34 protein-coding genes, 1 tRNA gene, 1 pseudogene and 1 riboswitch are annotated in these 42,426 nt (G+C 70.8%); of the genes and pseudogenes, 19 read left to right on the top strand and 17 right to left on the bottom strand.

Annotated features, from left to right (window positions below; genetic code table 11):
• From M0L44_RS20320 to M0L44_RS20290, 7 genes are all read right to left on the bottom strand, one after another.
• Positions 1-765: PKD domain-containing protein (locus M0L44_RS20320; RefSeq protein WP_252772011.1), on the bottom strand; the 765-nt coding region annotated here is incomplete at its 3' end.
• A 993-nt stretch (positions 766-1,758) separates the two neighbouring features.
• On the bottom strand, positions 1,759-2,403 hold the full coding sequence (locus M0L44_RS20315) for a response regulator (RefSeq protein ID WP_252772010.1): 645 nt from the start codon (positions 2,401-2,403) through the stop codon (positions 1,759-1,761).
• Positions 2,400-3,851 (bottom strand): sensor histidine kinase, encoded by a 1,452-nt coding sequence (locus M0L44_RS20310; RefSeq protein ID WP_252772009.1) that lies wholly within the window; start codon positions 3,849-3,851, stop codon positions 2,400-2,402. Before M0L44_RS20310 ends, M0L44_RS20315 begins: the two co-directional genes overlap by 4 nt.
• 35 nt (positions 3,852-3,886) lie before the next feature.
• Positions 3,887-4,201, bottom strand: coding sequence for a DUF2149 domain-containing protein (locus M0L44_RS20305; RefSeq protein ID WP_252772008.1), 315 nt, complete (start codon positions 4,199-4,201; stop codon positions 3,887-3,889).
• Complete coding sequence (locus tag M0L44_RS20300) at positions 4,198-4,683, bottom strand: MotA/TolQ/ExbB proton channel family protein (RefSeq protein ID WP_252772007.1); 486 nt, start codon at positions 4,681-4,683, stop codon at positions 4,198-4,200. The genes M0L44_RS20305 and M0L44_RS20300 overlap by 4 nt, the downstream gene beginning before the upstream one ends.
• Before the next feature lie 6 nt (positions 4,684-4,689).
• On the bottom strand, positions 4,690-5,430 hold the full coding sequence (locus M0L44_RS20295; RefSeq protein WP_252772006.1) for a tetratricopeptide repeat protein: 741 nt from the start codon (positions 5,428-5,430) through the stop codon (positions 4,690-4,692).
• 116 nt (positions 5,431-5,546) lie between these two features.
• Positions 5,547-5,622 (bottom strand) — tRNA-Arg (locus tag M0L44_RS20290).
• Between the two features lie 194 nt (positions 5,623-5,816).
• On the opposite strand from M0L44_RS20290, the gene M0L44_RS20285 reads away from it, so the two are divergent.
• Positions 5,817-6,353: a c-type cytochrome gene (locus M0L44_RS20285; RefSeq protein ID WP_252772005.1), complete on the top strand. Its 537-nt coding sequence runs from the start codon at positions 5,817-5,819 to the stop codon at positions 6,351-6,353.
• Positions 6,354-6,414: 61 nt separating this feature from the next.
• On the opposite strand, the gene M0L44_RS20280 is transcribed toward M0L44_RS20285, so the two are convergent.
• From M0L44_RS20280 to purU, 4 genes are read right to left on the bottom strand one after another with little or no spacing between them, the layout of a single operon-like run.
• Positions 6,415-6,957: a DUF2946 family protein gene (locus M0L44_RS20280; protein ID WP_252772004.1), complete on the bottom strand. Its 543-nt coding sequence runs from the start codon at positions 6,955-6,957 to the stop codon at positions 6,415-6,417.
• A gap of 16 nt (positions 6,958-6,973) precedes the next feature.
• A complete protein-coding gene (locus M0L44_RS20275; RefSeq protein WP_252772003.1) occupies positions 6,974-7,942 on the bottom strand; it encodes a YheT family hydrolase in 969 nt (322 codons plus the stop codon).
• Between the two features lie 48 nt (positions 7,943-7,990).
• A complete protein-coding gene (locus M0L44_RS20270; RefSeq protein WP_252772002.1) occupies positions 7,991-8,446 on the bottom strand; it encodes a YybH family protein in 456 nt (151 codons plus the stop codon).
• 25 nt (positions 8,447-8,471) lie between these two features.
• Positions 8,472-9,359 (bottom strand): formyltetrahydrofolate deformylase, encoded by an 888-nt coding sequence (gene purU / locus M0L44_RS20265; RefSeq protein ID WP_252772001.1) that lies wholly within the window; start codon positions 9,357-9,359, stop codon positions 8,472-8,474.
• Between the two features lie 502 nt (positions 9,360-9,861).
• Here purU and M0L44_RS20260 point away from each other — a divergent pair.
• The 3 genes from M0L44_RS20260 to M0L44_RS20250 are packed head-to-tail and all read left to right on the top strand — an operon-like array spanning position 9,862 to position 14,066.
• Positions 9,862-11,232 (top strand): CmpA/NrtA family ABC transporter substrate-binding protein, encoded by a 1,371-nt coding sequence (locus M0L44_RS20260; RefSeq protein WP_252772000.1) that lies wholly within the window; start codon positions 9,862-9,864, stop codon positions 11,230-11,232.
• A gap of 4 nt (positions 11,233-11,236) precedes the next feature.
• Positions 11,237-12,199, top strand: a complete 963-nt coding sequence (locus M0L44_RS20255; RefSeq protein ID WP_252771999.1) for an ABC transporter permease — start codon at positions 11,237-11,239, stop codon at positions 12,197-12,199.
• A gap of 28 nt (positions 12,200-12,227) precedes the next feature.
• On the top strand, positions 12,228-14,066 hold the full coding sequence (locus tag M0L44_RS20250; protein ID WP_252771998.1) for an ABC transporter ATP-binding protein: 1,839 nt from the start codon (positions 12,228-12,230) through the stop codon (positions 14,064-14,066).
• Positions 14,067-14,093: 27 nt separating this feature from the next.
• Here the strand turns inward: M0L44_RS20250 and M0L44_RS20245 are convergent, their stop codons facing one another.
• The gene (locus M0L44_RS20245; RefSeq protein ID WP_290429070.1) at positions 14,094-15,395 is read right to left on the bottom strand and encodes an ANTAR domain-containing protein; all 1,302 of its coding nucleotides are present in this window, start codon (positions 15,393-15,395) and stop codon (positions 14,094-14,096) included.
• Positions 15,396-15,693: 298 nt separating this feature from the next.
• On the opposite strand from M0L44_RS20245, the pseudogene M0L44_RS20240 reads away from it, so the two are divergent.
• The 10 genes and pseudogenes from M0L44_RS20240 to M0L44_RS20195 all read left to right on the top strand — a co-directional run.
• A pseudogene (locus tag M0L44_RS20240) lies at positions 15,694-16,896 on the top strand (NAD(P)/FAD-dependent oxidoreductase); the annotation flags it as partial.
• An 82-nt stretch (positions 16,897-16,978) separates the two neighbouring features.
• On the top strand, positions 16,979-19,861 hold the full coding sequence (locus M0L44_RS20235; RefSeq protein WP_252771997.1) for a nitrate reductase: 2,883 nt from the start codon (positions 16,979-16,981) through the stop codon (positions 19,859-19,861).
• Between the two features lie 38 nt (positions 19,862-19,899).
• On the top strand, positions 19,900-20,289 hold the full coding sequence (locus M0L44_RS20230; protein WP_252771996.1) for a hypothetical protein: 390 nt from the start codon (positions 19,900-19,902) through the stop codon (positions 20,287-20,289).
• Between the two features lie 34 nt (positions 20,290-20,323).
• A complete protein-coding gene (locus M0L44_RS20225) occupies positions 20,324-20,809 on the top strand; it encodes a ComEA family DNA-binding protein (protein WP_252771995.1) in 486 nt (161 codons plus the stop codon).
• A gap of 99 nt (positions 20,810-20,908) precedes the next feature.
• Positions 20,909-21,853: a DNA-binding protein YbiB gene (ybiB, locus tag M0L44_RS20220; RefSeq protein ID WP_252771994.1), complete on the top strand. Its 945-nt coding sequence runs from the start codon at positions 20,909-20,911 to the stop codon at positions 21,851-21,853.
• A gap of 40 nt (positions 21,854-21,893) precedes the next feature.
• Positions 21,894-22,706, top strand: a complete 813-nt coding sequence (gene cobA / locus M0L44_RS20215) for a uroporphyrinogen-III C-methyltransferase (RefSeq protein ID WP_252771993.1) — start codon at positions 21,894-21,896, stop codon at positions 22,704-22,706.
• Between the two features lie 169 nt (positions 22,707-22,875).
• A complete protein-coding gene (locus M0L44_RS20210; protein WP_252771992.1) occupies positions 22,876-23,073 on the top strand; it encodes a hypothetical protein in 198 nt (65 codons plus the stop codon).
• Between the two features lie 58 nt (positions 23,074-23,131).
• Positions 23,132-23,329, top strand: a complete 198-nt coding sequence (locus tag M0L44_RS20205) for a hypothetical protein (protein ID WP_022979996.1) — start codon at positions 23,132-23,134, stop codon at positions 23,327-23,329.
• A gap of 85 nt (positions 23,330-23,414) precedes the next feature.
• Positions 23,415-24,581 (top strand): hypothetical protein, encoded by a 1,167-nt coding sequence (locus M0L44_RS20200; protein ID WP_252771991.1) that lies wholly within the window; start codon positions 23,415-23,417, stop codon positions 24,579-24,581.
• Positions 24,578-25,231, top strand: coding sequence for an ABC transporter ATP-binding protein (locus M0L44_RS20195; RefSeq protein WP_252771990.1), 654 nt, complete (start codon positions 24,578-24,580; stop codon positions 25,229-25,231). The genes M0L44_RS20200 and M0L44_RS20195 overlap by 4 nt, the downstream gene beginning before the upstream one ends.
• Before the next feature lie 34 nt (positions 25,232-25,265).
• Here M0L44_RS20195 and M0L44_RS20190 read toward each other — a convergent pair whose 3' ends face one another.
• Together M0L44_RS20190 and M0L44_RS20185 are read right to left on the bottom strand one after the other, a co-directional pair.
• Complete coding sequence (locus tag M0L44_RS20190; RefSeq protein ID WP_252771989.1) at positions 25,266-26,927, bottom strand: ShlB/FhaC/HecB family hemolysin secretion/activation protein; 1,662 nt, start codon at positions 26,925-26,927, stop codon at positions 25,266-25,268.
• Positions 26,928-26,956: 29 nt separating this feature from the next.
• Positions 26,957-31,294 carry a two-partner secretion domain-containing protein gene (locus M0L44_RS20185; protein ID WP_252771988.1) on the bottom strand — a complete coding sequence of 1,446 codons (4,338 nt, stop codon included), beginning with the start codon at positions 31,292-31,294 and terminating at the stop codon, positions 26,957-26,959.
• A gap of 205 nt (positions 31,295-31,499) precedes the next feature.
• On the opposite strand from M0L44_RS20185, the gene M0L44_RS20180 reads away from it, so the two are divergent.
• The 3 genes from M0L44_RS20180 to M0L44_RS20170 all read left to right on the top strand — a co-directional run bounded on the left by M0L44_RS20180 (position 31,500) and on the right by M0L44_RS20170 (position 35,127).
• Positions 31,500-32,204, top strand: coding sequence for a response regulator (locus tag M0L44_RS20180; RefSeq protein ID WP_252771987.1), 705 nt, complete (start codon positions 31,500-31,502; stop codon positions 32,202-32,204).
• Positions 32,201-33,529, top strand: coding sequence for an ATP-binding protein (locus M0L44_RS20175; protein ID WP_252771986.1), 1,329 nt, complete (start codon positions 32,201-32,203; stop codon positions 33,527-33,529). The genes M0L44_RS20180 and M0L44_RS20175 overlap by 4 nt, the downstream gene beginning before the upstream one ends.
• A 101-nt stretch (positions 33,530-33,630) precedes the next feature.
• Positions 33,631-35,127, top strand: coding sequence for a DegQ family serine endoprotease (locus tag M0L44_RS20170; protein ID WP_252771985.1), 1,497 nt, complete (start codon positions 33,631-33,633; stop codon positions 35,125-35,127).
• Between the two features lie 13 nt (positions 35,128-35,140).
• On the opposite strand, the gene M0L44_RS20165 is transcribed toward M0L44_RS20170, so the two are convergent.
• Entirely contained in the window at positions 35,141-35,443 is a 303-nt protein-coding gene (locus M0L44_RS20165) for a c-type cytochrome (protein WP_234409442.1), read from the bottom strand.
• A gap of 219 nt (positions 35,444-35,662) precedes the next feature.
• Positions 35,663-37,321 carry a pyrroloquinoline quinone-dependent dehydrogenase gene (locus tag M0L44_RS20160; protein WP_252771984.1) on the bottom strand — a complete coding sequence of 553 codons (1,659 nt, stop codon included), beginning with the start codon at positions 37,319-37,321 and terminating at the stop codon, positions 35,663-35,665.
• Between the two features lie 328 nt (positions 37,322-37,649).
• Between M0L44_RS20160 and M0L44_RS20155 the strand changes: the two genes are divergently transcribed.
• Entirely contained in the window at positions 37,650-38,753 is a 1,104-nt protein-coding gene (locus M0L44_RS20155) for a porin (protein WP_252771983.1), read from the top strand.
• An 82-nt stretch (positions 38,754-38,835) separates the two neighbouring features.
• Here M0L44_RS20155 and M0L44_RS20150 read toward each other — a convergent pair whose 3' ends face one another.
• A complete protein-coding gene (locus M0L44_RS20150; RefSeq protein ID WP_252771982.1) occupies positions 38,836-40,827 on the bottom strand; it encodes a sigma-54-dependent Fis family transcriptional regulator in 1,992 nt (663 codons plus the stop codon).
• A 331-nt stretch (positions 40,828-41,158) separates the two neighbouring features.
• Between M0L44_RS20150 and M0L44_RS20145 the strand changes: the two genes are divergently transcribed.
• Positions 41,159-42,226 (top strand): OmpA family protein, encoded by a 1,068-nt coding sequence (locus M0L44_RS20145; protein ID WP_252771981.1) that lies wholly within the window; start codon positions 41,159-41,161, stop codon positions 42,224-42,226.
• Between the two features lie 34 nt (positions 42,227-42,260).
• Positions 42,261-42,362: riboswitch (TPP riboswitch) on the top strand.
• The last annotated feature ends 64 nt before the right edge of the window (positions 42,363-42,426 follow it).

Genomic DNA, 42,426 nt, shown 5'->3' with positions numbered 1-42,426 from the left:
GTACGCCCCCACCTGCACCCCGACGTTGCCGTCCAGGATGCTGATGTCGCCAAAGCTCTCGCCCCGCGCCAGCAGCACGCGCTTGCCATTCCACGCCGTGCCCGTGGGCAGCGCCGTGGTCTGAGAGGCTCCGCTGGGGCAACCCGTGTAGTTCTTGGCCGCCGACACGCACACCGTCTTGGTCCCCGTGTAGGCCGCATCCGGTGCCGTCACCGTCACCGTCACGTTGGCCGAGGAGGTCTCCCCGGTGCTCGGGTTCGTCGCCTTCACGGTGATCGTGTACGTGCCCGCCACGTCAAACACGTGCGCTGCCACCGGACCCGAGGACTCCGTGTTCTTGGGCAACCCCGACACCGACCACTTCAACCCACGGTCATCCCCAAAATTGAACGCGTAGTTCAGTTGCCGGAAGCTGTCCAGGCTCGACGTGTTTGTCGTGCCCGTCGCATCAAACAGCACCGCCAGCGGCGCAACCCCCGTCACCCGCGACGCCGTCACCGTCGTCGTCACCGTCGTCGCTCCTGTGCCCGTGCCCGTGCCCGTGCCCGTGCCGGTGCCGGTGCCCGTGCCCGTGCCACTGCCGGCAGGGTAGGTCGCCACGTCGCATTCTTTGACGATGCCGTGCGCGGGATCGGACCCAAAGAAGGACGTGTTGCACTTGCCGCTGCCCGTCACCTGTTTGGTGACCCAGCTGCTGCCTGAGCCAAAGCGAACGGTCTGGGTCCCGCTGACGGTGAAGGCGCTGTACTCGGTGGCAATTTTCACCCAAACAGGATCCGTGGTCGCAGCAGCCTGAGCACGCGTCCCGGAGGAAAGGTTGTCGGAAGTGGCCGAAGCAGTATTCGCCGAGGTATCACTTGCGGTCGTGCCCCCACCACCGCAAGCAGCCAGGACGGCCGCCAAGACCATGCTCACGGAAACCGTGAGCACGCGAGAAGAAAGAATATGAGAGTGCATGTTTGCTCGCAGACTTGAACCTGAAATAGCGCCCTGAAGACTGCAGGCGCACCGTGTACACGCTCGGTATAACGGCATCGGCGGGGGGGTACTTAAGCCGAGAAAAGGGGGGCATTCCGAGCGTTCCGGAACTATTAGGCAAAAGACCCCCACTTCTGAGGAGGGTTTTGTGACAATTCATTTCAAGGTGGTGCAAGAGTTTTCCGATGCACCCAGCTGGTGCAAAACCGGTTCACCCCCCATCCAACCCCATGATTTCTCGGGGTAATCAATATGCCCATCCAGACGTCAAGATTCCCTTAACGTCATAGTCGCGCCATCCCGATCACGGCCATGCCTTGACTGACATCTCATTCACCTCGAGCTCGCTGATGGGGCAGGAGAATTGACACCATCCAGAACAATGAGCCAAGGTCGCGGAAGAGAATCCAGATCAGACAACCATGCCAATCCATGGCCTGGATATTCTCACTCTCAATATCCCAAACCCCACACCCTTCCGCCCCCATCAAATCACTCTCCACCGCGGCGAGAGTTGCCTGATTAATTTAATTGAATCGCCCACACATCATAGAAATTCGCATGGCGATCCTGGAAAACAGGAAACCAATCCCCGAGAGAAATCGAGACATTTCTATTCCGACGAGGCCCACCCAACCAGGGGATGCGATACCGCCTCGGTGCGGCCAGCAAGGGTTATCCGGACGTTCGACGCGAGGGACCCGCTTCGGGTGCAAGCGTGCGCAGCCGCAGGCGCCGGGTCCGCCCATCTGATCTCGGTGCTGCGGGCCAGCCGCAGTCTCAACCCAGCCAGCCCCGCTGCCAGGCCAGTCGGGCCAGCTCGAAGTCGCTGCCGACGCCCAGCTTGGACTTGATCTGGTAGTGCACGTTGTGCACCGTCTTCACGCTCAGGTGCAGGGCCTCGGCGATGTCGGCTGGACTGCGTCCGGCCACCAGGGCGCGCAGCACCTCGAACTCCCGCGGCGAGAGGCCGTGGGGCGCGGCATCGGTCGACGCCTCGACCAGGGCCGCGGCCACGTCGCCGGCGATGTCCGGGCTGATCACCCGGCGCCCCTCGTGAACCGCCCTCACCGCCTGCACCAACTGCTCGGGCGGGCTGCTCTTGGTCACATAGCCCAAAGCGCCCGCCTTGAGCGCCTGCGCGGCCCAGGCCGGGTCGCGGTGCATGCTGAAGGCCAGCAGGCGGCAGCGGGCGTCGCGCTGGCGCAGACGGGCGATCAGCTCCAGCCCGCCCAGGCCCGGCAGAGCCAGATCCACCACCATCACATCCACCGGCTCGCGGTCCTGCGCCTCGCGCCAGCGCAGCAGCGCCTGCTCGCCATCGGCCGCCTCGGCCACCACCTGCAGATCGCCCTGCAGCTCCAGCAGGCGGCGGTAGCCCTCCCGCACCACGGCGTGGTCGTCCACCAGCATCACCCGGATCATGGCGCCCCCCCTTCTTGCGCACCGTCCCGCGCAACAGGTTCCAGCGGCAGCCAGACCTGCAGATGCGATCCACCGTCCGCGTGCGGCGGCGCCCAGTGCAGGCGCCCGCCCAGGGCCATCACCCGTTCGTGCATGCCCAGCAGGCCATGGCCGGGTGCCGGCAGGCCGTCGGACGCGGCCGGCCGGCCGTCGTCGGTCACTTCGACGCGCAGCCCGCCGTCCTCGCGCGCCAGGCACACGCGGGCCTCGCGCGCATCGCCGTGACGCAGGGCGTTGGTCAGGGCCTCCTGGACGATGCGGTAGACGTGCACGTCGTGGTCGTGCGGCAGCGGCGGCAGGTCCGGTGGCAGCTGCAGCACGGCCTGCAGGGTGCTGCCATCGGCCCGTCGCCGGGGCAGGCCGACCAGGGACTGCAGCGCCACCGCCAGGCCGAAACGGTCCAGGGCCTGGGGCCGCAGATCGGCCAGCACGCGCTGCAGGCCTTCGAGCAACTGGGCCGTGGTGCGGCCCATGGCCTGGGCGCTGGTCGCCGCCTGGGGCAGGGCCTGGGCGGTCATCAGCGACATGGCCGCGGCCTCCGCCTGCAGGGCCGCCAGGCTCTGTCCCATTTCATCGTGCAGCTCGCGCGCCAGGCGCCGGCGCTCGGCCTCCCGGGCCTGCAACAGATGCTGGGCCAGGTGCTGCTGCGCGCGATGCACCTCGGCCTGGCGCTCGGCCATGCGGTTGAAGCCGACACCGATGCGGTGGAGCTCGCGCAGCTGCATCGGCGGCAGACGCACCGCCAGGTCCCCCGCGGCCAGCCGGTCCAGCGCCTGCAGCACCTGGTTGGCCGGCGCCAGGGCACGGGCCACCAGCCGGGAAGCGCTCCACAGCGTCAGCATCAGCGCGGCAGCCGCGGCGGCCAGCAGGCCCCAGCGCTGCCACAGCGTGCGCCCCTCCAGCGCCCAGTTGGGCTGCACCTCCACCGTGCCGGCCTTCATGCCCTCGGACAGATTGAGGGGCATGGTCTGGCGCCAGGCGCTGTCTGATCCGCCGGCCAGCCAGCGGGTCAGCATGGCGGCCGTGCCGGCATCGTCTGCGGGGCTGGGCAGGCAGCCGCTGTCCAGCAGGCGGCCGCGGATGTCGGTCACCACGGCGCAGAACGGGGCGTGGCGCCCCAGCAGCGCCAGCGGCTGCAGCGAGGTGCTCAGCTCGGTGCGGTTGAAGGCATTGGCGCGAGTGACCAGGTCATCGCTGAGCAGCTGCGCGGCCAGGGCCGCGGTGCCGGGCAGGGCCTGGGCCGTGCGCTGGCGCCACTCACGCCAGTCGCTGTAGGCCAGCCAGGCGACGACCAGCAAGGCCACCACGCCCAGCCGCCACAGCAAGGCACGGCCCAGCAGCAGCAGGTGCGGCGCCGACGCCGGGCCGGCAGCGGCGGCTTGTGGAGGTGGCAACGGGGCGGTGTTCATCAGGCCCCGCATCTTGCATCAGGCACGGGGGCGACTCACTCCGGCACGTAGACCATGGCGCCATCGGCCATGCGGTAGGCCACCCCGGCCTTCACCCCCCGGCTGCCGACGCCGGCCGAGGCATCGGCCTTGTAGCGTTCCACCTTCTGTCCGTTCTTGATGACCACCTCCATATTGGCCTGGCCCGCATTGCGGATGACCGTGAGCTTGTCGTTCGAGAACGGGCTCAACGGGTGCTGCGCCATGGCCAGCAGCAGCGCGGCGATGATGACCAGAAAGACATCGATCAGATTGACCAGGGAGAGGACGGGATCGTCGTCCTCCTCGGCCAGCAGGCGCTCGCCGATCATGCCGGCACCTCCGCCGCCTGCAGGGCCAGCAGGTCGCTGGCGTACCAGCGCCGGCGCACCTGGGCGATGGCATAGGTGATGGCCGAGGCGATCAAGGCCAGGATGACCGCCGAAAAGGCCATGGTCAGGCCGCGCGAGACCTCGGCGATCTGCCCCTCGGCCAGGGCGTTGAGCGCCGGCCCCATCGGGATCATCGTGGCCACCAGGCCCAGCATGGGCGCCACCCGCGTGCTAATGCGCACGAACTCCAGGCGCCGCAGGGCCATCAGCTCCAGCGCGGCCAGGTCCAGCGCCGGCTGGGTGGCCCGGGCCTGCTGCAACTCAAAGCCGGCGCCGCGGCCCCGGTGGCGCTGCGCAGCCTGCACCAGGCAGGCACCCAGCGCGTAGAAGGCATAGGCGAAGAGGACGGCAATGCCCAGCAGCACGGGCACGAGAAAGAGTTGGCTGGTGCCATACAGGGCACCGTCGATCGTGGTGTGCATGGTCGTTCAGCTCGCGGCTTGGGAGGACGGACGGCGCCCCTGGCGCCAGGCGCCGAAAGCAACCAGGGCAGCCAGGGCCGCCGCCAGCAAGGCCGGCAAGGCGGGCAGCGTGGGCAGTGCCGCGCTGACCTGGCGCAGCAGGCGCTGGCCGCTCACCGGCTCGCTGGGTGTGCCCACCCCCTCGCCGCGCAGGTTGCGCGAGCCGGTGTGGTGGCCGGTGGCCAGGAACTCCTGCGCATCCGCACTGCCCTCGGCCGCCGCCTGCTGGAACCACCGGCGGGCCGCGGCCTCGTCCTTGGGCACGCCATTGCCCTCGTACAGGGCGCTGGCGTAGTGCAGCTTGCCCAGGGTGGCGTAGTGCTCGGAGCCGCTCTCGGCGGCCTGCTTGTAGAGGGCTGCCGCCTGGACCGGGTCCCGCGGCACCCCGCTGCCATCCTCCAGCAGCAGGCCCTTCCAGATCATCGCGCCGGCATAGCCCTTGGCAATGCACTTGTCGAAGATGCGGTGGGCGGTCTGGAAGTCGCCGCACTTGGCGGCGAAGTAGCCATAGGAACAGGTGACCGGCCCGGCCGGCTGCTCGGCCCAGTGGGCCAGCGACAGGTCACTGACCTGGTTGGCCAGGTCGCTGGGCGAGGCGGCGGGCGTCTGGGCCATGCCGCAGGCGCCGCCTTCGGCCCGGGCCGCGCCCAGGCAAAGCAGCAGGACGCAGGCCATCCCGGCCTGGCGAGGAAGTGTGTGGGGGTTCATGGAGGGGCCTGCGAGGGGCGGTGGCTGAAGACCACGCCACTGTGCCGCTCAGGGCCCCAGGGAGAACAGGGCAGCTTGCCTCGCAAAGGCCGGGCAATCTGCCCGAAGACAGATGGTGGTGCGCCCGGCTGGGATCGAACCAGCAACCCCTGGCTTCGGAGGCCAGTACTCTATCCATTGAGCTACGGGCGCACGATGGAAGCGGCGGATTCTAGCAGCCCTGCGAGGCTTGCCGTCGGCGCATGCCCCGGGAAGAATCTGCGCGGTCCTTGCTGCAAATCAGACAAGCCGCAGACGCAGCACTTTATGCTGCTCGTTTTGCCCGAGATCGCGCGCGTGAGCTTCATGCCACGATCGGCTGTCCCCACCCGAAGAACGAGGAATTCATGAGCCAAGCCCACGACGCCCAACAGGCCCACGAAGGGCCGATCAAGACGCCCAAGCAACTGGTCCTGACCGTGGTGGCCTCGTTCGCCATCCCCATCCTGATCATCGTCCTGTTGATCGTCTATGTGTCCAACGGCGCCAAGCAGGGCGCGGGCTCGGACGCCATGACCCCCGAGGCCGTGGCCACCCGCATTCAGCCAGTGGGCGCGCTGACCCTGAACGTGTCCACCGGTGGCGGCGTGGCCCGCACCGGCGAAGAGGTCTACAAGGCGATCTGCTCGGGTTGCCATGCCGCTGGCACCCTGAACGCGCCCAAGTTCGGCGACGCTGGCGCCTGGGGCCCGCGCATCGCGACCGGCTTTGACGCCCTGCTGCATTCGGCCCTGAACGGCAAGAACGCCATGCCGGCCAAGGGTGGCGCCTCCGACCTGTCGGAACTGGAAGTGTCGCGCGCGGTGGTCTACATGGCCAACAACGCCGGCGCCAAATTCCCCGAACCCAAGGCCCCGGCCGAGGCGGCCAGCGCCGCGCAGTGAACGCGCTGCTGAGCTGAGGATGCTGCAAGCCGCCTTCGGGCGGCTTTTTCATGTCCGTGGCTCAGGCGTGGGCGGCGGCCTGCGGGCTGCGCACAAAACCGAAGCCCGCTGGCAGGGCGGCGCTGTCCGCCGGCTGCGGATCCCAGCGACCGGCCTCCACCTCGTCGGCCGCCACGGCCATGTCCTGGCTGTGGACCAAGCCCAGACCCTGGCCGGTCTGCAGATAGAGGTGGCCCGTCTCGTCCAGCCAGCTGGCCACGACCGGGCCGGCCGGCAGCCCGGTGTGGGCCCGGACATGCAGTTCGCCGGCATCGTCCCGGCGCAGACGCCAGATGAGGGGCGTGGCCTCCAGCTCGACATAGACCCGCTGCGGGCCGTTCTGGAAGAACCAGCAGCCCTGGGCGTCGGCCTCGTAGTTGCGTTCGATGAACTCGCGCAGCTTGTCGTGCTGGATGCGGCTGCCTTTGCTCTGCGGGAAGGGGCCGGCGGCCTGGGTGCGGTCGTCGCGCATGTACCAGTCGCCCCGGGCGTCCAGGCCCAGCCAGCCGTAACAGTGCGGCACATGGGGCCACTTGGCCAGGGCGGCCTTCACCATCTCGTCCATCGCGGGCTCCTTGTCTTCAGGCGTGGGCCGCCAGCCAGTCGGCCACCGCGGCAGGCATGTGCAGCACATGGCCCGGGAAGCGTCCGGCCGGGAAGCCCACATGCCCGCCATGGGCCGGCTGCCACAGCGTGACGTGGCGCCCCACCTGGTCGCCCCGCGGCAGGCTGGCGGCCGGCACAAAAGGGTCGTTGCGGGCATTGAGGGCCAGCGCCGGCACGCGGATGCGGGCCAGGTGCGGCTTGGCCGAGGCCCGGGCCCAATAATCCTCCACACCCCGAAAACCATGCAAGGGGGCGGTGAACAGATCGTCGAACTCGTAGAGCGTGCGCACCCGGCGCAGACGCTCGCCGTCGAACAGGCCCGGGTGCTGCAGCAGCTTGGCCCGGGCCTTGGGCTTCATGGTGTTCAGGAACATGCGCCCGTAAACCTGCCGGTTGAAGCCGCGGCCGATGGCATGGCCGCCCGCCGCCAGGTCCAGCGGCGAGCACACCGCCGCCACCGCCGCGACCTGGGCTGCAGCCGCCTCGCCGGCCTCGCCCGCCCAGCGCAGCAGGGCATTGCCGCCCAGCGAGATGCCCACCACCCTGAGCGGCTGGGCGCTGCGCGCGCGCAGCCGCGCCAGGATCCAGCCCATCTCCTCGAAGTCGCCCGAGTGGTAGGCCCGCGGGGCCTGGTTGATCTCGCCCGAACAGCCGCGAAAGTGCGGCACCGCATAGGACCAACCCCGCGCAGCCGCCACCTCGGCAAAGGCGCGGGCATAGGCGCTGTCCGAGGAGCCCTCCAGGCCATGAAAGAGCACCAGCCAGGGCGCCTGCGGGTCGACCGCCGGGCGCAGGTCCACGTCGATGAAGTCGCCGTCGGGGGTCGTCCAGCGTTCGCGCTGGTACACCGACTTGGGGCCGAGATTGGGGCGGGACACGCGCGCGCCCCAGATGGTCTGCAGATGGCCGCCGGGCAGCCAGAAGGGCGCAAGATAGGACTGCATGAACGACGGTGGAACGGGGCTCAGGACCGCAGTCAGCGCGGTGCCGCCTCAGTGCAGAACGGCCGGCACCTCGACGATTTCGGGCAGCGCGTCCTCGGACGCCGGGCTGGCGTGGTGGGCCACCATGCGCCAGCCCAGGGCCGTCTTGAGGTAGACGTTGGTGGCCATGACCCAGCCGGTGCGGATGGCGTCGTCCTCGCTGACCTCGATGCGCTCCATCACGCTGTGCACCGCGCAGCCCAGGGTCTGCATGCGGCGCACGTTCTCGGCGTGGATGTTCAGCGCGCCGTTGCTGCAGATGGCTTCGAAGCCGGTGCGTACCGCGGCGGCGCCCACCAGGCGCGGGCCGCCCGGGTGCACGCACAGCAGCTCGTCCTCCTCGGACCAGACCGCCATCACCTTGTCCAGATCGCCCTCGCGCAGGCCCTCGTAGAACTGGGCCTCCACGTCGTCCGGCGAGGCCATCAGCGCGGCGGTCTGGGCTTTGGCGCGGGACGAGGGCATGGGCGTGAACTCCGTCGGTGGCAGGTCAGCGGAAGACCACGGTCTTGTGGCCGTTGATCAGCACGCGGCGCTCGACATGCCAGCGCACCGCGCGGGCCAGCACCACGCACTCCACGTCGCGGCCCACGGCGGTCAGGTCCTCGGCCGAGAGGGAATGGTCCACCCGGGCCACGTCCTGCTCGATGATCGGGCCCTCGTCCAGTTCGGGCGTCACATAGTGGGCGGTGGCACCGATCAGCTTCACGCCCCGGGCATGGGCCTGGTAATAGGGCTTGGCGCCCTTGAAACTGGGCAGGAAGCTGTGGTGGATGTTGATGGCGCGCCCGCGCAGCTGCTCGCAGAACTCGCGCGAGAGGATCTGCATGTAGCGCGCCAGCACCACCAGGTCGATGCGCTCGGAGGCGATCAGCGCCTCGATCTGCTTTTCCTGGGCGCGCTTGGTCTCGGCGTCCGAGCCGCCCACCAACGGCAGGTGGAGGAAGGGAATGCCGTAGCTCTCGACCAGGGACTGGAAGGTGGTGTGGTTGGAGACGATGGCCGGGATGTCCACCGGCAGCTGGCCGCTCTTCCAGCGGAACAGCAGGTCGTTCAGGCAGTGGCCATGCTGGCTCACCATCAGCAAGACACGCGGGCGCTGGGCGGCGGCGCGGATGCGCGCCTCCATGCCGAACTGCTCGCGCACATGGGCGAACAGGTTTTCCAGCGTGGCCACGTCCGCCAGGTGCGGCGGCGCCTCGAAATGCACCCGCATGAAGAAGAGGCCGGTCGCCCCCTCGCCCTGCACGTCACCGAACTGCTGGGAGTCGATGATGTTGCAGCCGGCCTGATACAGCAGGCCCGAGACGTTGTGGACGATCCCCTTGGTGTCGCGGCACGACAGGGTCAGGATGAATTCTTCTTCGGGACGGGACATGATGCCCGCGATTGTACGGAGCCCCCCCGAAGCCCGAGCGGCTTGCTGCGCCCAGGCCCGACCACCTGTTCTGGTGCGCGGCCCCGGCGCGGGGCGCCGTTGCGGTGCAGCGCGCCGCAATCTGAGGCGGCCCGCAGGGGCTCGCCGGGCCTCTTCCCCGGGGAAACAGGCTGGCACGCGGGTTGCATAACTGTTCCCGTGGTCCGCAAGGATCACACGGTCAGGTTGTAAGGTACCAGAGCGGTTTTGGACACAGGCGCTCTCCCGGACATCGGTTTCCGGTGAGCTGGGAGGCGCCTCCTTTTTCCACCCCTGGCAGCCCCGCCCCACCGGCCGCGCTCCCCAGGCGCCAGATCAACGACGGTCTGCCCTGCCCCCTTCTGCCGAGCGGCCTGTCGCCGCCCGTCACCCCCACAGCGTCTCCATCGCCCCGGCCCGCGCCGGCGCCCGATGAAGACGCTTTTTGCTTTCCACCGTCCACTTCCCGCGTCCAGGAGAAGCCATGTCCTCGTCCAAGTCCGTGATCGATCGTCGCCGCTTCGTCGCCGGGGCCGCCGCCCTGGCCGGCTCGGCGGGCCTGAGCCTGCCCGCCCTGGCCCAGAAGGCCGGCCAGCCCGAGAAGGAAGCGCTGAAGTTCGGCTTCATCAAGCTCACCGACTGCGCCCCGCTGGTCATCGCCTATGAGAAAGGCTACTTCGAGGACGAAGGCCTGAACGTGCAGCTGGAGGCCCAGGCCAACTGGAAGGTGCTGCTGGACCGCGTGATCGACGGCCAGCTCGACGGCGCGCACATGCTGGCCGGCCAGCCCCTGGGCGCGGCCGTGGGCTTCGGCACCAAGGCCGACATCGTCACCGCCTTCAGCATGGACATGAACGGCAACGCCATCACCGTGTCCAACGCGGTCTGGGCCGAGATGAAGAAGAACCTGCCGATGCAGGGCGGCAAGGTCGAACACCCGATCAAGGCCGATGCCCTGAAGAAGGTGGTCGACGCCTGGAAGAAGGAGGGCAAGACCTTCAAGATGGGCATGGTCTTCCCGGTCTCCACCCACAACTACGAGCTGCGCTACTGGCTGGCCGCCGGCGGCCTGAACCCCGGCTACTACACCCCCAGCGACATCAGCGGCACCAAGAGCGCTGACGTGCTGCTGTCGGTCACCCCGCCGCCGCAGATGCCCGCCACCATGGAAGCCGGCACCATCCACGGCTACTGCGTGGGCGAGCCCTGGAACCAACAGGCCGTGGTCAAGGGCATCGGCGTGCCCGTCATCACCGACGACGAAATCTGGAAGGGCAACCCCGAGAAGGTCTTCGGCGTCACCAAGGCCTGGGCCGACAAGTACCCCAACACCCACATCGCCGTGGTCAAGGCCCTGATCCGCGCGGGCAAGTGGCTGGACGCCTCCATGGCCAACCGCATCGAGGCGGTCAAGCTGCTGTCCAAGTCGCAGTACGTGGGCGCCGACGCCGCGGTCATCGGCAACAGCATGACCGGCACCTTCGAGTACGAGAAGGGCGACAAGCGCCCCGCGCCGGACTTCAACATCTTCTTCCGCAACTACGCCACCTATCCCTTCTACAGCGATGCCATCTGGTACCTGACCCAGATGCGCCGCTGGGGCCAGATCGGCGAGGCCAAGCCCGACAGCTGGTACATCGACACGGCCAAGAAGGTCTACCGCCCGGACATCTACCTGCAGGCCGCCAAGGCCCTGATCGCCGAGAAGAAGCTGCTGGACAGCGAAGTGCCCAAGACCGACGGCTTCAAGGGCGTGCAGGGCGGCTTCATCGACGGCGTGAACTACGACGGCCGCAAGCCCAACGACTATCTCGCCAAGTTCAAGATCGGCCTGAAGGCCAACGACAAGGTGTGATGCCATGGAACTCGCTGCCAAGTTGATCGCCCCCTTGCGCGACCCGCGCGAACTGGCCCGCAAGGCGCTGATGTCGCTGGGCGTGCCCCTGGTCGCCTTCGCCGTCTTCCTGCTGCTGTGGTCCACCGTGGCCGCCCGCATCCAGACCAGCCTGGGCGCGGTGCCCGGCCCCATGGCCGTGGCCCAGCAGGCCGTGGCCCTGGTGCAGGACCACTTTGCCGAGCGCGAACGCGAGCGGGCCTTCTACGAGCGCCAGGACAAGCGCAACGCCGAACGCCTGGCCGAGGACCCGAACTACCAGCCGCGCCACTTCCAGTGGACCGGCAAGCGCACCTACCTCGACCAGATCGCCACCAGCCTGAAGACGGTGTTCACCGGCTTCCTGCTGGCCACCCTGGTGGCGGTGCCACTGGGCATCCTGGCGGGCACCTCCAAGTGGGTGCAGGCCGCCATCAACCCGATGGTGCAGCTGTTCCGCCCGGTCTCGCCGCTGGCCTGGCTGCCCATCGTCACGCTGATCGTCAGCGCGGTCTACGTGACCAATGGCGAGCCGATGTTCGAGAAGTCCTTCCTGATCTCGGCCATCACCGTCACGCTGTGCTCGCTGTGGACCACGCTGATCAACACCGCCATCGGCGTGACCTCGGTCGACAAGGACCTGGTCAACGTCGGCAAGGTGCTGCAGCTGCCGCTGGCCACCCGGGTGCGCAAGATCATCCTGCCCTCGGCCCTGCCCTTCATCTTCACCGGCATGCGCCTGTCGCTGGGCGTGGGCTGGATGGTGCTGATCGCCGCCGAGATGCTGGCCCAGAACCCCGGCCTGGGCAAGTTCGTCTGGGACGAGTTCCAGAACGGCAGCGCCGACTCGCTCAGCCGCATCATGGTCGCGGTGTTCACCATCGGCGGCATCGGCTTCGCGCTGGACCGCCTGATGCAGATGCTGCAGAACCTGGTCGCCCCGCGCTGAGGCGCGCCCACCGCCAAGAAGGTCCGCCATGAACGCCGCCGTCCTGCCCCGTCCCGTGTCCGAAGACGCCGCCGCCCCGCCGCCCCACATGAGCCTGGTGCCCGCCACCGCCGCCCTGGAACTCCGCAATGTCTGCAAGGCCTACGGCCAGGGCGACGCCCGCAGCGAGGTGCTGCAGGGGCTGAACCTGCGGGTGGCGCCCGGCGAGTTCGTCGCCATCGTCGGCTTCTCCGGCAGCGGCAAGACCACGCTGATCAACCTGCTGGCCGGCCTGACCACCGCCGACAGCGGCGAGGTGCTCAAGAACGGCCAGCCCGTCACCGGGCCGGGGCCGGACCGCGGCATCGTGTTCCAGAGCTACTCGCTGATGCCCTGGCTGAGCGTGCGCGAGAACGTGGCCCTGGCGGTGGACCGGGTGGCCCAGGACAAGACCGCCGCCGAGCGGGCTGCCATGGTGCAGCGCTATGTCTCGATGGTGGGCCTCACCCCGGCCATCGACAAGAAGCCGGCCCAGCTCTCGGGCGGCATGCGCCAGCGGGTCTCGGTGGCCCGCGCCCTGGCCACCGACCCCGATGTGCTGCTGCTCGACGAGCCGCTCTCGGCCCTGGACGCGCTGACCCGCGCCAACCTGCAGGACGAGATCGTCCGCATCTGGAGCGAGGACCAGAAGACCGTGGTGCTGATCACCAACGACGTCGACGAGGCGCTGATGGTGGCCGACCGCATCATCCCGCTGGAGATCGGCCCGCGCGCCCGGCTGGGCCCCTCCTTCACGGTGGACATCCCCCGCCCGCGCGACCGCCGCGCAATGAACCACGACGCCCGCTTCCAGCAGCTGCGCGCCGAGATCACCCAGCACCTGCTGCAGCTCTCGCAGTCGCATGCCGCCAGCCAGGGCGGCCAGGTGGTGCCGCTGCCGGTGCTGACCCCGCGTCACGGCGCCGAACGCCCCGAGGCCCGACGCTCACCCACGCTGGCCCGCCTGCTGGGCCTGCGCCATGCCGAGCTGGCCGAGCGCATCGAGGCCGAGGCCGCCCTGCCCGATGGCGCGGCACCGGGCGCCGAGCGCGCCCCGCGCAGCGGCGACGAGCGCTTCGTCGAGTTCTCCAAGCTCATCAAGGTCTACCCCACGCCCAAGGGCCCGCAAACCGTGGTGGACGGCTTCGACCTCAAGGTCCGCAAGGGCGAGTTCATCTCGGTCATCGGCCACTCGGGCTGCGGCAAGTCCACCGTGCTGTCCATGATGGCCGGCCTGACCGACATCACCGACGGCGTGATCATCCTGGACGGCCGGCAGGTCACCCACGCCGGGCCGGACCGCGGCCTGGTCTTCCAGGCGCCCAGCCTGGTGCCCTGGCTGAGCGCCTTCGACAACGTGATGCTGGGCGTGGCGAAAGTCTTCCCGCACGCCAGCGAGGCCGAGCGCCGCGACACCGTGGCCTACTACCTGAACCGGGTGGGCCTGGGCTCGGCCCTGCACAAGCACGCCAGCGAGCTGTCCAACGGCATGAAGCAGCGCGTGGGCATCGCCCGGGCCTTCGCCCTGCAGCCCAAGATGCTGCTGCTCGACGAGCCCTTCGGCATGCTGGACTCGCTGACCCGTTGGGACCTGCAGGAGGTGCTGATGGAGGTCTGGGCCCGCAGCCAGGTGACCGCCATGATGGTGACCCACGACGTCGACGAGGCCATCCTGCTGGCCGACCGCGTGGTGATGATGAGCAACGGCCCGCGCGCCAGGATCGGCAAGGTCATGGACGTGCCGCTGGAACGCCCCCGCACCCGCGAAGCCCTGCTGGCCCACCCGCAGTACTACGCGCTGCGCGAGGAACTGATCGGCTTCCTGGAAGACTGCGGCAGCCAGCACTGAGCCCGGCGCCCCCCCGCGGGGCGCGGCTCAGGACATGATGAGCTGCAGACTGCGCTCGTAGCTGTCGGTCAGGCGGTGGAACAGCGCCAGCAGCGCATCGCTGGAGGCCGCCAGCACGCCCTGCACGTCGATGCCCGGCCCGCCGCGCAGGGCGCGCAGGAGGCGCAGCCATTCGTCGCGGGCCGCCGCCAGGGTCTCGCGGATGTCCGGGGTGGACAGCGGCGCCTGCTCCAGCTCGCGCAGCGTGGCCTCGAAGTCGTCCATCAGCGCCGGCAGCAGGGCCAGCCGCTCGGGCTGGTTCAGCAGGCCGGCCAGCAAGGCCAGCTTGGCCAGGCGCTGCACCCGCATGCGCTGGCGGCCGCACAGGTTGACGATGCGCAGCGCCCCGCGGGCGCCACCGGCCTCCAGCGCCGCCGTCAGCGCCTCGGCCGCCTGCAGCAGCTCCTCGGCCCGCGCATCGGCCTCGGCCAGCAGGGGCAGGCCGGCCTTGCCGTCCAGGCTGCGCTGCAAGGCGCCCCAGGCCTGCTCGGCGCGCGTCAAGGCATCGCGCAGGGCCGCGGGCTGGCCGTCCAGCAGCGGCAGGCTCGCCAGATGCGCCAGGTTGTCCTGCAGGCGCTGGGCCGCCTCGTCCTGGGCGCCGCGGGCCCGCTTGACCTCCACCCCGGCCTGGCGCTGCGCAGCCAGCTTGACCAGGCGCTGCGAGAGCATGCGCAGCTGCCCGGCGCGGTTGACCGCCTCGGCCCACTGGGCCGCCTCGATCACCGAGCGCGACAACTCGCTCAGCCGCAGGTGGGCGTGCATGGAGGCACCGCGCAGCAGGCGGAAGGCCTCGTCCTCGCTGATGCCACGGGCGTTCATCAGCACGCCCTTGGCCCGGTCCACCCACTTGCGTTCGTCCAGCTGGGCCTGGGCGCGCGTGGCAGCCTGCCGCCACTGGCTGCGCTGCCGGGCCTGGGCCTGCGCCTGGCTCAGGCTCAGGGCCAGCGCCTCGGGCTGCGACCAGACGGTGGGCGACAGCCAGGCGGCCTGCCCGGTCTCCAGCAGCGCCAGCCAGGCCGGCAGCTGCGCCGCGGCCGGTGGCGGGCAGCACAGCAGCCGCAGCCCCTCCAGCCCTTCTTCTTGCGCCACGTCCGGCCCGGCCGCGGCCAGCACCGCCTCGGTCGTGCCCCACAGCACGGTCAGAAGCGGTGCATCCGCGCTGCCCGCCGCGGGCGACGCTGCACCACGCTGGCGCGGCGCCTCCCACACGGCCCAGCCCGCGGCCTGCAGCAGCGGCAACAGCGCCGGCCGGTCACGGTCATCGGGACAGAGCAGGGACAGCAGGTTCATGGGCGGCACAAGAGGAGAAGGGCCAGATGGTGCGGACACCGCGCGATTCTCGCCCGCCCACCGGGGCCCGTGGGGACAGCCAGGGCAAGGCTGGGCACGTCGCTTGCATGTTCGGGGCCACGGTGCAACGAAGCACCGTTCTGGTGAGCGCGGCCCACGGCCCGCGTCCTCACCCCTGCAGCCCGGCCGCCGGTTCTCGGCGTCCTGCTTCACCCGCCCCCTTCCCCACCCCGCTGCCCGAGGCACTGACCGGCCGCGGTCGTTTTCGTTCACCCCTTTTCCTGCCTTCGGATCGCCCATGGACAAGTTGAAGCTCGTGATGATCGGCAACGGCATGGCCGGCGTGCGCACGCTGGAGGAGCTGCTGCGCATCGCGCCGGACCTCTACGACATCACCGTCTTCGGCGCCGAGCCGCACCCCAACTACAACCGCATCCTGCTGTCGCCGGTGCTGGCCGGCGAGCAGACGCTCGACGAGATCGTCCTGAACCCGCTGGCCTGGTATGCGCGCCACGGCATCACGCTGCACCTGGGCCAGGCGGTGACGAAGATCGACCGCATCCGCCGCACCGTGACCACGGCCGACGGCACCACCGCCGCCTACGACCGCCTGCTGATCGCCACCGGCTCGCAGCCCTTCGTGCCGCCGGTGCCGGGGGTCGATCTGGACGGCGTACTGAGCTACCGCGACATCGCCGACACCCAGGCCATGATCGAAGCCGCCCGCACGCACCGCCACGCGGTGGTCATCGGCGGGGGCCTGCTGGGCCTGGAGGCCGCCAACGGCCTGGCCCTGCGCGGCATGGCCGTCACCGTGGTGCACCTGGGCGAGTGGCTGCTCAACCGCCAGCTGGACCCGCAGGCCGGTGCGCTGCTGGAAGCCAGCCTGCGCCAGCGCGGCCTGGACTTCGCGCTGGGCGCGCAGACCGCCGCGCTGCAAGGCGATGCCCAGGGCCGGGTGCGCGCGGTGCGGCTGCAGGACGGCCGCGAACTGCCGGCCGACCTGGTGGTGATGGCCGCCGGCATCGTGCCGCACACCGCACTGGCCGAGCAGGCCGGCCTGCTGTGCCAGCGCGGCATCGTCGTGAACGACACCCTGCAGACCGTCACCGACCCGCGCATCTACGCGGTGGGCGAATGCGCGGCCCACCGCGGCGTGGCCTACGGCCTGGTGGCGCCGCTGTTCGAGCAGGCCCGGGTCTGCGCCACCCACCTGGCCCAGTTCGGCATCGGCCGCTACCGGGGCAGCCAGACCCACACCCAGCTCAAGGTCACCGGCATCCGTCTGTTCTCGGCCGGCGACTTCATGGGCGGCGAGGGCACCGAGGACATCCTGCTGTCCGACCCGGCGGGCGGCATCTACAAGAAGCTCGTGCTCCGGGGCGACCGGCTGGTGGGCGTGTGCCTGTATGGCGACACCGCCGACGGCCCCTGGTACTTCGAGCTGCTGCGCGAGGGCCGCGCGCTGGGGCCGCTGCGCGACCGCCTGATGTTCGGCGAACGCGCCTGCCAGGGCGCCGCCCCGACCGAAGACCCGGCCTGGCGCGAGGCCGCCTGAGCCCGCGCCCCCACAAGGACATGCCATGACCGAAACCCCGTCCACCTGCCCCTACTGCGGCATCGGCTGCGGCGTGCTGATCGAACACGACGGCCAACGCATCACCGGCGTGCGGGGCGACCCGGACCACCCCGCCAATGCCGGCCGGCTGTGCACCAAGGGCGCCACCCTGCACCTGACGGCCGCCGACAGCGTGCAGCGCCAGACCCGGCTGCTCGCGCCGATGCAGCGCACGCGCCGGGGCAACGCACCCCACACCGTGGACTGGGACAGTGCGCTGGACAACGCCGCCGAGCGCCTGGCCGCCATCCACCAGCGCGATGGTGCCGACGCCATCGGCGTCTATGTCTCGGGCCAGCTGCTGACCGAGGACTACTACGTCTTCAACAAGCTGGTGAAGGGCCTGCTGGGCACGAACCACATCGACACCAACTCGCGCCTGTGCATGTCCAGCGCGGTGGCCGGCTACAAGGCCACGCTGGGGGCCGATGCGCCGCCCTGCAGCTACGAGGACTTCGCCCACGCCGACACGGTCTTCATCACCGGCAGCAACCTGGCCTGGGCCCACCCCATCCTGATGCGCCGGCTCGAAGACGCCCGCCGCGCCCGCCCGCAGCAGAAGTGGATCGTGGCCGACCCGCGCCGCACCGAGACGGCCGCCCTGGCCGACCTGCACCTGGCCCTCAAGCCCGGCAGCGACGTGGCGCTGTACCACGGCCTGCTGCACCTGCTGCTGGCCCAGGGCCTGACCGATGCCGCCTACATCGCCGCGCACACCACCGGCTTCGAGGCCCTGGCCGAGCGGGTGCGCGCCTTCCCCCCGGCCGAGACCGCCCGCCTGACCGGCCTGGCCGAGGCCGACCTGCGCACCGCCGCCCGCTGGTTCGGCGAGAGCCCCGCCACGCTGAGCCTGTACTGCCAGGGCCTGAACCAGAGCGCCAGCGGCACCGACAAGAACGCCGCGCTGATCAACCTGCACCTGGCCACCGGCCAGATCGGCCGACCCGGCGCCGGCCCCTTCAGCCTGACCGGCCAGCCCAATGCCATGGGCGGGCGCGAGGTGGGCGGCCTGGCCAACCTGCTCTCGGCCCACCGCGACCTGGCCAACCCGGCCCACCGGGCCGAGGTGGCGCGGCTCTGGGGCGTGCCCTCGGTGCCCACCACGCCGGGCCGCACCGCGATGGAGATGTTCCAGGCCGCCGCCGACGGCGCGGTCAAGGCGCTGTGGATCGTCTGCACCAACCCGGCCCAGAGCCTGCCCGACCAGGCCATGGTGCGCCGCGCGCTGGAACGCGCCGAGTTCGTCATCGTGCAGGAGGCCTTTGCCACCACCGCCACCTGCGCCTACGCCGACCTGCTGCTGCCCGCCACCACCTGGGGCGAGAAGAACGGCACCGTCACCAACAGCGAACGCCGCATCAGCCGGGTGCGCCCGGCGGTGCCGCCCGCCGGCCAGGCCCGCCACGACTGGGCGATTGCCACCGACCTGGCGCGCCGCCTGGCCGCCCGCATCGCGCCCGAGCGCATCGCCCTCTTCCCCTACACCACGCCCGAGTCCATCTGGAACGAGCACCGCGACAGCACCCGTGGCCGCGACCTGGACATCACCGGCCTGAGCTACGCCCGGCTGGAGGCGCAGGGCCCGCAGCAATGGCCCTGCCCCGAAGGCGCCGCCGCGGGCCGCAGCCGGCTCTACGCGGACGGCGTCTTCCCCACCGCCGATGGCCGGGCCCGCTTTGCCGACGTGGCGCCGAGCCCCCTGGCCGAGGCGCCGGATGCCGAATACCCCTTCAGCCTGCTGACCGGCCGCCTGCGCGACCAGTGGCACGGCATGAGCCGCACCGGCCTGCTGGGCCGGCTCTATGGCCACGAGGGCCTGCCCGCCATCGACCTGGCGCCCGCCGACCTGGCCCGCCTGGGCCTGCAGGATGGCGACCTGGTGCGGGTGGCCTCGCGCCGGGGCGCCATCGTGCTGCCGGCCCGCGCCAGCGAGGGCCTGCCCCCGGGCCAGGCCTTCCTGCCCATGCACTGGGGCCAGGAGGTGCTCAGCGGCCAGGACGCCCAGGGCCAGCCGCTGACCGGTGTGAACGCGCTGACCACCCCGGCCTTCTGCCCCACCTCCAAGCAGCCCGAGCTCAAGCACGCCGCGGTGGCCATCGCGCCGGTGCAACTGCCCTGGCGCCTCTCGGCCCTGGCCTGGCTGCCGGCCGAGCAGGCCCTGGCGGTGCGCGAGCAGCTGCGGCCGCTGCTGGCGGCCTTCGGCTGGGCCAGCCTGCTGCCCTTCGGCCGCGAGCCCGACGCCCAGGGCCGGGTGGGCCTGGTGCTGCGCGGCGCCGCGGCCACGCCGGTGGACGGGGCCCGGCTGGCCCCGGCCCGCGCCCTGCTGGGCCTGGACGGCCCGGAGGTGCTGCGCTACCAGGACGCGGCAGCCCGGCAGGACCGCGCCCTGCGCGTGCAGCGCGATGCCGATGGCCGCACGCAGCTGCAGGCCTTCTGGCTGGCCGGCGACACCGGCGGCGAGGCCTGGCTGCGCCAGCTGCTGGAGGCCGACACGCCCCTGCCCGGCCCGGCCCACCTGCTGCTGGCCCCGGGCGAGCTGGCCCGCGCCCTGGTGGGCGAGGCCGCCACGCCGGCCAGCCCCCAGGTCTGCACCTGCTTCAATGTGCGGGAGGACGCCATCCGCCACACCCTGGCGGGCTGCGCCGGCAGCCCCGAGGAGCGCCTGGCCGCGCTGACCGCCACCCTGCGCTGCGGCAGCAACTGCGGCTCCTGCATCCCCGCGCTGCGCGGTCTGGTGCGGTGCGTGGCCGCGCCGCCACAGGCCCCGGGCATTGCACCGCCCCCCCGTCAGCGACAGATTGCAGACAGCTTCCAGACAGAGGCCACAGGCCCGACCGGACTACCGTGAGAAGGTCCCACCCAATCACTTCTCTTCCAGGAGGATCCATGGACGTTCAGCAACTGGTTTCCGATTTCCTCTCATCCGAGCATGGCCAGCAGGCCCTGGCCAGCCTCAATGCCCAGGGCATCGATGGTGACAGCGCCCAGCAGTACCTGGGCGTGGCGGCCGAGGCGGCCCATGCCCACACCGAGGAACAAACCTCGGGCCTGATGGGCGAGCACCCCGGCAAGAGCTTCTTCGCGGCCTTTGCGGCCGGGCTGGTGCACGGCGATGGTTTTCTCAAGTCCCTGGTGGATGGCGGCGAAGGTGTGATTTCCGGCAAGGTGGCCGAGGCCCTGGCCGCGCGCGCCGGCGTGGATACCTCAACCGCCTCGACCATCGCCGCGGCCGCCACCCCCTACCTCGTCAGCTTCCTGCGCGAGAAGCTGGGCTGACCCCCGCACCACCGACACCCCAGGACACACCACCATGTTCAAGAAACTGTTCATCACCCTGTTGGCCCTGCTGTCCGCCGCCGTGTTCGCCGCGGTGGACGTCAACAAGGCCACTTCCGACGAGCTGGACGCGGTCAAAGGCATCGGCCCGGCCACGGCGGCCAAGATCGTCGACGCCCGCAAGGCCGGTCCCTTCAAGGACTGGCCGGACCTGATCGGTCGGGTCAAGGGCATCGGCGAGTCCAGCGCCGCCAAGCTCTCGGCCAACGGCCTGACGGTCAACGGCGCCACCTTCCAGGGCGCCCCGGCCCCGGCAGCCAAGCCGGCGCCCGCGAAGGCCACCGTCCCGGCATCTCCCCCTGTCCCTTCCCCCGCCACGGCCAAGCCCGCCGCACCGGCCGCCCTGCCCGCGCCGGCCCCGGCCGCCGCCAGCGCCGCCGACAAGGCGGACAAGAAGAAGACCAAGGCCGAGAAGCGCGCCGCCAAGGCCGCCGCCGCGGCCTCTGCCGCGTCGAAGTGATCATTCCGAAGTGATCCGCTCGGCGGAGGGCTTTGCGGTCCTCCGCCGGGTCTGCCGGCCTGACAATACGGCTCTCTTCGTCTCGCACCCGCCAGCACCATGAGCATCGCCCCGTACCTGCGTGAGATCGGCCGCGGCAAGGAAGGCGCCCGCGCCCTCGGTCGTGAACAGGCCTGCGACCTGATGAGCCAGCTGCTGGACGACCGGCTGAGCGACCTGGAAAAGGGCGGCTTCGCCCTGGCCATGCGCATCAAGGGCGAGACGGCCGAGGAACTGGCCGGCTTCATGGACGCGGTGCGGCCCCGCCTGCTGCCGCTGGCCGCGCCGTCCACCCCGGTGCTGCTGCCCAGCTACAACGGCGCCCGCAAGCTGCCCAACCTGACCGCCCTGCTGGCCCTGCTGCTGGCCCGCGACGGCGTGCCGGTGCTGGTGCACGGGCCGTTGACCGACCCGGGCCGCGTCACCAGCGCCCAGGTCTTCGAGGCCCTGGGCCTGCCGCCCGCGCTCAGCCCCGAAGCGGCCCAGGCCCAATGGGCGGCCGGCCAGCCGGTCTTCATGCCACTGGAAGTGTTGCACCCGGCGCTGGACCAGTTGCTGGCCCTGCGCCGCGTGCTGGGCCTGCGCAACCCCGGCCACACCCTGGCCAAGCTGCTGCCGGCCGTGCCCGGCGGCGTGCGGGTGGTCAACCACACCCACCCGGAATACTCGATCAGCCTGTCCCAGTTCCTGGAGCTGACCCAAGCCGACGCCCTGCTGCTGCGCGGCACCGAGGGCGAGCCGGTGGCCGACGCCCGCCGCTGCCCGGCCCTGAAGGTCTTCGTCCAGGGCCAGCTCAGCGACGTGCTCTCGGTCGAGGCCCAGGGCGGCTCGCTGGCCGAGCTGCCCGACCTGCCTTCCCTGGATCCGGCCGAGACCGCCGCCGCCATCCGCGCCATGCTGGCCGGCGAGCGCCCGGTGCCCGCCCCCATCGACCGCCAGCGCCGCGTGCTGCTGACCCTGCGCGACGCTGCCCTGGCCGCGGCCGACACCACCGGCCGGACCTGAGCCCGGCCCCGCCCACGCCCCTGCCCGTTCCGGAGCCCCCATGCCCCTGCCCGCCGCCCCCGTCCTCCACACCGTGCACCTGGTGGGCGCCGGCCCGGGCGACCCCGAGCTGCTGACCCTCAAGGCCCTGCGCGTGCTGCGCCAGGCCACGGTCATCCTGGTGGACGATCTGGTGGGCGAGCAGGTGCTGGCCTGCGCGCTGGAAGGGCTGGACCCGGCGCCGCGCATCGTGCCGGTGGGCAAGCGCGGCGGCTGCGAATCCACACCCCAGGCCTTCATTGAAAAACTGCTGGTGCGCGAGGCCCTGGCCGGCGAGAAGGTGGTGCGCCTGAAGGGCGGCGACCCGCTGGTCTTCGGCCGCGCGGGCGAGGAGATCGCCGCGCTGCGCCAGGCGGGCATCCCGGTCGAGGTGGTCAACGGCATCACCGCCGGCCTGGCTGCCGTCAACGCGCTGGGCACCGGCTGGACCGACCGCCGCCATGCCCAGGGCGTGATGCTGGTGACCGGCCACCCGCAAACCGGCGGCGCCGGGCCGGACTGGGACGCCATCGGCGCGGCCGCCGCCAGCGGCCTGACCCTGGTCATCTACATGGGCGTGACCCAGGCCCCGCGCCTGGTGGAACAGCTGCTGCCCCGGCTGGGCCCCGACTGGCCGGCCGCGGCGGTGCAGGCCGCCAGCACGCCGGGCCAGCGCCAGGTGCGCGCCACCCTGGGCACCCTGGTGGACACCCTGGCCCGCGAACAACTGGGCAGCCCGGCGGTGCTGGTGCTGGGCCGGGTGCTGGAGGCCGCAGCTCTGGCCCAGTGGGCGGCACAGGCTGCACCGGCCTCCCAGGCGCAAGCCAGCGCCTGAAAACGGCTGAAAAGCGCCCCGGCGGCGCCCCCGCCCATCCGCGCCGGCCGCGTTTCACGCCGCCTTCCGCGCACCTCGTCGCAAGCCGCTGGTGACGGCCCCGCCGCGCGACGACAGTCTCTCCATCGGCCCAGGAAACGGGCCCCTGACAGCCCACCGGAGAGACACCATGCAACGCAGCTTCGCCACCGTCACCGCCCGCAGCACCGCCCTGGGCCTGGCCGCCGCCCTGACCTTCACCATCCTGCACAGCCTGGGTGGCATCGCCGACCGCCAGGTCGACGACGTGATCGCCCAGGCCCAGGCCTGCACCCAACTGGCCCAGGCCCAGACCCAGACCGAGCGCGCCCCGGTCCGCCGCAGCTGAGCCCCGCCCGCCGCCCTGAACCCCAGGCCCCGGGTTGACGGGCCGCTGGAGACCGACCATGAACACCGTTCCGACCCCCACCTTCCTGCAACGCGCCAGCGCCCTGGGCGGGGCCGCCCTGATCACCCTGAGCGTGCTCAGCGGCCTGGGTGGCATCGCCGACCGCCAGGTGGATGGCGCCGTGCTGGCCCTGCGCGCCCAGGCCTGCACCGCCGTGGCGGCCGGCGCCCCCGCCCTGCCCCGCCTGCCGGCTTAATCCTCGCTTCACGCTGGCCTCACGCCAGCTTCATCCTCGCCACCGAGCATGGGGACGTGCCAGCCAGCGTCCGGCACCCGTCGCCATGCCTCCGCCCCACACCCCACCTCTGTCCGCACCCGCCTTGAGCTACCTGCGCCTGCGCTGGCGCTGGAGCGCCCAGGCCCTGCGCGAGGGCTTCTGGCGCCGGCGCCGCCAGGCGGGGGTGCTGGCGGCCCTGCTGGCCGGCTGCGCCGGCAACCTGCCCAGTGCCTGGGCCAGCCTGCAGAGCGCACTGGTGTTCAGCGTCTGGCCCCTGGCCCGCTGGAGCAGCGGCGGCCACCTGGGCCCCTGGCTGGGCGGGCTGCTGCTGCAGACGGCGCTGGGTGCCCTGCAGGCCCTGGCCTTCTTTCCCTGGCTGTGGTCCCCCGCCTGGCGCACCCAGGACCACGCCCTGCCCATCCCTCCCGCCACCCGCTGGCGCGCCGATGCCGCGCTGGTGGCGCTGACCCAGCTGCCCTGGGCCCTGGCCCAGTCGGCGGGCAGCGCCCTGCTGCTGGCCCAGCAGCCCGCCTGGCTGAACGGCGCCGGCCGCGGACTGTGGCTGGGCGGCCTGGGTCTGGCCCAGCTCGCCGCCGTGCTGGCGGCCACCGCCGCGCTGGCCCGCTGGCGCCGCGCGCCCCGGGGGTGCTGGCCTGGCCCGTCGGCCCGACCGATGACGGTGACCGCCCTCCGCCGCCCGCTGCGCTGGCAGCAGGCCCTGCTGTGGCAACCGCTGCGGCGGGATGCGGCACGCCCCCTGGCGCACGCCGGCCTGCAGCAGGCCATTGGCCTGGCCCTGTGCGCCGGTGCCGTGGCTCTGGGGCGCCAGGCCGCCCCCTGGGCCCTGTCCGCCTTCACCCTGCTGGCCCTGCTGGGCCTGCCGCGCCTGGGGCGGCTCAGCCAGGCCCATCTGCAGCCGCGGCTGCTTCAGGCCGCCCGGGAGCTGCCGCTGCTGGCGCACCGGCTGGAGCGCGGGCGCCGCCTGCAGCTGCTGTGGCCCAGCGCCGCAGGCGCGGCCGTGCTGCTGGCGGTGCTGCTGGCCGGCCCCCTGCCCCTGGCCAGCTGGCGCCCCGGCGTGCTGGCGGTCTGGGCGCTCTGGATGCTGCCCGCCCTGTGGTGGCAGACCGCCCCCGCCTCCCCCGACCCGGTGGCCCGCACCAGTGCAGGCCTGCTGGGACTGCTGCTGGGGCTGGCCCTGGCCTCCGACACCCTCAAGGAGTCCCCGAGATGACCGCAGACCACATCACCCTGCAGCTCGACCAACTGGCCTTTGCCTGGCCCGACCGGGTGGTGCTGCAACGCTGCACCACCGCCCTGAAGGCCGGCATCACCTGGCTGCGCGGCCCCAACGGCGTGGGCAAGTCCACCCTGCTGCAGCTGCTGGCCGGGGCCCTGCGCCCGCTGCAGGGCACGGCCCGGCTGCTGCGTCCGGGCCAGCCTGCGCTGGACCTGCATGCCGACAATCCGCTGGCCTGGCGCCACGCGGTGTTCTGGTGCGGCCCGGGCGCCGTGGCCTACGACCACCTCAGCCCGCTGGACTTCTGGTCCTTCCTGCACGGGCTCTACCCCGACTGGCAGCCGCTGGCCGTGGTCCGCCACGCCGAGGCCTTCGGGCTGGGCCCGCACCTGGACCGGCCGCTGGCCCGCCTGTCCACCGGCACCCAGCGCAAGGTCTGGCTGGTGGCGGCCCTGGCCGCGGGCACGCCGGTGCGCCTGCTGGACGAGCCGCTCAACGCCCTGGACGACGAGGCCACCGCCTACCTGCAGGACCAGCTGGCCCAGGCCCAGGAAGAGCGCTCGGCCCTGTGGCTGGTGGCCAGCCACGAAGCCCCGTTGCCGGCCGACAGCGCGCCGGCCCAGGAGTGGCGCCTGGCCCCCTGAGGCACCGCGGCAGACGCGCCGCGGCGCTCAGCGATCAGAACTGCCAGGCCAGGCGGGCCCAGACCCGCGGATGGCGCTGCGGTGTGATAGCCACCGATTCGTGGTCGACGGCCCAGGCCGCGTCGACGCTGGCGCTCCAGGGGCCCTCCGCCCAGCGGCCGCCCAGACCGGCGCCGGCCAGGCGGCGGCGGTTGTCGGCCGCGGCATCCCAGGCATGGCTGTTGACCTGGACCACGCCGGCATCGGCAAAGGCCACGGCCTGCCAGCCCGGCAGCAGCTGCCAGCCCAGCTCGGCGCTGCCCAGCCAGCCCCGGTCGCCCGAGGCCTCGCCCTCGGGGTAGGCGCGCACACCCTGGGCGCCGCCCAGCGTCATCTTCTCGGCCGAGGGCAGGTTGTTGTCCGCCATCTGGCCGCGGGCACTGAGCATCAGCGTCCAGGCCGGGGCCAGCGCCTGCCAGCGCTGCGCGTCCAGGCCCAGCTTGACGAAGCCGGCCGCGGTGCGGGCGCCCGCGGCGTCCAGTGCGCGACTGGTGGCGTCCAGCCGCACATCACCCACCTGGGCGGACAGGCTGGCGCGGCTGCTGGCGGGCTGGGCCAGCCAGCTGTCCTGCCACTGGGCCTGCAGGCTGAAGGTGGGGGTGAGGATGTGCTGCTCGGTGCGGGTGCCCACGCTGTGGATGCGGTCGAGCAGGTGCTTGTCGTCCAGCTGCGCCGAGGCGTAGAGCGTGGCCGCTCGGCTGCGCAGCAGCGGCTGGCGCCAGTAGACGCTGACCGTGCTGGCCTGGCCATCGGCGTCCAGCACGGCGAAGTCCTTGCCCAGCCGGTAGTCCATGGCGGTGACGGCCAGGCCCACGCGACCGCCGTCCAGGCCCACCGGCAGCTGGTAACCGGCCATCAAGGCGTGCTGGTCGCTTTCGGAGACCTGGGCCCGCAGGCTGAGCTGGTCGCCCAGGCCCAGCGGGTTGTTCCAGGCCAGGCGGGCCCCGGCGCGCACCGCGCCGGTGGCATCGTTGCCCTGGTTGTCCAGGTCGAGTCCACCTTCGAAGGAGGCCCCAGGGGCCACGTCCACCAGCAGCTCGGAACTGCCCACCGCCTGGCCCGGCCGCAAGGTGGCCGAGACCTGCGCCCCCGGCAGCTCATGCAGGGCCAGCAGCACGGACTCCATGCGGTCCGAGCGCAGCAGCTCACCCGGCCGCAGAGCCTCCAGCGGGCGCAGCGCGTCGCCGCCCAGCCCGACGGTGTCGTGCGGCACCACCCGGTCCAACCGGCCTTCGACCACGGCGATCTCGACGGTGTCGCCGCTGACCTTCTGCGCCGGCAGGTAGGCGCGAGCCACCAGGTAACCGGCCTGCCGGTAGTGCTGGGTGATGCGCGCCGCCAAAGCCTGCAGGCCCGCCAGGCTGAGCGGCTGCTTCAGCCCATCGGCCAGCAGGGCCTGCAGCTCGGCTTCCGGAAAGACGGTGGCGCCGGTGATGCGCACCTGGCGCACCGTGACGCGCGGCCCGCCCTCGGCGACGGGGGCCAGCGTGGCCTGTTCGATGGTCAGCGGGCTGCTGGCCGCGGCAGGGGCCTGCCGCGGCAGGGTCTGGAGGTCCTTCAGCAACTGGCCCGCGTCGGGGCCGGCGGCCAGGGCCGAACCGGTGAGCAGGGTCAGAACGGACAGGGTCAGGGGATGGCGCATGGAACCGGTGGTCATGGTGGGGTCGGGATGGGAGGCCATGCGGCTCAGCGGACGGCGTTGCAGGACTGTTGGAGCTGCACGCCGGTGCAAACTACCTTCAGGTCCAGGGATTCCAGGCCGGTGGTGCTGGTGCCTTGGTCGTGGGCCCCGACATCCGGAGGGGCTCGACGAGGCGTGCCGACAGCGCTCACCGCGGCACTCAAGCCTGCGCCCAGGCCGGAGCCCGTGCTGGACGCAGCCTGCACAGCCGAGGTGATCGCCAGGTCGGTGGGCGTCAAGGGCACTGGTGTCGGCGCAGGTGTCGGCGCAGGTGTCGGCGCGGGTGTCGGCGCGGGTGTCGGCGCGGGTGTCGGCGCAGGTGTCGGCGCAGGTGTCGGCGCAGGTGTCGGCGCAGGTGTCGGCGCAGGTGTCGGCGCAGGTGTCGGCGCAGGTGTCGGCGCAGGTGTCGGCGCAGGTGTCGGCGCAGGTGCCGCGGTCTGTATGGTCAGGGTCCCGCTCACGTACTGCAACTGGTAGTTGCTACTGACCAAACCCGACGCGGAAATGACATAGCTGCCGGCCAGAACAGCCCCTTGCGAGCTGCCGCCATAGGTCACGCTGCCACCCAGCACACTGGCGTCTTCGCCAGTCACAAAGCCGTTGAAGTTCACCCCATTACCGCCACTGTAGGCCGTGCCGCTGGCCGTGACGGTGTCGTCGTTGGCGGTCACGGTAAGTGTCTTGGGCGTGACGCTCACCGTGCCTTCGGCATAGCTGATGTCGTAGCCCTGCTGGTTCGAGTACAGGCCCGAGGTTTGCGTGGTGTGATTGCCCACATCCTTGCTGCTGTTCACGGTTGCCGCCCCCAGAAGCAAGCTGCCGTCCACTCCTCCGGCCAAGCTCACACCCAGGCCGGTGTCGGTACTGCCGTCGTAGACCTTGCTGCCGCTGCCGACAGTCACGGTCGTCGCGGTCAGGAAGCTGCGCAACAGCGGCACGGTCTGGCCCTCGTAGATGCGCCAGACCGACGTGCTACCACCTTGGGTGGCCACGTCCCAGCCGGCATCGCGGTAGGTGCCGGCGTCGGTGGCCTCGCTGACGCCCAGGCCGCGGGTGGTGCTGTCCACCGTGCCCGCGCTGCGCCCAATACCCGTGGTGCTCACGCTGTTGAGCCAAAAGGAGCTGCCGATCAAACCCACGCTGGCACCTACCAGCGCGCCCACATCGCTCCCCGAGCTGCTCACGCTACCCGTGGCGTAGCTGTTCCTGATGGAACCATTGCTGTATCCCACAAGGCCGCCTGTAGATGAGCCACCACTGGACACGGCACCCGACGCATAAGCATTCGTCACCGTACCACTGGTGAAATAGCCCAGAAGCCCGCCTGTGTAGCTGGCAGAGGCGGTCGTGTTTGCCGCGCCAGTCGCATAGACGTTATCAACGTTGCCCAGCGTGAAGTAGCCGACCAAGCCCCCCGTGTAGCCACTGCCGGTGACTGAGCCGGTGGCGTACGAGTTGCTGAGATTACCGCCAGCGCCATACAGTCCCCAAAGCCCCACCAGCCCCCCGGTGTACGCATCAGTTCCAACCACTGCAGCGCTGGAGGAAGATCCAACCATGTTGCCGGTGATCAAGAACCCCACCACGCCGCCTGTGGTGCCGACGCCGAATACGGCACCACTGGTGTGCACATCAGTCAGGGTTCCGCCGTTGTAGAACCCCACCAGGCCTGCGGTGGAGGCCACTCCATTGACGGTGACATCCAAGCTGCTGAGGCCAGTGATGGTCGTGTTGGTGGCATTGCCAACCACAGAGCCGACATCAACGCGCCCGGCAACGTGGGCGGCCTGCAGCGCGAAATCACTCAGGTTGGCACCGATGGTCTTGCCGAACAGGCCGATGCGGCTGTAGCTCGCGCGGGCGATGGTGAGGTCGCTGATCACATGCCCACCACCACTCAGGCTGCCGGTGAAGGCCCCGCTGTCGTTGCCCACCGGCGAGAAGCCGCTGGTGGACCACAGGCTGCCCAGGTTGCTGCCATCGGTCGCACTGGCGTCCACGTCGCCCACCAGGGCGTAGCTGGCCGTCAGGTCCATCTGCATCAGCTGCAGTTGATGGACGTTGTGGATCGCGGTGCTGTATTCGCTGTAGAGGAAGGGGCGGGTCGAGCCTTCCACCATGACCCAGCGACGCACACCGCCACCGTCGGTGGCCACCCACACGCCGGTGCTGCCGATCTGCGACCAGGTGCCCAGGTTGCCGTAGCTGCCGTGGCCGTAGCGCGTGCCCGCCACGTCACTCAGGCTGCCCACGCTGAGGCCAACACTGGTGCCCACCGCCGAGGACAGGCCCGAGCTGCCGCTGTCCCACACGGCCTGGGTCAGGCTGCCGCCAAAGCTGTCCCCCAGCAAAGCACCCTGGGCATCCGGCCCGGACACGGCGCCCGTGGCCTGCACCTGGCTGAGCGTGCCCTGGAAGTTCTCGCCCACCAGGCCGCCAGCCCGGCCGTTGGCGCTGACATCCCCCGTGGCATAGGCCCGGGTCACCGTGCCGTTGTAGTTGTTGCCGACCAGGCCACCGGTGTACTCGCCACCACTCACGCCGCCGGTGGCATAGGCGTCGCTCACGGTGCCATCGTTCTCGCCCACCAGCCCACCGACATAGGCCCCGTGGCCGCCGTGCACGGTGGTGCTGGCAGACACACGACTGAGCGTGCCCTGGTTCTGACCGACCATCCCCCCCACCTTCCAGCTGCCGGTGACGCTGCCCCCCTGCAGGCTCAGGTCACGGATGGTGCCGGTGTTGAGCGCGAACAAGCCGGTCTGGCCGCCGCCGCCATTGGCGATGTTCAGGTTCGAGACCACATGGCCCAGGCCGGCGAAGGTGCCGCTGAAGGTGCCCCCCACCACGGTGTCGGTGTAGCTGCTGCCCGAGGCATCCAGATCCTGCGCCAGCGCGTAGTAGCCACCGGCGTTGTCCAGCACGTCGAGCTGGCTCATCGAATGCACCAGCGTGTAGCTCTGCCCGTTCATCGCCAGGCTCGCGTTGGCGCCGCTGAGCGTCACGGGGGCGGCGATGGTGTAGTCATGACCGTAGTTGAGCACCAGCCCGGCGCTGTCGCCGCTGGCTGTGATGCCCGCATTGACCTGGATGTCATGCGCCGCGGTCAGGGTCAGCGTGGTGTTGGCATTCCAGCCCACCGCTGCGTTGACCTTGATGTCGCCGCTGTCGCTGCCGCCGGCCGCGGTCTCCAGCGTCACGTTGTTGCTGGCCAGCAAGGTGTTGAGGGTGCTGGCCCCGATGCCCGAGCTGGTCTGCGCCCCGCTGCCCGCGCTGATGGTGAAATCGGTCGGATCCACCAACCAGGTGCCGGTGCGGCCGGCGCCGGACAGGGTGGTGATTTGCGCGCCATCGGCCACCTTCACATGAGCGCCGCTGGTCTCGATGAAGCCGCCATCGTGGGCCGTGGAGGACGCATCCAGCGTGCCGGCCACATTCACGGTGCCGCCGTCAAAGCCGCCCAGCAGCTCGATGGTGCCCCCTTCGCTGCGGATGCCGCGGGCCTGGATGACGCCGCTGTTGTTGACCACCGTCTCCAGCAGGGCGTCCTTGGCCCTGGCCGTCATCAGCACCGTGCCGTCGTCGGCCTGGATCAGGCCCTGGTTGTCCGCCAGGGCGCGGTAGGTGTCCTCGTCCACCTGCACCGACAGCAGGCTGTTGCCGGCAAAGCGCAGCGTGATCGCCCCCCCCGCCGCCAGCGCCGTCGTCCCGCCCGGGGTGCTGATCGTCCCGTGGTTGTGCACCTGCTGACCCAGCAGCGCCACATAGCCGCCGGTGAGGCTGCCCTGGTTGCTCACGCTGCCGGGCTGGCCGGCAGCACTGAAGCGGTAGCGCCCGGCCAGGAAGTCGGCATCCGAGAGGTTCAGCGTGGACGCCACCAGACCCCCGGTGCTGACCTGCGCGGTCTTGCCGAACAACACACCGTTGGGGTTGAGCACCCAGACCTGGCCATTGGCGTTCAGCTGGCCATTGATGAGCGACTGGCCGCTGCCGACCACCCGGTTGAGCGCGATGGCCGAAGCCCCGGGCTGGACGAAGGTCACGGACTCGCCCTGGCCCACATTGAAGCTGCCCCAGTTGATGACCAGCCGGTTGCTGTTCTGGGTGATGGTGGTGGCCGAGCCGGCCTGCACGATGCTGCCAGAGCCAGCCGACACCGACCCGCCCGTGGGGCCCGCCCAAGCCGTGCTGGACAGGCAGGCCAGCGCCGCCACCGCCAGGGCATGGCGCCGCAGCTGCCGACGCCCGGACTCGCCAGACCTTCCCCGGGATCGTGCGCACTCGGGCGCGGGAACAAAGCTCTGGCTCAGGTCATTCCAGACCAGTCGGTGGTGGTGGTTCATCGCAGAAGAAGTGCTGGCGGCCTGATGCGACCGCTGGGTTCGGTGGGTAAGGTCACCTTATCGGCACAACCCGGCCGGCGATGGACAGAACTGGGCCACAGACCACGGCCAATTCGAAACCACTCGGGCAGGGCCGGCGCCCCTTCACCCGGCGCGCTAAGCTTGCGGTCCCTGACGTTCTCCGGCTTTCCCCCGAACCGACCCGATGCGCCTCTTGCTGGTGGAAGACGACCGCATGATCGGCGAGGCCCTGCGCGCCGCGCTGCGCCCCGAGGGCTTTGCCGTGGACTGGGTGCGCGACCTGGCCGCGGCCCGCGCCGCCCTGGGCACCGAGCGCTTCGACCTGGTGCTGCTGGACCTGGGCCTGCCGGTGGGCGGTCCGGGTGGCGCAGGCGCCGCCGAGCCGAACGCCGACGGCCTGACCCTGCTGGGCGAGCTGCGCCAGCGCAGCGACACCACGCCGGTCATCGTGCTGACCGCCCGCGACGGCCCGGGCGACCGGGTGCGCGGCCTGGACACCGGGGCCGACGACTACCTGGTCAAGCCCTTCGAGTTCGACGAGCTGACCGCCCGCATCCGCGCGGTGCTGCGCCGCCATGGCGGACGGGCCCAGCCGGTGCTGCGCCACGGCGCCATCGTGCTGGACCCGGCCACCCGCCAGGTGCAGGTGGCCGGCGAGCCGGTGCTGCTCTCGGCCCGCGAATTCGCGGTGCTCGAAGCCCTGATGCAGCGCCCCGGCGCCCTGCTCTCGCGGGCCCAGCTGGAGGACCGGCTCTACGGCTGGGGCGAGGAGATCGAGAGCAACGCCGTCTCGGTCTATGTGCACCAGCTGCGGCGCAAGCTGGGGGCCGAGCGCATCGGCACCGTGCGCGGCGTGGGCTACTTCCTCACGCCGGTGGACGCGGCATGAGGTTCTGGCGCTCGCTGCGCTGGCGGCTGCTGCTGTCGCTGCTGGGGGTGCTGTCCCTGGCAGCCGTCATCGTGGCGGGCCTGACCTACCGCGCGGTGCTGGCCGACACCGAGGCCCTGTTCGACTACCAGCTGCAGCAGATGGCCCTGTCGCTGCGCGACCAGGGCGCCATCGCGCCGGACCAGGCCCGCGCCCTGGCCGACCAGCGCCTGGACTTCGTGGTGCAGATCTGGACCGAGGACGGCCGCAGCATCTATGCGTCGCAACCCCAGCAGGCCCTGCCCGAGAAGGCCATCATCGGCCTGGCCGACATCGCGGTGGGTGGCGAAATCTGGCGCAGCTTCGCGGTGGCCTCGGCCGGCCGGGTCATCCAGGTGGCCCAGCCCGAACGCATCCGCCGCGGCCGGGCGGCCCAGGCCGCGCTGCGCAGCGTCACGCCCCTGGCCTGGCTGGCCCTGCCGCTGGTGGCCCTGCTGTGGTGGCTGGTGGACCTGCTGATCGCCCCGCTGCAGCGCCTGGCGCGCGACGTGGGCCGGCGCGACGCCACCGCCCTGTCGCCCCTGCCCGAAACGGAACTGCCCGACGAGGTGCGGCCCCTGGTGGGCGCGCTCAACGCCCTGCTGGCGCGGCTGGACGAGGGCATGAGCACCCAGCGCGCCTTCGTGGCCGACGCGGCCCATGAGCTGCGCTCGCCGCTGACCGCGCTGAAGCTGCAGCTGCGCGCACTCAAGGACGCCCCGTCCGACGCCGAGCGCGGCGCCGCCGTCCAGGCCCTGGGCGAAGGCATCGAGCGCGCCGCCCGGCTGGTCGAGCAGCTGCTGGCCCTGGCCCGCAACGAACCCGGCAGCCCGCCGCCCGAGCCCCAGGCGCTGGACCTGGCCGAACTGGCCGGCGAAGCCCTGGCCGACCTGTGGCCGCAGGCCCAGGCCCATCACGTCACGCTGGCCCTGGAGGCCGAGCAGCCGGTGCCGATGCACGGCGACCGCGCGGCCCTCTCGGCCCTGGTGCGCAACCTGGCCGACAACGCGCTGCGCTACGGCCGCGAGGGCGGCGAGGTGCGGCTGCAGGTCAGCGCCGAGGCCGATGGCCCGCGGTTGACGGTGGACGACGATGGCCCCGGCATCCCGCCAGCCGAGCGCGAGCGCGTCTTCGACCGCTTCTGGCGCCGCGACAGCGGCCGCGCCGATGGCACCGGCCTGGGCCTGGCCATCGCGCAGGCGGTGGCCCGGCGCCATGGCGGCCGGATCACACTGGGCGATTCGCCGCTGGGCGGCCTGCGAGTGCAGGTGAAGCTCCCGGCCAGCTCCCGCGCCCCACGGTCCTAACCTTCGCTTCATCTTCGCCTCACGAAGGCCTCATCGCCCTTGCGCACCATGGCAGCCATGCGGTTGAACCGCGCTTCCATGAGCGACAAGGAGTCCTCGCGATGAGCAAGATCAAGACCCTCACGACCGTCGTCGTCACCGCTGCGGCGACCACCGCCCTGGTGGCGGCCAGCAGCGCCGGGGCCATCGACTTCAAGCACCTCTTCTCCGGCAGCGGCCAGACCCCGGTGGGTGCCGCCGCGGCAGCCGCCGTCGTGCCGGCCGCCGCCATCGCCCCGCTGCCGCCCGGTGCCGTGCCGGACTACCGCGCCATCGTCAAGCAGGCCGGCCCGGCGGTGGTCGGCGTGATGGTGGCGGGCGAGCGCCAGCCCGACCCGAACGAGGACGGCCCGGACATCGAGAACGACCCCTTCTTCCGCTTCTTCCGCGGCATGCCCGGCTTTCAGCAGCGGGGCGGCCAGCCGCACGGCAAGGTGCCGTTCCGCGGCCAGGGCTCGGGCTTCATCGTCGCCGCCGATGGCCTGATCCTGACCAATGCCCACGTGGTGCGCGACGCCAAGACCGTGACCGTGCGTCTGGTCGACCACCGCGAGTTCGAGGCCAAGGTGCTGGGCACCGACACGGTGACCGACATCGCGGTGCTGCGCATCGCGGCCAAGGACCTGCCGACCGTGCGCCTGGGCGACTCCGACGCGGCCGAGGTGGGCGACCGGGTGCTGGCCATCGGCGCGCCCTATGGTCTGGAGCAGACCGCCACCCAGGGCATCGTCAGCGCCAAGGGCCGCTCGCTGCCCGATGACACCGTCGTGCCCTTCATCCAGACCGACGCCGCCGTGAACCCCGGCAACTCTGGCGGCCCGCTGTTCGATGGCAGTGGCGCGGTGATCGGCATCAACGCGCAGATCTACTCGCAGAGCGGCGGCTTCCAGGGCCTGTCCTTCGCCATCCCGATCAACATCGCGATGAAGGTCAAGGACCAGATCGTCGCCACCGGCCACGCGCAGCACGGCCGTCTGGGCGTGATGATCCAGCCGGTCAACCAGGCCCTGGCCGAATCCTTCGGCATGACCAAGCCCGAGGGCGCGCTGGTCTCCAAGGTGGAAAAGGGCAGCGCCGCCGCCGAGGCCGGCATCAAGGCCGGCGACGTGATCACCCAGGTCAACGGCAAGCCGGTGAGCGATGCCGGCTCGCTGTCCAGCCAGATCGGCCTGTCCGCCCCGGGCGAGAAGGTGAGCCTGACGCTGTGGCGCGACCATGGCAGCAAGACGGTGGAAGCCAAGCTGGGCAAGGCCCAGGACGAGAAGGAAGCCGCCAGCAACGGCGCCGCCGAGGGGCCGCAGCTGGGCCTGGCGCTGCGCAACCTCAGCCGCGACGAGAAGCGCCAGGCGGGTGTGGACGGCGGCCTGCTGGTGGACGACGCCGAGGGCGCGGCCGCGCGGGCGGGCATCGAGGCCGGCGACATCGTGCTGGCCATCAACGGCAAGCCGGTCAAGGGCATGGACGACATCCGCGCCGTGCTCAAGACCCACCCCAAGCAGGTGGCCCTGCTGATCAAGCGCGACGACGAGACCCTGTTCGTGCCGGTGCCGCTGGGCTGAGTTCTCCTGACGGCTACTGCGGCCGCGGCTGCCGCCCGAGCGCCTGGATATAGGCCACCAGCTCCCAGATCTCCTCCTGTGAGAACGCTTTGCCCCACGGCGGCATCACGTCAGTGCCGCGGCGGCCTTCGCTGATGGTCTTGAAGGCGGTCTCGGGTGTCAGGTCAGTGCGGCCCTTGAACGGCGGGGTCTTGCCGCCCTCGCCCTCGCGGCCATGGCAGTAGGCCGCACAGGTCGAGCCGAAGCGCGCCTTGCCGGAGGCGATGCGCGCCGGATCGAGCAGGTCGAAGGGCGGCGCCGGGGCCGAGGCGGCCACCGGTGGGGGGGGATCGGAGGGCAGCGTCACATGCGCCTGCGCTTGCGCCCAAGATGCCACCCCCAAGGCCACGACCGGCCACTGCAGGCATTTCCTCATCACGTCACATCCTCGTTCATCGACAGCAAGCACTGAAAAAGGGGGAGGAAAGCCCCACGGCCTTCCTCCCAAGGGCGACGACGGCGGTGAGCCGTCCCTCTGAACAAACGTCGCGCTGGCTCACTCCAGCGAAAACACGATCAGCGCCGACCCGCCGGGCAGGTCGCGGATCTGCGGGAACGCGCCGGTCAGGAAACCCGGTGCGTGGGAGCCCAGCCCGGTCGGGATGGCGATGTACTGCTTGCCGTTGACGGCGTAGCTCACGGGGCCGCCACGCGCGCCCGAACCGGCGTTGAAGCGCCACAGCTCCTTGCCGTTGTCGGCATCGAAGGCGTACAGGACGCCGTGCATGTCGCCAGTGAAGACCAGGCCGCCACCGGTGGCCAGCACGGCGCTGAGCGGCGGCATGTCGAAGCGCACCTTCCACGCCTGCTTGCCGGTGAGCGGGTCGAACGCCCCCAGCCAGCCATCGGCCTTCTTGCCCGGCGGATCGGTGAGCTGGATGTCCGACAGGCCCAGCGCCAGCCCGCCGATGCCGGGCACCGGCCCCTGCTTGGCGCTGGCGACGATGTTGCACACCTCCATGCCTTGTGAGTACCAGAGCCGCGTCTTCGGGCTGTACGCGCCCGCATTCCAGCTGCGCGCGCCCAGCAGGTTGGGACAGTGCAGCTTTTCCTTCCCGGTCTCGGGGTACATGGGCTCGATCGGCAGGCCCGTCTTCACGTCCACGCTCTTGGCCCAGTTCATGTTCTCGGTGTACTGCCAGGCGTTCTTCATCGCCCCGCTGTCCTTGTCCATCACGTAGACAAAGCCGTTCTTGTTCAGGTGGACCAGCGAGGTGCCCCCCTTGCCGTCGGGCACCAGCAGCGCCTCGTAGGCCGCGTCGAAGTCCCAGGTGTCTTGCGGCACCTCCTGGCGGTACCACTTCACCTTGCCGGTCTTCGGGTCGAGCGCCAGCAGCGTGGCGGTGTAGAGGTTGTCGCCCTCGCGGCCGTCGTGGTTGAAGTCCGGCGAGGCGTTGCTGGTGCCGATGTAGATCGTGTCGGTGGTCGGGTCATAGGTTCCCGGCAGCCAAGCCGAGCCACCGCCACGGGTGCGGCTGTCGCCGGGCCAGCTCTTCGGGTCATCGCGCGGCACCTCGAAGGTCCAGGTGCGCTGGCCGGTGTCGGCATTCACGGCGAAGATCTTGCCGATGATGGGCTGGTCGCCGCCGGTGGTGCCGCCGAACAGCGTGTCGCCGGCCAGCTGCGGCGGCGACGAGAACAGCGCGCCGTAGTCCTTCTTCTGGTCACTGAGCTGGGTGGACCACACCTCCTTGCCCGTCTTCTGGTCCAGCGCGACGAAGCGGCCGTCCAGCGTGCCGACGAACACCTTGCCGCGCCCGACGGTCACGCCGCGGCTGGCGGATTGATAGAACACCTCCTTGACGATCGGATCGAGCTTGGCCGTCCAGCGCCACAGCACCTTGCCGGTGGCGGCGTCGAGCGCGAACACGTTGTTGTCCGCGGCGATCGTGTACATCACGCCATCGATGACGATCGGCGTGGCCTGCAGGCCATGCGTCACCGCGCCGGGCTGGTGGACCCAGGCCACCCTCAGCTTCTTGATGTTGCCCTTGTTGATCTGGTCCAGCGGGCTGTAGCGCCAGGCGTTGTAGCTGCGGTGGTACTGCGGCCAGTTGTTTGGATCGTCGATCCCCGGGTTGGCCGCACCCGCTGTGGACGCGACGAACGTGGTGAGCATGGCGAGCAGCCCCAGCCGGCTCGTGAACTTCTGCATGGATGTCTCCTGGTATGTGGATCGCGCGGATCGGTGCCGCACGGCCTGGATCCGCAGCTTCCATGCCAATGGCCAGAGAGGACGTGGGAGGCCACCAAACGTCCTTGAACACGGCCCAAACCCGCCCTTGCATTGAGCATCTGTCGCAGATCGACTGTCGCTGCTCGCGACACCTGTCGCAGCGCGGACAGGGCCTTCACACGAGGAGCGACACGCTGCGACGCCACCCCATCGTCGCCCTGTCGCCGTGGCATGGAGGCTGCAGAAGGGCTCGGGCTCACGGTCCGTTCGGGCCGGGGCGCAGAACCCACCCCATGAGGAGACATCCATGAAGAACCTTCACCGCTCACTGCTGGCCATGGCCGCCATCGCCGCCTTCACTGCCCCGGCCCTGGCCGATTCGCAGGTGCAACTCTTCGGCATCGTCGACGCAGGCCTCTTGAGCCAATCGAAGTCGCGCACCGGCGGCAGTCAGACCCGTGTCGAGACCAGCGGACTGCGCCAGAGCGTCTGGGGCCTGAAGGGCAGCGAAGACCTGGGCGGCGGCCTGAAGGCCTTCTTCAACCTCGAGTCGCACTTCGACGTGGACACCGGCGCGCTGCATGGCAGCGGCGACACCGCCGGCTCGGGCACCATCATGTTCCGCCGACAGGCCAACCTCGGCCTGTCGGGCGACTGGGGTTCGGTGACGATCGGCCGCCAGTACGGCCCGGCGCTGCTGGCGCACCTCGGCACCGAACCGCGGGCCTTCAAGGAGCAGTTCTCCAATCTCTACGCCTGGGCCTACAACCAGCTCGAGCCGCTGGCCGGCAGCACGGCGGTGAACACCAACAACGACGTCGGTATCTTCTTCAAGAACGCGATCCAGTACCGCAACACGCTCGGCCCGGTGACCTTCGGCGTGCTGTATTCGCTGGGCGAGCAGGCCGGAAACACCTCGAAGAACACCGCCTATGCGGTGGGCGCCGCGTACAACGGGCCGGTGGTGCTGTCAGCCTCGTACCAGGCCATGAAGGACCTCACCACCGGCAATCGCAACATCGAGCACGCGGGCCTGGGCGGCGCGGTGCCGTTCGGTGCCTTCACGTTCAAGATCAACTGGCTGCAGGGCAAGAACAGCAACTCCGATGGCCTGCCCACCTCCAGGGTTGATGCGTACAGCGGCGGTGTCGACTGGAAATGGAGCCAGGCCAACACGGCCACGCTGGCCTACTACGACGACAAGGACAAGCGCAACAGCGAGGACCACACGCGCAACCTCGTGCTGAGCAACGACTACGCGCTCTCCAAGCGCACCACGCTGTACGCGCAGGCCGCCTTCGTCGACGCCAAGTCGCAGGCCAGCCTGAAGACCAGCATCGTCGCCGACGGCAGCTTCGCACCCGGGCAGAAGACGACGTTCCTGAACGTGGGCATCAACCACACGTTCTGACGCCCCGGCGAACCGGGCCGGCCGCACCGCACGGTGGGGCATGCCCGGGATGCCGAGCCGCAGCGCCGGCGCACATCCCCGCTCACAGCAGGTGCGGCGGCGTGATGTCGTGGCGCTTCATCTGCCGGTACACCGTGGCGCGGCAGATGCCCAGCGCCTGCGCGGCGGCCGTCACGTTCCACTTGTGCTGCTTCAGGGCCGACAGCAGCCGCGTGCTGCCAAGCTCGTGGCCCGCGTCCCCCGCCGGCACTGCAGGCCGTTCGAGCGCCAGCCGCGCCGGGCCGGCCTGCGTGCCGCGCAGCACCTGCACCGGCAGGTCGTCCACCGCGATCAGGCCGTCACGACTCATTGCCACGGCATAGCGCATCGCGTTGCGCAGCTCGCGCACGTTGCCCGGCCAGTCGTGGCGCATCAGCGCCTGCAGGGCAGGCCCCGAAAGTGTCACATCGCGGCCGAGGCGTTCCGCCTCTTCGGCGCAAAGGCGCTCGATCAGGTAGCCGAGGTCAGCGCGCACGCGCAATGGCGGCAGCTGCAGCACGGCGCCGGAGAGCCGGTAGTACAGGTCTTCGCGAAAGCTGCCGTCGAGCACGCGGTCGCACAGGTCACGGTGCGTGGCGGCCATGACGTTGAGCTGCACCGGCACCGGCCGCTCGGCCCCGATCGGCAGCACCTCCTGTTCAGAGAGCACGCGCAGCAAGCGTGTTTGCAGGTGCAAGGGCATGTCGCCAATCTCGTCGAGGAACAGCGTGCCGCCGTCGGCCTGCAGGATCAACCCCTTCGCACCCTTGGCGCGGCCACCGGTGAAGCTGCCGGCGGTGTAGCCGAAAAGCTCGCTCTCAATCAACGAATCGGGGATGGACGCGCAGTTGACGGCGACGAACGGCTTGTCGCGCCGCCGGCTGTGCGCGTGCAGCGCGCGCGCCAGCACTTCTTTGCCTGATCCGGTCTCGCCGAGCACCAGCAGGCTCACCCCGTGATCCACCAGCCGCTTGCTGCGGTCGATCAGATCGCGAATCTGCGCGTCGCCGCCGCCGATGGCATCCAGTGCGGTCGCGGCCGGCGCGCTGCCCTCCGACCGGGCCCCCAGATCGATCGACGGCTGCGGCCGCACAGCCGCCTGAGGCCGCAGGCGCGGTGCGATCACCGCCGGGTAGTAGTGCTCCTGCAACTGCGTCCAGAGCCCCGACATCTCCTTGGCCGTGCCACCCCGGGCCATGGCCCACAGACTGTCGACCCCGAGCCCGACCACCTCGTCCAGCGCACGGCCAACCAGCTCGATCCCCGAGGTGCAGCTGCCGTTGCTACCGCCGAAGCGGCGCCGCGCGCCGGTGTTCGCGCCGACAATGCAGCCCTCCTCGTCGAACGCGAACATCACCTCACCCGACACCTCGACCAAGCCGCACGACTTGCCCAGCCGCAGCACCCCGTGGCGGGCGAAGGCGCGCAGGAAGTTGGCGTCCTCGATCATCTGCGCGTACATCGAGGTGAGGTGAAACACCAGGTGCTGGCTTTCGCGCGCCTCGGGCGAATGCAGCGCCGACACGTCCAGCACACCCAGCAGCTGGCCATCTGGCGCGAACAGCGGCGACGAGGTGCAGGTCAGCGCGATGTGCGTGGCGTCGAAGTGCTCTGTCTGGTGGCAGGTGATCGGCACTTGCTCGATCAGGCAGGTGCCCACGCCGCAAGTGCCGGCATGCGCCTCATTCCAGTCGGCGCCCAGATAGAGGCCAGCGGCCTTGAGCTGCTGTTCCGAAGCGGGGTTGCCGATGTAGTCGACCGCGATGCCGTCGGCATCGGTGAGCAGCAGCATGTAGCCCAGATCGGCGACGCGGCGGTACATCTCCTCCATGCCGGCGCGGGCCACGCGCAGGAAGCTCTCCATGCGCTGCTGGTGCTCGCGCAGTTGGCCCGAGGGCAGGATGCGCGCCGGCGTCGGCCGCGCCGGGTCAAGGCCGTGCTGCCTCATGCAGCGAGTCCATGAGTCGTAGAACAGGTTGCCCTTGCCCTCCGAACGGCTCGGCTGCAGCCCGACCGAGATCACATTGTCGATGTGGCTGGACAGGGCATTGCGCATCGAGACTCCTTCGTTTGGGTGCGCTTGGTTCCATCCGTGCGGCTAGCGCCGCCGGCGATCATCGGCCCTGCCGGGATTCCCGCCATGCGTACTAACCCGTTGAAAATACGGGACCATTCCGGAATTCCGGCAGGGCTGCTGAATGGCCTTCCCAAGCCGTTTCAGACAGGGTGCGCCACCGCGTTGACAGGCCGATCGTGCTGGTGCCGCCGGGCGGAGCGGCCGTCACATCCTGTCACGCCTGGGGGGCGGACCACGTCACGGAACGGGGGTACAAACCCGGTCCGGGGCGGTGCCCGCCCCCCGTTTTTCCACCGTGACAGGACAATCGATGACACGCTTGATGCGCGCCCGCCTGCGTGCGGGCCTGGCCGGCCTGGCGCTGGCCTGCACCCTGGGCGGCCTGGCCCAGCCCGCCGCCGCCTCCCCCAGCTGGGCCACCGACGTGGCCGGCGGCCAGGACCACCCGCTGCTGCAGCGTTACTCCGACGCCTGGCTGATCGCCTACCAGCAGCAGTCCTTCGCCCAGACCACCTTCCCCGGCAAGCTGGGCCTGGACAACAAGAACCACTTCCTGGCCCCGGTGACGGTGGAAGGACAGGTCACCCGCCTGGTCTACCTGGCCCCGGTGGGCAAGACGCCGCTGGAGGTGCATCGCAACTACGAGCAGGCGCTGGCGGCCGCTGGCTTCAAGGCCGTGGTGAGCTGCACACCCAGCCAGCCCCAGTGCGAGAAGATGCGCTACGGCTTTGTCGACGAGCGCTACGACCAGCTCAAGCAGGCCAACTTCGCGGCCAGCCGTGACCGCCAGTCCGACCCCAAGCTGGCCGATGCGATGCGCAGCCTGGGCGGCGTGAACATGGTGGGCACCGAGGACCTGTTCTTCACCTATGGCACGCTCAGCCGCAACGGCGCCACCGTGCATGTGATGGTGAACACCGGCAAGATCTACAGCAGCCCCTTCGTGGGCACCTACATCGAGATCGCCGAACCCAAGGCCATGCTGGGCGGCCAGGTCACCGTCAACGCCGACGCGCTGAAGAACAGCCTGCAGGCCGAGGGCAAGATCGCGCTCTACGGCATCTACTTCGACACCGGCAAGGCCGAGCTCAAGCCCGAGTCCAAGGCCCAGCTCGACGAGATGGCCCGCCTGCTCAAGGCCCAGCCCGCGCTGAAGGTCTACATCGTCGGCCACACCGACAACCAGGGCGCGCTGGCCGCCAACCTGACGCTGTCGCAGCAGCGCGCGCAGGCGGTGGTCGACGCGCTGGTCAAGCAGTACCAGATCCCGGCCGCCCGCCTGTCGGCCCAGGGCGTGGCCAGTCTGGTGCCGGTGGCCGCCAACGCCGCTGAGGCCGGCCGGGCCAAGAACCGCCGCGTCGAGCTGGTCGTGCAGTGAGGCCCGCCGCCCTGGAGCGCAGCGCGCTACACTGCGCCTCGCTCCGGGGTGCGCGCGCAGCGCTGAGAGGGTGACCCACCCAACCCGAGAACTTGATCCGGTTCGTACCGGCGGAAGAAGAGCGCTAGACCCACCCTGAGGGCGTGGTCCGTGGCTCGGGCGCGAGCCCGGCCGTGGCCCCGCCCGCATCAGCCGGGGCG

The organism is Ideonella oryzae, from assembly GCF_024055665.1.
In the GTDB taxonomy this organism is placed as follows: domain Bacteria; phylum Pseudomonadota; class Gammaproteobacteria; order Burkholderiales; family Burkholderiaceae_C; genus Ideonella; species Ideonella oryzae.
Note: the sequence above shows the minus strand (reverse complement) of the source record. Positions and strands in the feature narration are given on the sequence as shown.

What these genes read in the sequence shown, in the direction of transcription:
- M0L44_RS20230 (WP_252771996.1), top strand. Translation starts at nt 19,900, where the DNA reads ATGGACGTTCAGCAACTGGTTTCCGATTTCCTCTCATCCGAGCATGGC.
- M0L44_RS20155 (WP_252771983.1), top strand. Translation starts at nt 37,650, where the DNA reads ATGAAGAACCTTCACCGCTCACTGCTGGCCATGGCCGCCATCGCCGCC.
- M0L44_RS20235 (WP_252771997.1), top strand. Translation starts at nt 16,979, where the DNA reads ATGACCGAAACCCCGTCCACCTGCCCCTACTGCGGCATCGGCTGCGGC.
- M0L44_RS20195 (WP_252771990.1), top strand. Translation starts at nt 24,578, where the DNA reads ATGACCGCAGACCACATCACCCTGCAGCTCGACCAACTGGCCTTTGCC.
- M0L44_RS20175 (WP_252771986.1), top strand. Translation starts at nt 32,201, where the DNA reads ATGAGGTTCTGGCGCTCGCTGCGCTGGCGGCTGCTGCTGTCGCTGCTG.
- M0L44_RS20150 (WP_252771982.1), bottom strand. Translation starts at nt 40,827, where the DNA reads ATGCGCAATGCCCTGTCCAGCCACATCGACAATGTGATCTCGGTCGGG.
- ybiB (WP_252771994.1), top strand. Translation starts at nt 20,909, where the DNA reads ATGAGCATCGCCCCGTACCTGCGTGAGATCGGCCGCGGCAAGGAAGGC.
- M0L44_RS20260 (WP_252772000.1), top strand. Translation starts at nt 9,862, where the DNA reads ATGTCCTCGTCCAAGTCCGTGATCGATCGTCGCCGCTTCGTCGCCGGG.
- M0L44_RS20250 (WP_252771998.1), top strand. Translation starts at nt 12,228, where the DNA reads ATGAACGCCGCCGTCCTGCCCCGTCCCGTGTCCGAAGACGCCGCCGCC.
- M0L44_RS20185 (WP_252771988.1), bottom strand. Translation starts at nt 31,294, where the DNA reads ATGAACCACCACCACCGACTGGTCTGGAATGACCTGAGCCAGAGCTTT.
- M0L44_RS20145 (WP_252771981.1), top strand. Translation starts at nt 41,159, where the DNA reads ATGACACGCTTGATGCGCGCCCGCCTGCGTGCGGGCCTGGCCGGCCTG.
- cobA (WP_252771993.1), top strand. Translation starts at nt 21,894, where the DNA reads ATGCCCCTGCCCGCCGCCCCCGTCCTCCACACCGTGCACCTGGTGGGC.
- M0L44_RS20210 (WP_252771992.1), top strand. Translation starts at nt 22,876, where the DNA reads ATGCAACGCAGCTTCGCCACCGTCACCGCCCGCAGCACCGCCCTGGGC.
- M0L44_RS20270 (WP_252772002.1), bottom strand. Translation starts at nt 8,446, where the DNA reads ATGCCCTCGTCCCGCGCCAAAGCCCAGACCGCCGCGCTGATGGCCTCG.
- M0L44_RS20180 (WP_252771987.1), top strand. Translation starts at nt 31,500, where the DNA reads ATGCGCCTCTTGCTGGTGGAAGACGACCGCATGATCGGCGAGGCCCTG.
- M0L44_RS20160 (WP_252771984.1), bottom strand. Translation starts at nt 37,321, where the DNA reads ATGCAGAAGTTCACGAGCCGGCTGGGGCTGCTCGCCATGCTCACCACG.
- M0L44_RS20245 (WP_290429070.1), bottom strand. Translation starts at nt 15,395, where the DNA reads ATGAACCTGCTGTCCCTGCTCTGTCCCGATGACCGTGACCGGCCGGCG.
- M0L44_RS20225 (WP_252771995.1), top strand. Translation starts at nt 20,324, where the DNA reads ATGTTCAAGAAACTGTTCATCACCCTGTTGGCCCTGCTGTCCGCCGCC.
- M0L44_RS20255 (WP_252771999.1), top strand. Translation starts at nt 11,237, where the DNA reads ATGGAACTCGCTGCCAAGTTGATCGCCCCCTTGCGCGACCCGCGCGAA.
- purU (WP_252772001.1), bottom strand. Translation starts at nt 9,359, where the DNA reads ATGTCCCGTCCCGAAGAAGAATTCATCCTGACCCTGTCGTGCCGCGAC.
- M0L44_RS20315 (WP_252772010.1), bottom strand. Translation starts at nt 2,403, where the DNA reads ATGATCCGGGTGATGCTGGTGGACGACCACGCCGTGGTGCGGGAGGGC.
- M0L44_RS20310 (WP_252772009.1), bottom strand. Translation starts at nt 3,851, where the DNA reads ATGAACACCGCCCCGTTGCCACCTCCACAAGCCGCCGCTGCCGGCCCG.
- M0L44_RS20170 (WP_252771985.1), top strand. Translation starts at nt 33,631, where the DNA reads ATGAGCAAGATCAAGACCCTCACGACCGTCGTCGTCACCGCTGCGGCG.
- M0L44_RS20190 (WP_252771989.1), bottom strand. Translation starts at nt 26,927, where the DNA reads ATGACCACCGGTTCCATGCGCCATCCCCTGACCCTGTCCGTTCTGACC.
- M0L44_RS20300 (WP_252772007.1), bottom strand. Translation starts at nt 4,683, where the DNA reads ATGCACACCACGATCGACGGTGCCCTGTATGGCACCAGCCAACTCTTT.
- M0L44_RS20305 (WP_252772008.1), bottom strand. Translation starts at nt 4,201, where the DNA reads ATGATCGGCGAGCGCCTGCTGGCCGAGGAGGACGACGATCCCGTCCTC.
- M0L44_RS20275 (WP_252772003.1), bottom strand. Translation starts at nt 7,942, where the DNA reads ATGCAGTCCTATCTTGCGCCCTTCTGGCTGCCCGGCGGCCATCTGCAG.
- M0L44_RS20280 (WP_252772004.1), bottom strand. Translation starts at nt 6,957, where the DNA reads ATGGACGAGATGGTGAAGGCCGCCCTGGCCAAGTGGCCCCATGTGCCG.
- M0L44_RS20205 (WP_022979996.1), top strand. Translation starts at nt 23,132, where the DNA reads ATGAACACCGTTCCGACCCCCACCTTCCTGCAACGCGCCAGCGCCCTG.
- M0L44_RS20200 (WP_252771991.1), top strand. Translation starts at nt 23,415, where the DNA reads ATGCCTCCGCCCCACACCCCACCTCTGTCCGCACCCGCCTTGAGCTAC.
- M0L44_RS20285 (WP_252772005.1), top strand. Translation starts at nt 5,817, where the DNA reads ATGAGCCAAGCCCACGACGCCCAACAGGCCCACGAAGGGCCGATCAAG.
- M0L44_RS20295 (WP_252772006.1), bottom strand. Translation starts at nt 5,430, where the DNA reads ATGAACCCCCACACACTTCCTCGCCAGGCCGGGATGGCCTGCGTCCTG.